This is a genomic window from Streptomyces amakusaensis (assembly GCF_039532665.1).
Classification (GTDB): domain Bacteria; phylum Actinomycetota; class Actinomycetes; order Streptomycetales; family Streptomycetaceae; genus Streptomyces; species Streptomyces amakusaensis.
This window is the reverse complement of sequence record NZ_BAAASB010000010.1, coordinates 173015-230112: the sequence shown is the minus strand read 5'-3', so window position 1 is coordinate 230112 and position 57098 is coordinate 173015. Positions and strand designations below refer to the sequence as shown.

The following is a 57098-nucleotide window of genomic DNA, read 5'->3' as shown; positions in this document are numbered from 1 at the left end:
TGGAACCGTTCGCCCGGGAAGGCCCTGGCCCTGGCGGAGCGGGGAGCCCGGGTGGCCGCCACCCCCGGGGAGGCGGTCGCCGCCGGTTCGCTCGTCGTCGTCTGCGTACTGGACCACGACGCCGTGCACGGCGTACTCGACCCCGTCGCCGGGTCCCTCGCAGGCAAGACCCTGGTCAATCTCACCTCCAACTCCCCGGAACAGGCCGAGGAGGCCGCCGCGTGGGCCCGGGCACACGGAGCCGAGTACCTCGACGGCGCGATCATGACCACCCCGCCCGGGGTCGGCGACCCGGGGCGGATGTTCCTGTACAGCGGCGCGCCGGAGGTCTTCGAGGCACACCGGGCCACCCTGGCTGCCCTCGGCGACCCCCTCCACCTCGGGACGGCCCCGGGCCTCGCCTCGCTCTACGACGCCGCCCTCCTCGGGCTGATGTGGTCCACCCTGACGGGCTGGCTGCACGGCACCGCCCTGGTCGGCACGGAAGGCACGAGCGCCACCGCCTTCACCCCGATCGCGATCCGCTGGCTGGCCACCGTGAACGACTTCCTCACCACCTACGCCTCCCAGGTGGACGCCGGCAGCTACCCGGGCGACGACGCCACCGTCGATGTACAGATCTCGACGGTCGACCACCTCATCCACGCGGCGGGGGAGCGCGGCCTCGACAACGGACTGCCCGAACTGCTCAGGGCCACCATGAAGCGCGCCAGCGCGGCGGGCCACGGATCCAGCAGCTACGCGAGCGTGATCGAGGTGCTGAAAAACCCCAAGAGCACGGCGGGCGGGGCGAATACGGCGGACACTCGGGACGCCGGGCACACCCCGGGCCGGTGAATCCGGGGCGCGCGGTACGGGGATACTGGGCCGACCGACCACGACCAGGAGGTTCACCGCGTGAGCGCCGACACACAGACCGAGGGGCAGGGGACGATCATGGACACCTCGCTGCCGCACTCGGCCCGGATCTGGAACTACTGGCTGGGCGGGAAGGACAATTACGCCATCGACCAGGAGGTCGGCGAGGCGTTCCGCGCGCAGTTCCCCGGGGTCGTCGACCTCGCCCGCGACTCCCGGGCGTTCCTCGGCCGGGCCGTGGAGCATCTGGCCGGCGAGGTGGGCATCCGTCAGTTCCTGGACATAGGCACGGGCCTGCCCACCGCGAACAACACCCATCAGATCGCCCAGCGGGTCGCGCCCTCCTCGCGCATCGTCTACGTGGACAACGACCCGCTGGTCCTGGCCCATGCCCGGGCCCTGCTGGTCGGCACCCCGGAGGGCGCCACCGACTACATCGACGCCGATCTCCACGACCCCGAGGCGATCATCCGGCAGGCGGCGCGGTCGCTCGACCTCACCCGGCCGGTGGCGCTCACGCTGATGCAGGTGGTGGGCCATGTCACCGAGTACCGGCGGGCCCGCTCGATCGTGGACCGGCTGATGGCGGCCCTGCCGTCCGGCAGTCATCTGGTGTTCAACGACAGCGTCGACACCAACCTGGCCAACGCCGAGGCCACCCGCCGCTACAACGAGAGCGGGGCCGCGCCCTACTTCCTCCGGAGCCACGAGGAGATCGCCGGGTTCTTCGAGGGCCTGGAGCTGCTGGAGCCCGGCGTCGTGCCGCTGGCCCACTGGCGGCCGGACCCTTCGGCCACCGGGCCCGAGGGCGACACCATCGCCCTGGGCGGGGTCGGCCGCAAGAGCTGAACCGAACGGACCGGCGGCCGGGTGATTTCCGTACCCGGCCGCCGGTCCGTCGCGTTGCGTTCCGGCCGCGCCGTCCGCCGGATTCGCTCGTACTCGAAAGGGTTTTCGACGAACCGTTTCTACTCTCGTCGTAAAAGGCGATGTAATTGCCGGATAAACCGCCCGTGCGGCCTAAAGATATCGCCCGGTTGCTGCACATCAGGGGTCTGATTCTGTCGTTATTCGGAATATGACGAGAACGAGGACTCCATCCCCGGCCGCCGCCGGACGTGCCGCCGGCCCCGCCGCGGTCACCATGGGCGCATGGGCATTTGTCTCAGGCTCGGGCGGAGAGGCGATGCTTCAGCAGGAGGACCGGCGTATCGAGCTGACCTACGCCTCTTCGGTGCTCAGGGATCTGCTGGCGGCGATCGGCCAGATCCAGGCCGACTTCCACCGGCTGTCCGGCACGCCGCACGAGTCCTCGGCCGGGCACGGCGACGAATGGACGGGGCGCGTCGTCCATGTATGACGAGTACGACACCTATGGCGGTGCCGCCCCCTACCCCGACCGGAGCGGATACGTTCCCTGGGAGGACACTTATATTCCGGTGCCCGGCGACCCGATGACCGTCTATCAGCCGGTCGTTCCGGTGGGAATGGAGCAGCTGGACGCCACATGGGACCCCACCGAGGAACTGGAACAGCTGCTCCAGACCTCCGACACCCATGAATTCGATCTCGCTCCCGCTCACGCTTCCGCCCATGTTCACGGCCATGTCCACGATCACGCGCACGAATCGCCGGACGGCCTTCCGCACCCGGGTCTGCCGGGGCCCGCCGCCGGGCCGCTCAGGCCCCCGCCCCACCGCCGTCGCCGCAGGCAGCCCGCCCGGAGCCCCCGGGCGGTGCTGATGCGGGTCGTCAGCTTCCTCATCGCGGCGGTCGCCGCCGTCATCGTCTCCATGGTGAGCGCCCTCGGGGTCATGATCGCGCTGGACCCGCTGCGGAGCATCGCCGACCCGCGCATCTCCCAGGGGCTGGTCAGCTGGTGGCCGTTGCTGGTCTACGGCCCCTGGACCGTCGCCTCCCTGTCCATCCTCCGGGCCTCGCTCCACCGGCGGCGGGCGGTGCACTCCTGGTCCGTGGTCCTCGCCTTCTCCCTCCTCGCCACGCTGCTCTGTGTCGCCCAGGCCCCCCGGACATTCACCGACGCGGCGGCTGCGGCCCTGCCGTCCCTCGCCGCCCTGGCCTGCTTCCAGCAGCTCGTCCGTCTCATCACCATGCTCCGGCCCCCTCGTCAGGCCGGCGCACGCCACCGCCATCGCACCCCGCCCCCGCCGCCGCCCCCGGCCGAGCACCGTCAGCCCGCCGACCAGCGCCCGCCCACCGAGCCTCCCGGCAAGGCCACGCTCGCCCCGCCGGTCGAGCAGGAAGCCGCCGTTCCGCGCGGCAGACCGCCCATGGACGGGGGCTTCCCCCGCCCGCAGCCGCTCCGGCGCGGCGGATTCCACTGAACCCGGCCATGACGCGGCTCGGCGCGGCCCGCCCCGGAAGTGGGGCGGACCGCGCCGAGTGCTGTGGCGGGTACGGAGGTCAGCCGCGGCTGTCGCCGGAGCCGGAGCCGGAGCCGGAAGCGGAGGCGTGGCTGGCGCTCACCGCTCCGTAGAACGGCATCGCGAGGTTGCCGAAGATGTCGGCGGTGCCGGGGCCGCCGGGGTTCTTCCAGTCGCGCAGCAGCTCGGAGATGACTCCGACGGTGCTGTTGAGCGTGGCCCCCGCGTTCTGCAGACGGAAGAGGGAGGTCTCCCGCGCCAGGGTGTTCGTGGTCCCGGAGGCGTCGAGCACCGAGTGGACCTTGTAGCCGCGGCCGAGGGCGGAGAGGGAGGCGAACATCAGGCAGACGTCGGTGATGACGCCCGCGATCACCAGGTTCGGCCGGTTCATCGCGCGGACCGCCTCGTCGAAGGCCGGGTCGTCGAAGGCGTCGACCTCACCGCTGCGGTGGATGATCGGAGTCCCCTGGGGAAGCTCCGCGACCAGCTCCGGCAGGAGCGGGCCGTTGGGTCCCTGGGGGGCCGAGGTGGTGGCCACGATCGGGAGACCGAAGACCTTGGCGGTACGGGCAAGCGCCTGGGCGTTGCGGCGGACCTGGTTCTGGTCGTGGTCCTGGACGCCCAGTATCAGACCGCTCTGGTGGTCGACGAGCAGGATGCCGGTGTTCTCGGGGGTCAGCCGGTCGGTGAGGTAGCTGTTGCCGCTCATGTCCGCTTCCTTGAGGTCGGGCCGCCGGGGCGGCCGTGGCGAGAGCCTGTGCGAGCAGTTTGTTGCTTGCGCATTCATCATAACCATGCCCGTGCGGGATCTGTTCCCGGTCACTCGGAAAAGCCCGGAACCCTTGTGCCGCAAGGGTTCCGGGCCCGCTGTCTCACTCGGAGACGTCGCACTCCCTCGGCTGCCCGCCGGCCTTCAGCCGCCCGAAGACCCCGTGCAGAGCCAGCAGCTCGTCCTGGGAGAGGGGATCGGAGAACGACCGTTCCACCACCTCGGCATTGGTCCGCACCGCCTCGCGCAGCAGCTTCCGGCCCGAGTCCGTCAGAGTGATCATCGCGCCCCGCTGATCCTCCTCGATCGGGGTACGGGTGACCAGACCGCGCTGCGCCAGCCGGTCGCAGAGCCTGCTGACCGCGCTCTGGGTGAGGACGATCCGCTCCTTGAGGTCCTTCAGCCGGGTGCCGGCCAGGGGGATGTTCACCAGCGCGTCGAACTCGCTCACCGACAGACGGTGACGCTCCGCGAGCTCGTGCTCGATCTCTCCCAGCACCGCGTTGTGGACTTCCATGAGCGACCGCCACACCCCGACCTTGAACGACCGGGACATGGTGACGGGATCTGTCCGTGGCATGGTCCGCCTCCTCCTTGCGTGCGTACGCAACATTCTCGCAGGCGGAGCACGCCCGCCCCGACCCCGCGCACACCCGCCCCCGTTTCCCGCTCGCCGTACGCCGTACGCCGTACGCCGTACGCAACGCCATTCGTGCCGCTCGGACGTACGCGGGGTTCCCTCGGTTCCGCCTGGTTCCGCCGGCCTCAGCGGCGCAGCGCCCACCGCTGGAAGGATTCGAGCGGTCCCGCCCGGAAGCGCCGCAGCCACAGCGTCGAACCGATCATCAGCACGGCGCACACCACGGCCCACAGAGCCAGCACCCACCACGGCCGCCAGGAGTCGCCGAGCCGGTGGGCCAGCCCCAGGCCGATCCCGTACGAGACGAGCACGCACAGCACGTTCTGCAGCACGTACCCCGAGAGAGCGGTCTTGCCGACGCTGGTCAGACCGCGCATCAGCGGCCCCGGCCGGCGCACCCGGTCGACCAGCGCGCCGATCAGCCCCACATAGCCGAGCGCGGTGAGCGGCCCGCCGATGTAGCGGTCCAGAAGGAACAGCTCCGGACCCGCCAGCGAGGAGAGCAGACTGATCGGGAGTCCGAGCCCCAGTCCCCAGACCAGCAGCCGGGAGCGGATGCGCCGCCCGGTGGCGTCGTCACCGAACGCGCCCGCCCGGAAGAGCCGTACGCCCAGCAGGAAGAGGAAGACGAGCAGGAAGATCGTCAGCACCGGCTCCATCCGGAGGGCCAGGGCGTTCTCCAGCCGGAACGCGATCTGCTCCCCGTAGCCGCCGTGCGCGTACAGATCCCGCGCCTTCTGGGGGACAGGAGCCTCCGAGAATCCCCCCTCCGCCACCAGGACCACCGTGAGCACCCCCATCAGCGCCAGATGCACCCCCGCCGTCGACCACATCACCCGGCGCTGGATCGTGACCGAGCGGGCCAGCAGCCAGGCCACGAGCAACGCGGTGACCGCGTACCCCATCAGTACGTCCCAGGCGAAGACCAGGACGAAGTGCACCGTCCCCTCGGCGAACAGGAACAGGGCGCGCCGGGGGTAGCGGCCCGGCCAGGACTCGCCCCGGCGCGCCGCCGATCCGTACTGGATCGCCAGACCGACGCCGAACAGGATCGTCAGCAGCGACAGGAACTTCCCGTTCGCCAGCAGCCGCAGCAGACTCTCGACCGCGTCCGGGAACGAGGCGAGCCACGACTCGGACATGCCGCTGGAGAGAGCGCCCCACTCCGCGCCGGGGCTGGTGAATATCCAGACGTTGGTCATCAGGGTGCCGAGGATCGCCGCCCCGCGCAGTACGTCGAGGAGTGGCAGCCGGGCGGACGGTGCGGCCGGCACCGGTGGTGAGGTCAGGGTCTCGGTCATGTGTTCATCGTCTCGGCGGGTTCTCCCGGAGACCTCATGACCGCAGATGAACAGCGACTACACCGAAAGATGTAGCTGTTCGGGGACGGTGTCGGCCTCAGGCCGGAGCCGCGGGATCCGGGGCCGCCGGCCCGGCTACGCGGCGCGCCGCAGGGCCCTCTCGCGCCGCGCGGCCAGGCCCGATCCGGACTCCCGCCGCGCCATCCGGCGCAGCACGACCGGCGCCGCGGCCAGCCCCAGCACGGCCCAGACGCCGAGGACCCCGGCGGTCTCCAAGTGCCGCCAGGATGCGCCGATCTCGACGGCCGCCGCCGCGTCGGGGAGCAGGGCGGACCGCATGCCCAGACCGAGCCAGTAGACCGGTGTCAGCTGTGCCACCACCTGGAGCCAGTCCGGCAGGGCGGTGACCGGGTAGAAGATGCCGGAGACGGCGATCATGCCCAGGACCGGCAGCTGGATCAGCCCCTGGGCGCGGGCTCCGGAGAACACCGATCCGAGGATCGCGCCGATCGGCAGGGTGGCGGCCATGCCCAGCGCCAGCACCCAGAGCAGCGTGGGCCAGGAGCCGGGGCCGACGGCCAGGCCGTCGACGATGAACAGGGCGGGCACCAGGAAGATCGCGAGGTCGGCGAGGAGACCGCCGCCCACGGTGACGACCTTGCCGATGAGGTAGCCCCGCACGCCGTTGGGGACGGCCTTGGCGCGCAGCAGGGTGCCGTCCTCGCGCTCGGCGGTCAGATGCTGGCTCATGCTGACCATGCCGAGCGCGGCGTTCATGCCCAGGACGCTGGGCAGGGCCAGCGTGCCCAGCAGCAGCCCGTCACCGCCGAACTCCCTGTTCCGCACGGCGTACAGGACCGCGAGCATGAGCACCGGCCACAGCAGATGGGACAGCAGGTCCCCGCCGTTGGTGAAGGACTGCCGCAGCTCGATCAGGCCCCGGGCCAGACCGGCGCGCACCGCCGTGGCCGCGGGGGCCGCGGGGGTCGCGGGGCTCATCGGTTCGCCCCCGTCGCCTCGTGGGTGTCCGCCTCGTGCCGGCGGGACCAGGCCAGATAGGTGTCCTCCAAGGTGGCCCGGCGGACCTCCAGTTCGCCGATCGCCTCGCCGTACCGCTGGAAGAGACCACGGACGAACGCGGTCGCGTCGGGTGTCGACATGGTGAAGCTGCGGCCGTCGCGGGTCCAGCGGACCTCGTCCTCGCCGGTGAGCCGCCGGGCCAGTTCGCCGGCGGACCCGTCCGCGACGATCCGTCCCTGGGCCAGGATCAGTATCCGGTCGGCGAGTTTGCCCGCCTCGGCCAGATCGTGGGTGGTGAGCAGGACCGTCGTCGAGTGATCGCGGGCGATCCGGCGGACGAGGTCGTGGAACGCGTACCGGGCCTCGGGGTCGAAGCCCGTGGTCGGCTCGTCCAGGAACAGCAGCTCGGGACGGCCCACGAGACCGATCGCCGCGTCCAGTCTGCGCCGTTGACCGCCGGAGAGCGTTCCCGCCCTGCTGCCCGCCTGCTCCGTCAGACCGACCGCCTCGATGAGTTCGTCGGCGTCCCACGGCCGCCGGATCGTGTCGGTGGAGTAGGGGGCGTAGTACGTGCCGAGATGTGTGAGCAGCTCGCGCACCCGCCACTTGCCGTGGTCGCGCCAGGACTGGAGCACCACTCCCAGCCGGGCCCGCCACCGCTCGTCGCCGTGCGCCGGATCCGTTCCGAGGACGCTCACCCGGCCCGCCGACCGGACCCGGAAGCCCTCCAGGATCTCGATCGTGGTGGTCTTGCCCGCCCCGTTGGGGCCCAGCAGGGCGATCACTTCCCCCGGGCCGGCCCGGAACGACACGTCGCGCAGCACCTCCTTCGCGCCGTACCCCATCCGCAGACCGTCGACGTCGAGCACGGTTACCTCGTCCGCTGTCATGTCACCTTCCTCGGAGTGCCTTCACAGTGATGCGAAAGCTACGTTGCATTCAATTTTTCGTCAAAGTCGATCGAGTGAATTGCCCCTAGAAAGAAGGGTATTAATGGCGAGCATTGCAATGAGATAGTAGGTGAATGCAACGACACCCGGCGGATCGTTGCAATGATCTGAGGGTGAACGCATATACTGGACGGAGTTGAGGGCCGAGGGAGGCGCGAGTGCCGGGCGGAAGGCTGACGCATGAGGACCGCCGGCGGATCCGGGCGGGGCTCGACGGGGGACTGGGGTACGCGGAGATCGCCAGGGACCTGGAGAGACCGACGTCCACCGTGACCCGCGAAGTCGCCCGCAACGGAGGGCCCGAGGGGTATCGGGCCGACGGCGCGCACGAGGCGTCGAAGCGGCGCGCCCGGCGGCACGGGACCCGTGCCGCGCCCGCCGCCGTCCCGTCGCCCCTGACCGGCTCCTACGGCCGTGACCCGGACGCGGTCCGGGACTTCGCGGAGGAGTTCGCCGCGCTGATGGTCGCCACCGGCCTTCCGCGCATGGCGGCCAGGGTCCTCGCCCGTCTGGTCACCACGGATTCGGGGGCGCTGACCGCCGCCGAGCTGGTGCGCGGCCTGAAGGTCAGCCCCGCCTCGGTGTCCAAGGCCGTCGGATATCTCGAAGGCCTCGAAGTGGTCCGGCGCGAGCGCGAGGACCGCCGGCGGCGCGAACGCTATGTCATCGACGACGGCGTCTGGCTCCGGGCCTGGCTGACCAGCGCCCGGACGAACGCGATGTGGGCCGATGCCGCCCGGCGCGGCGCGGACCTCCTCCACGCCGCCACCCCCGCCGGGGCCCGGCTGGCCGAGATGGGCGGGTTCTTCGCCCGGCTCAGCGACGACATGTCCGGCGGCCCGGCCGGCCCCGCCGCCGACGACGTCCGGACGGTACTCGCCGCGCTGGTGACGGCGGGCGTCCCCCTCTCCCCGGAGGAGCTGGCCGCGGCACTCGACTGGCCCGCTCCGCGGATCCGCCGGGCCCTGGAGGCGGCGGAGCGGGATCCGCACGCCACCGACCCCCTCACCCTGCGGCGGTCCGCATCCGGCGCGCACACCGCCACCGCGACCCCCGGCCGTCTCACCGCCGCCCAGGGCGAGGCCCTGGCCCGCTGCCGGTCCTCGCGCCAGTAGTCCCGGCAAACACGACAAAAGCGCGGCCTCGGCCGGGCGGGCGGAATTATCACGCGGTGCACGTACAACCTTCTGAGGCGCTGACCGGTCTCCTCATCGACCAGTTCCATGGTCGTACCAATGAGGAGACCGACATTTCCGCCATACGTAAAACCCTGACCGCCGCCGCTGTCGTCACCCTGGTCGTGACGGGCGCAGCCGCGTGCGGAACGGTGGAGAACCTCTCCGCCGGGCAGAAGCTGGACCGGGCGTTCGAGAAGCTCGGAAAGGAGAAGTCGATCTCGCTGGAGCTCGATCTGGACGCCGACGCCCAGACGCTCACCGCCCTGGAGGCGGAGAGCTCCGGGCCCGGCGAGAAGATGCCCAAGGAGATCGCCGAGGCGTTCGCCGGCGGAAAGATCTCCCTCTCCGTCGAGTCGAAGAAGCCGCTCGCCGACTCGGGCGAGAAGGACCTCACCGGTATGGCGATGAAGTTCAGCACCCCGGACGGCGATGCCGTCGAGTACCGGCTCGTCGGCGACCACGTCTACTTCCGCCTCGACGCGAAGGTGGTCGCCGGGCTGATGGGGGAGCCCGCGCCGGCCGAGGACGAACTGCCCGAGAGCGCCGGACCGCTCAAGGGCCTGCTGGCGGGCGACTGGGTGAAGTTCTCGGCCAAGGAGGCCCGGCAGGCCACCGAGGAGATGAGCAAGGGCCTGGACGAGGCCGGTGCCGAGCCCTCGGCGGAGCCCACCCTCGACGCCGCGACGCAGAAGAAGGTGGTCGACGCGCTGAGCAAGGCCATCTCCCGCGAGACGGAGTTCAGCACCACCGAGGGCAAGGACGGCGCCGAGCGGATCACGGCCACCGCCTCGCTCCGGTCTCTGGTCACCGAGCTGATCGACACCCTCCGTCCGCTGGCGAAGGACCTGCCGCGGGGCGAGGACCTCCTGCCGACGGCCAAGGACCTCAAGGAGCTGCCGAACAGCAAGGCCAAGGCCGATTTCACCCTCAAGAACGGCTCGCTGAACGAGGTCTCCGTCGACCTCGCCGCGCTGGCGGAGAAGAAGAGCGCCGGAAAGATCGCGCTGGTTCTGCGCCTGGGGGAGGGCGAGAAGCCCGAGGCCCCCGCCGGTGCCTCCGAGGTCAAGATGGACGAGCTGATCGAGGGCTTCTTCGGCGGCCCGCCGGAGGAGATGCTCTCGGACGAAGAGCTTCCCCCGGAGATGCGGGCGGAGATGGAGGCGGAGATGGAGGCGGAGCTCCAGGGCTGATCCCCGGAGCGCGGTTCCCGCGACGGTTCGTCCCCGCGCCCCCGGACCGGCCGACTCGGCCGAGCCGGGGGCGCGGGGCGTACGGGCCTCATGTCCCAACGCGGCTTCATTGTCAGGTTATTGCTGGAATATTGCGGTCTCGTGTCGGGCCGGAGCGGGGCGGAGCGGGGCGTACCGGACGTCACTACGTTGGCCTCGTCACCGACGACAGAAAGCGAGACCGGCATGTCCGTAACCGACCAGTACCTCGCCAACAACAAGAAGTACGCGACGACCTTCGAGGGGCCGCTGCCCCTCCCGCCGTCCTCCCGGGTCGCCGTGGTCGCCTGCATGGACGCCCGGCTCGACGTCTACGGCATCCTCGGTCTCCAGGACGGTGAGGCGCATGTCATCCGCAACGCCGGCGGTGTGATCACCGACGACGAGATCAGGTCGCTCGCGATCAGCCAGCGTCTGCTCGGCACCCGCGAGATCATTCTCATCCACCACACCGACTGCGGAATGCTGACGTTCACCGACGAGGCGTTCGCCCAGCGGATCGAGGAGGAGACCGGTGTCAGGCCGCCCTGGGCGGCCGAGGCGTTCCCCGAACTCCACGAGGATGTGCGCGAGTCGCTCCGGCGCATCAGGACGAGCGCCTTCGTACCGCACACCGACTCGGTGCGCGGCTTCGTCTTCGACGTGGCCACCGGCCTGCTCGGCGAAGTGACCTGACCCCTTCTCCGTCCGCCGCCCGCGACCCGCGCCGCCGGTGCGCGGGCCGGGCGTGCTCCGTCAGGGCCTGAGGACGGCCGAGGGAAGCTCTCCCTCATGGGCCTGCCGCGCCCGTTCCGCGAACATCTTCGCCAGTGCCGTCAGCTCCGCGTCGGTACGGCGCGGCCGGTCGGCGTCGGTGTCCGCCCTGATCGAGAGCAGGGTGGGGCCGACCCGGATCTGGATGTTCGAGCCGTAACCGGTCTCGTGCTCGCCGCGCAGCGCGTCGCGGCGGTCCCCCGGGGTCCCGACCGAGGCTTTCTCCGCCGGGGAGAGCCAGCCCTTGGAGGCCTCCTTCCAGAGGAAGGGGTACGCGTCCGAGGCGGCGTCGGTGTCCTGGTGGGCGAAGACCTTGAACTCGACCCGCCCCTCGCCGTCCTTCTCCAGAACGGCGGTACCGACGTTCCGCGCCGCCATGCACTCCTTGGCCGTACCGCCCGGACACGCCCGCTCGGCATGGCCCTCGCTCAGATCCAGGACCGCCGAGCTGACGGCCTTCCACCGGGGGAGGTCCCCGGCCCGGGGCAGTACGGCCTTGACCTCCGCCGGAGTGAGCGCGGCTGCCGGTTCCCGCTCGCCCTCGGCCCGTGTGCCGCGCTCCTTCGCCGCGCTGTCGCCGCCCTCGCCACAGCCCGTCAGCAGCGGCGACGCCGCCGCGAGCGACATCGCGACCGCCGTGTGCCGTACGCGGAATCGGATCGTCATCTTCCCCCCTGTGCTTGATCGTTCGCTCATACGGACGATCTGTCCGCCCTCGCGGTTGCACCGGCGGCACGGGCTCCGCCCGGGGGAGCGCCCGCCGCCGGGGGAGTGGGGAGTGCGCGCGGGACGGACTGTCAGTGGCGGCTGCGATCCTGCTGGACATGGACGAGCAGTTGATGCGGGGCCGGGTCTACGGCTCCGACCACGACGACCCCGACCCGGGCCCCCGGCCGGGCCGTGACTACGCCGAGCTGGTGGGAGGTCCGCTCGACGGCCTGCTGCTGGATGTGACCGGCTGGACGGCCCGCCGGCTGGCCGAGGAGGCCGCCCTCCCCACGGAGATAGGCCGCTACGGCCCCGGTGGCCGCTCGGTCTACGCGCCGAGGCCCTCCGCCCCCGGAAAGCGGGACTGGCGGCACGACACGCCCTGACGACCCCGCCACACCCGTCCGCACAGGGGCGAGGCCGGGGAAACCATGAGGGTGTACTAGCGGTACACCCTCATGGTCTGTACTGTTGGTTCATGCCCCTTCCCCGCTTTCACCGGCTGCCCCCCGAGCGCCAGGCGTACATCCTGGACGTCGCGCGGCGGCACTTCGCCGAACACGGACCGGAAGCCGCTTCCTACAACAAGATCATTGAGGCGGTGGGCTTCTCGAAGACCGCCGCCTACCAGTACTTCGACGGCCGGGACGATCTGCTGTCGGCCGTTCTCGACGCGGTGCGCGAGCGGCTCTCCAGCGCACTGGGCCCCTGGACGGAGGCCCGCCGCGCCGAGGAGTTCTGGAGCCGGCTCGAACAGGGATCGTGGGCGCTGATCTCGCATCTGCACACACACCCGGAGGATCTGGCGCTCGCCGTCGCCGCGCTCGGAAAGGGGGGCGACGAGGAGTACCTCACCTGGTTCACGGCCGTGGTGGCGAACGGGCAGCGGCTCGGCGTCATCCGCACCGACGTCGACCGTGACCTGCTCGTCGCGGTGACCGCCGCCGTCTTCCAGGCCGCGGACGCGCGGACGCTGGCCCGCCTCCGCGCGTCCGACGCCGCCGAGACGACGGACCTTCAGCTGTGGAGCCTGCTGCGCGGACTGTGGAGCCCGCCCGACGGCCGGGGATCGGACGGCGGGCACTACGGAGACCGGAAGGGCGGGGACCTTGCGCACTGATCTGAACGTCGACTGGGAGATACCCCCGACCCCGGCCGGCTGGCCGGGGCGGCTGGAGCGGTTCATGGGGCCGGGCAAGTCCCGCTCCGAGTCCGCCGTGGAGAACGCGGGCCTGATCGGCTGCGCCGCCGTACTGGCCGCCGGGGTCTGGTCGAGCGGGGCCCACCGCGACTGGTCCGCGCTGGAGCTGACCATCGTCGTCCTGGCCGGTCTCGATCTCATCGGCGGCGTCCTCACCAACGCCACCAACGCCGCCAAGCGCTGGTACCACCGTCAGGACCCCGGGACCAGGCGCGCCCGGCTCACCTTCGTCGGCGCGCATCTGCTGCATCTGGGGGCCATGGGGCTGATCGTCCTGCCGTGGGACTGGACCTGGACCCTCGTCAACTCCGCGCTCCTGCTCACCGGCGCGGTCGCCGTGGAGTTCACCGCCCTGCATCTCAAACGCCCGCTCGCGATGGCCGTCTTCATGACCGCCGTCCTGGTCAATCTGTTCTGGCTGGAGACACCCGTGGCGCTCGCCTGGTTCGCCCCCCTGTTCTTCCTGAAACTCCTCGTCTGTCACCTCGTCCCCGAAGCACCGCTGAAGCGCCGGAGTCACCATGCCTGACGCCGTCGGCCTGTGGGAGATCGACGACCGGCCCGATTCCGACGCCTGCGCGGGAGTGCTGACCGACGCCTTCGCCCGTGAACCGGCCGCCTCCTGGATCTGCGGTGAGTCCGGCGCCGTGCGGCGGCACTGGTTCGCCGCCACCCTGCGCACCCAGACGGCTCTTCCCGGGGCCCGCCGCTACACCCTCGCCGGGCCCGGCGAACAGCCCCTCGGAGCCGCCGTCCTCACCCCGCCCGCCACCTCGCCCTCGCCCCTCGCGCAGGCCCGGTGGGCCGTCGGCACCCTCGCCCACTGCGGACCGGGGGCCTGTGCGCGAACCCTGCGCTACCTCCGCGCGGCCGAGGCCCAGACGCCGGAGGGGGCCTGGACGCTGGAGTTCCTCGGAGTCGTCCCCGCCGCCCGGGGCCTCGGGGCCGGAAGGCGGCTCCTGGACCGTCTCCTCGCCGACATCCCCGCCGCGGACGGCGTCTTCCTCAGCACGGCCGACCCGGCGAATGTGCCGCTCTACCGGCGCTTCGGGTTCACCGTCCTGCGCCGCGTCCCCCTGGGCCCCCTGGGTGTCGTCGCCATGTACAGGCAGCCCGCCGCCGGCGGGTGACGGCAGCCTGGTCTCTCCCTGTGCGAGTGCGGGAGCCGGCATCCATGGCGGGATCTCCCCGCGAGATTCGGGCCATCGAGCAGAGATCTATTGGCATATCTGTTCTGACCATGCATGCTTGTGGTCGCCCGGAGGGGTCCTCCGGGTGGATGGACGCCGACCCCCTGGAAGCCTTTTCCGTACAAGGGAATCCTCTGGTGCCACTGTTTGTCGGAGCAGTGGTACGTGCTCGATGAGTGGGGAGAAAATGCCTACGGACAACGCGCACAAGGTCTTAGGAGAGCAGGCCTCAGCGCCCTTCCGGTCCGTGCTCGGGAACTTCTGTTCCGGTGTCACGGTTGTCACCGCCACAAGCCCCGACGGGCCGGTTGGATTTACTTGTCAGGCATTCTCGTCGCTCTCCCTGGACCCGCCACAGGTCATGCTGTGCGTCAGCCGCACCTCGACCACCTGGCCGGTGATCAGCAAGCTCCGGCACTTCGGCGTCAACATCCTCGCGGAGGATCAGCGACGGCTGAGCGAGGGGTTCGCGCGCTCCGGAGGGGACAAGTTCGCCGGCGTCCCCTGGGACTGTTCGCCGGGCGGATCCCCGCTGCTCGCCGGCGCGTCCGCGTGGATCGAGTGCGAGCTGAACGCCGAGTACCCCGGTGGTGACCATGTGATCGTGGTCGGGGACGTCCGCTGGCTCCGCGCGGGTCCGTCCGAACGGCCGCTGCTGTATCACCGGGGCCGCTACACAGGCCTTCGCGCCTCCGGCTGACCGCTCCTCCCTTCCCCTCCCCGCCGCCCCCGGTCCCGCCATCGGCCCGACCGGTCCCGGGCGATCCCGATCACCCATCGCCCGCCCCCGCGCGGGCCGTTTCCCCTTCCCCGGCGTCGGCCCGTCCGGCCGTCCGCCTCGTACCAGGCAACCGATCAGCCATCTCTCGTCGCCTCAGAGCATCCTCGCGGCGCTTTCCCCGAGGCGGAACGAGCCGTGCCGCACGCCGCCGTGGCGCATCGCGGAAGACCGAGGAGAGCTCATATGCCGACAACCGCCCTTGCGTCCGGACTGCTCACCGGTCTCGACGTCTTCGTCGGCCGCCCGATCGTGATGATCACCAAGCAGCCGTTCGTCGAGTCCGCGAGCCACCTCCTCAAGGGCCTGCACCGGGTCGGCTCCGTACGGACCATCGACTTCGACGAGTTCCTCGACAAGCCCGGCCTGCTGACCGAGGCCATCCTCGCCGCCACCGAGCGGCAGCGCGAAGCCGTCGACGCCGGCTTCGTCGCCTGACCTCCCCCGGAGAACTCCCGGCCATCGATCGCCCACCCCACCGGAGGACCGTGTGTCCGACCTGTCCATATTGGGCATGCCCATAGCCAATCCTGTGATCGTCGGTTCCGGGCTGCTGACCGATCAGGAGCGCAATATCCGCAAACTGATCGAGACGGGCGCGGGAGCCGTCGTCACCAAGACCATCCATCCGAGCCCGCCCGCCGGACTGGCCGAACGCATCCTCCGGCTCCCCGTCGGAATGCTCAACAGCACCACCTACTCCAAACGCTCGGTCGCCCACTGGCTGGGAGTGCTGCGCTCGTTCGCGGACGACGGGCTGCCGGTGATCGCCTCGATCCACGCCGACAGCCCGGCGGAACTCGCCGTCCTCGCCGCCGAGGTGCGGAGCACCGGCTGCCGCGCGCTCGAACTCGGGATCTCCTGCCTCAACGAGGAGTCCGGGCTCCCCGACGACAACGCGGACCGGGTGTACTCGTACACCTCCGAGGTCCGGGCCCGCACCTCGCTGCCCGTCTCGGTCAAACTGGCCATCGGGGAGGGCCTGGAGGACCGGGTACGGGCCGCCATCGCGGGTGGCGCGGACGCCGTCACCCTCAGCGACACCATCTCCGGGGCCGCGGTGGCCCCGGAGAGCGGGGAGCTGGAACTCGGCGGGGTGTACGGCTACTCGGGACCCGGGATCAAACCACTGGTGCTCGCGGCGATCTGGCGGCTGCGCCGCCACCGGTTCACCCTCCCGATCATGGGGGTCGGCGGTATCGCCTCCGGCCGCGACGTCGCCGACTACCTCCAGGTCGGCGCGGACGCGACCCAGGTGTACACCGCCCTGCACACCGACATGTACACCACCTTGGACCGGATCGTCACCGAGGCCGCGGCGATCACCGCGCTGCCGCAGGTGGCGCTGACATGACCGGCCCGCGCCGGGAACCCCGCTTCTACGCGGACCTGCTCGCGGCTGCTGGTGGCCAACGGCCACTTCGAGAAAGAGCCGTTCATCTTTGAAGCGCTGGACCAGGTGCGTCAGCAGGGCGGGTTCGAGGGCAAGGAGGCGCTCGCCTTCAGCCGGTGGAGCCTGCTCCAGGAGCCCTGGCTCCGGGGCTGAACTGCTGTCCTCCACCAGCGGCTCCGGCGCGGACCTCGGCGAAACCCCCTTCCGCCATGTGGTCGCCGAGGCCGTCGCCCTGGTCCGGGGCGGCGAGGGGCTGCTCACCCGCGACCGGGACCACGGGGGAGACGCCCCCGAAACCGTACCGCCCACCACCGCCCGGACCGAGGGGTCAGAGACATTATGAGCCGCCCGTTCCACCTCGCCTTCATCATCAACTTCACCCCGGACGACTGGCAGGGCCCCTTCGGTTCGGGGAGCACGCCGTGGGACGGGAAGTTCCACACCGAGGTCGCCCAGGCACTGGAACGCGCCTGCTTCGACTACGTCATCATCGAGGACAAGCTGATGGTGCCGCAGAGCTACGGCGGCTCGGCCGAGGCCGTGCTCCAGCAGGCCATGGTCGCGCCCAAGCACGACCCGGTGCGGATCGACTTCCTGCGGTTCGAGCTGGACGAGCCGCTGCCGCGCAAGCTCACCACCAAGGGCGAGCAGGGATCGCTGGACAAGTCCCAGCAGTGGGGGAGCGGCAAGACCCTGCGTCAGCTGGCCGTGGACGGAGCGGGCGGCCTGGTCTCCTCGGCCGAGCTGGTCGGCACCCCGGACCAAGTGGCCGAACGGATGGGCGAGATCATGGAGGAGGTCGGCGGCGACGGCTTCATGACCACGACGCCGCTGCTCCGGCCCAACCGCCGCTACATCACGGAGGTCGCGGACGGTCTCGTACCCGCCCTCCAGCGCCGTGGCCTGACCCGCTCGGTGTACACGCCCGGCGCGACCCTGCGGGAGAACCTCAGGGAGTTCTGACCGTCCGAGGGCGGGTCGCAGTCGCCGCCGCCGTCGCCGGCGCGGAGGAGTCGGCGAAGGCATCCCGCCCCGCACCCCACCCGTCCCCATGGAGGAACAGAGATGACCCACGACCCCGCCACCGGGCTCGCCCTGGACGCCGCCGCCCAGAACCTGCTCTTCAAAGAGGCGTACACGACCAAGTCCTTCGCCCCGACCCCCATCCCCGAAGAGACGATCCAGGCCGTCCACGACCTGGTCAAGTACGGTCCGACGGCGTTCAACCAGCAGCCGCTGCGCGTCGTTCTCGTACGCTCGGACGAGGCGCGGGAGCGGCTGCTCGGCCATCTCTCTCGGGGCAATCGCGCCCAGTCCGAGACCGCCCCGCTCATCGCGGTCCTCGGCGCCGACCACGACTTCCACACCGAACTGCCCGAGCAGTTCCCGGCCTTCCCCGAGGCCGCGACACGCTTCTACGGGGATCCCGCCGTACGGGAGCGCTCCGCCGTGTTCAACGGAGCGCTGCAAGCGGCGTACTTCCTCATCGGGGTGCGGGCGGCCGGACTCGCCGCAGGCCCGATGACCGGGTACGACGCCGAGGGCGTGACGAAGGAGTTCTTCCCCGGCGGCGGCCACACCGTGCTCGCGGTCGTCAACATCGGTCTCCCGGCCGAGGGCGGCGCGCCCTCGCGCGGGCCGAGGCTGGCTTACGAGGCGGTCTTTTCCACCAGGTGACCGGTCTTCTCAGCCTGGTCGGAAGTCTGCCCGGGAGGCGGTCGCAGCGCGCTCGGCGGCCTCCCGTGGACGTCCAGGTACCAGCGGCCCCAGGAGTCGAGCATGCCCGCGATGGAGTCGAGGCCCCGGCCGGTCTCGGTCAGCGCGTACTCCACCCGGGGCGGCACCTCGCGGTAGACCGTGCGCTCGACCAGCCCGTCGGCCTCCATCTCGCGCAGCTGACGGGTGAGCATCCGCGCGGTGATGCGCGGCATACCGCGCTTCAGCTCGCTGAACCGCTGTGTGCCGCACAGCAGCTGCTTGAGGATCGCCAGCTTCCAGCGGCCGCCGAGTACCTCCATCGCGATCTCGATCGCACAGTAGTCCGGCGTGTCGTCGACGGTGCTCCGCATCAACGCCTCCCTTCGGTATACAGATTGGTACTATGGCACATAAATGACCGTACTTGCCAAGGCGATAGCCACCGCACGATAGTGCTGCCATGACCAACAGCACCGCACCGTTACGCTCCTCCCCGCCGCCGGCCGAGAGGACCGCGAAACAGCGCTGGCTGGTGCTGGCCGTGGTCTCCACCAGCCTGCTGCTGTGCGGGATCGACCTGACCGTGCTCCACGCGGCGGTGCCGAGCATGAGCACGGAGCTGCACCCGAGCAGCAGCGAACTGCTGTGGATCGTCGACATCTACTCGCTCACCCTCGCCGCGCTCCTGGTGACCTTCGGGACACTGGGGGACCGGATCGGACGCAAGCGGATGGTGCTGAGCGGCTTCGCGCTCTTCGGAGTGGCCTCCGCCGCCGCCGGCCTCTCCTCCACCACCTCGCAGCTGATCGCCTCGCGCGTGCTCCTCGGCGTCGGCGCGGCGATGATCATGGCGTCCACCGTCGCGATCATCCGGGTCGTCTTCACCGACGACCGCGAGCGCGCCCTCGCCATCGGCGTCTGGACGGCCGCCCACAGCGTGGGCGCGACCCTCGGCCCGCTGGTGGGCGGACTCCTCACCGAACAGTGGGGATGGGGGGCCGCCTTCCTGGTCAATGTGCCGATCGCCCTGATCATCCTGGTCGTCGGCGCGTATGTCATCCCCGAGTCCCGCAACCCCCGGCCCCGGCAGTGGGACCTCGCCAGTGTGGCGCTCTCCGTCACGGGTCTGGCCGGTGTGGTGTACGCCCTCAAACAGGGCGGCGAGCACGCCGGCGTCGACACGGTGATCGTCCTCACGGCGGTCGGCGGCGCGGCCCTGCTCCATGTCTTCGTCCGCCGACAGCGCCGGCTCACCGAACCCCTCCTGGACTTCGGACTCTTCTCCGACCGCCGCTTCGCCGCCGCGACACTGTGCGTCATCGGATGCTTCGGCAGCTATGTCGCACTGCTGTTCTTCCTCACCCAGTGGCTCCAGAACGTCGGCGGATTCTCCCCGGTCGCCGCCGGCCTCGCGCTGATGCCGCTCGCCGCCGCCAACGCCGTCGGCGCGACCACCGCGCCCTGGCTCTCCGCCCGCTGGGGCAACCGCTGGGTGCTCACCGCGGCCCTCGGAGTCTTCGCCCTCGCCATGCTGTTCATGGCGCTGGTGGGCGACACCGGAGCGTACCCCCTGCTCATCGCGCCCCTGGTGGTCGCCGGGTACGGGGCGGGCATCGTGATGACGCTGGGCGCGGACTCCATCATGTCCGCCGCCGACCCGGACCGCTCGGGCGAGGCCGCCGCCATCCAGGAGACCTCCTTCGAGCTGGGAGCCGGTCTCGGCGTCGCCGTCCTCGGCACCACGCTGACCGCCGGTTACCGGCTCGCGATGCCGGACACCCCGGGCCTGAGCGAGTCGGACCGCGAGGTGGTCGAGGAATCCTTCTCCTCGGCCCAGGAGTTCGCCGAGAAGCTCGAACCGGGGGCCGTCGGCCAGGTCGTCGACGCGGCCAGGGCCGCGTACGACCAGGGCTTCACCACGGTCGCCGTGCTCGCCGCGATCGGACTGACCGGCACCGCGGTCCTCGCGGCCGTACTGCTGCGCCCGCGCCCCGCCGACGGCTGACCGCGCCTCCCGGTCCGTCCCGCACACCCCGCGGGACGGACCGCCCGCGTCGGGGAGACTGCCGTGATGACCGAAGAACAGGGGAGTGCCGGCGCGGCCTCCCGGACCGGCATGTCCGGCAGCGAGTGGCAGAAGCACCGGTCCGCCGTCTTCGGCGTGGCGTACCGGCTGCTGGGCAGCGTCGCGGACGCCGAGGACGTGGTCCAGGACGTCTGGCTGCGCACCACGCGCGCCCGGCTGGAGGACATCGCGGACCGCCGGGCCTGGCTGGTGACCGTCGCGGCGCGCCGCGCGTACGACATCCTCCGGTCGGCCCGGGTCCGCCGCGAGGAGTACGTGGGGCCCTGGCTGCCCGAGCCGCTGCTCACCGGCCCCGACGCGTCGGAGCCGGTGCTCGTCGACGAGTCCGTCGGCACGGCCATGATGCTGGTGATGGAGGAGCTGAGCCCGCCGGAGCGGGTCGCCTTCGTCCTGCGGGACGTGTTCCGGCTGGAGACGGCGGTGATCGCCACCGTGCTGGACCGCTCTCCCGCCGCCACCCGCCAGCTCGCCTCCCGGGCCCGCCGCGCGATCGCCGGAGCAGGCGCGGCCGGCGGCGCGGGCCCCGGGGCCTCGCGCGCCGAGCGCGAGCGGGTCCTGCTGGCTTTCCGCGCGGCGTACGAGGCCGGTGACCTGGAGGCGCTGGTGCGCCTCCTCCACCCGGACGCGGTCCTGCTCACCGACGGCGGCGGCGAGGTCTTCGCGGCCCGCAAACCGATCACGGGCGGCCGGCGCGTCGCCGAGGTCCTCCTCCGCGTGGCCCGCAAACGGGGAGGGGAGACGGCCCTCGTCCCGGTGGAGGTCGGCGGCGAACCCGCGCTGCTGCGCCGCCGGGTCGGCGGCGGCACGCACTCCGTGGACACCATGCTGGTCCGGGACGGCCGGATCGTCGCGTACTGGCGGCAGCTCACCCCCTCGAAACTCACTCACGTCCGACAGCGCGCGGCCGTCACACCGGGGTGGGCTGTCTCGTCCACCTGGTGAGAACCGGGGAGCCGCACAGGGACCGAGGACACGCGGCTCCGCACCAACTGATCGAACGAGGAGTACTGATGGCACGCATGGATCTCAACGCCGCCGCCCCCGACCCGTACAAGGCGCTCATCCAGACCGACGGCGCGATCCGCGGGGGACCGCTGGACGCGACGGTGCGCGAGCTGGTGAAGATCCGGGCCTCGCAGCTCAACGGATGCGTGTACTGCGTGGACAAGCACTCGCGCGAGGCGCGCGAGCTGGGCGAGAGCCAGGCCAGGCTGGACCAGCTGCCGGTGTGGGAGGAGTCGGAGCTGTTCGACGGCAGGGAGCGCGCCGCCCTCGCCTACACCCACACCGTCACCCGTCTCACCCGGGTCGACGACCGGCTGTGGGACGAAGTGTGCGAGCACTTCCCCGACGAGGCCGAGCGCGGGCACCTGGTGCTCCAGGTCGCGCTGATCAACGCCCTCAACCGGCTCGGCGTGCCCCTGGAGATGAGGCCCGCCGCCCGCCGGGGCTGAGCACCCGCCTGGCCGGCCCGACCCGGCCCGACCCGGCCCCGCGCGGGGCCGGGCCGCCGTGACCGGACCACCCGCACCATGGACCCCATGAGAGAAGAGCGAGACGTGCGCGCCCCCGGCCCCAGACTGATCCTGTTGTGCGGTCTGCCCGGGGCGGGCAAGACCACCCTGGCCCGGCAGCTCGCCGAGACCCTGCCCGCCGTACGCCTCTGCCCCGACGAATGGCTCACCGGCCTGGGCTTCGACCTCTTCGACGCCGGGGCCCGGGACCGGGTCGAGCGACGCCTCTGGGACCATGCCCAGGACCTCCTCGCCGCAGGCGCGGTGGTGATTCTGGAGAACGGCTTCTGGGACCGCGCCGAACGGGACGAGAAGCGCCTTCGCGCCCGTGAACTCGGCGTGGCCGTGGAACTGCGCCATCTCGCCGTCCCCGCCGAGGAACTGCGCCGCCGCACGGCCCTGCGGAACAGCCGCCCGGGGGAGGCGGTCGTCACCCCCGAGCTGCTGTCCGCGTACGAGGCCGAGTTCGAGGCCCCCACCGCGTCCGAACACGAACTGTTCGATCCGCCCGTGGGCCGGGGCCCTTCAGGAAGCCGCTGAGGGATCGGGAGTGAGCGTCGGCGGGATCCAGCGGTCCAGCCGGGGTCTGGCCGAGGTGATGCCGTACTCCTTCTTGAGCCGCTCGGGGACGGCGTACTGCATCACCCGCCCACGGGTCAGCGAACTGAGTTCGAGGACGCTGGTGAAGTGCCCGACGCGATCGAGCGCCCAGGCGGCCAGGGGGGAGCGGTCCTCGATGCTCTCCAGTACGCCGAGGAGCGCGGGGGCGGCGCGGATCGCGGAGTCCCAGAGCGACGAGCGGGGAACGTCCAGCCAGTCGGCGGCGGTGTCGCCGACGAGATGGCGGATCATGGCGGAGACGACCGGGTCCAGAACCGTTCCGGGGACGACCTCCTCGTACAGATCGATCAGCTGCCGGGTCAGCCGCACCCCCTCCTCCGACGGCCCCATGTGGCGGCTCATATAGAGGTCGGAGAAGAGGCGGGCCTCGTCCAGGTCCTTCGGCATGGCCGCCAGATCGATGCCGAGCATCGCCCCGACCACCCGCCAGGCGTAGAAGTAGGCGTCCGCCCCTTCATTGGAGATGTGGACGCCGAGCCGGTGCAGGGCGTCCAGAACCTGGATGGAGAACATCATCTGGCCGCCGATCATGTCCTCCTGACAGATCGGCGTGCCCAGGCTCGCGACGTCCCAGCGCCCCTCCTGCCGCAGGTGGTACCGGATCGACGCGTGCAGCAGACGGACCTTCTGCGCGGCCGGAATGAAACGGCTGCCCGCCTCGAAGGCGTCGGGCCGCATGAGATACAGGGTGAACTGTCCGGTCTCCGCCATCCGCCGGGAGGGGTACTCCAGCGAATGGGTCGCACTGAGCAGCTTCGCCACATGCGGCACCACATAGCAGGCCGGCATCGAGGCGAAGGACAGGGCGGTCGAGATATGCACATTGTTGTCGATGAAGAAGAGCCGCGCCTTCTCCATCTCCCCCCAGTCCACCCAGGAGGGCGGCATCGCCGTCGCCTCCAGATACGCGCGGGCCACATCGGGCAGCCCCTCCGGCAGCTCCTGGCCGGCGGTGGAGAACCAGCGCATCAGAGTGTTGAACCTGCCCATCTCGCCCCGCGCGAACAACTCCGCGACCGTGGCGTCCGCCAACTCGTCCCCGGCCTCGCGCAAGGCGTCGAGAGACGACTCGGTGTACGCCGGTGAACGAGCGCCGGATCCGGCCGGCGTCTCATCGGCTCCGCTGGTGTGCATACGGTGGTCCTCTCGGAACGGCATCGAGTACGGCGGTGGATCAGAGGGCGCGGGCCAGCGCGGTGCGCGCGAGCACGTGGAGCGCGTCGGCGGCGTGCGCCGGCAGCAGACCGCCGAGCAGCCCCGCGTCGACGGCCGCGGCGGCAGCGTCCCCGCGCACGGCGATCAGCTCCTCCACCCGGCGGCGCGCCCCCGTGCGCTCGGCGATCTCCCGGAACCGGTCGAGCTGCTCCCGCCCCGGCTCCGGGCACTCCAACAGGGCCCGCAGCTCGGACCGCTCCGCCGCGCCGGCCCGCTGCCGGGCCAGCGCGAGCAGAACCGTCGGCCTGGCCCCGGCGATGTCGTCGAGATTCGACTTGCCGGTGACATCCGGCGCGCCGAACACCCCGAGCAGGTCGTCCCGCAGCTGGAACGCCTCCCCGAGCGGCACGCCGTACGCGCTGAAGACCTCCAGCAGGGCGGGCGGCGCACCGCCCAGCAGCGCCCCGATGTGCAGAGGATGCTCGACGGTGTACTTGGCCGTCTTATAGCGGATGATCTTCAGCGAGCTGTCCGCGCCCACCGGATCGTCCCCGCTCGTGCCGGTGCGCAGCACCTCCAGACACTCCCCGGCGACCAGTTCGCGGGCGAGCCTCGCCCACAGCGGGCGGGCACGGTTGAGATACGCCCCCGGCAGCCCGCAGCCGCTGAACAACTGCCCCGCCCAGGAGATCAGCAGATCACCCAGGAGGATGGCCAGCGCCCGCCCGGTCGACTCCGCCTCCTCCCCGCCCCGGCCGCCGCGCGGGATCAGCGCCCGGTGCGCGGTGGGTCTGCCGTGCCGCAGCCCGCTCCGGTCTATGACGTCGTCATGCACGACGGCGGCCGCGTGGACGAGCTCCATCGCGGCGGACGCCCGCACCATGTCCTCGCTGTCCTCCCGCCCGGCCGCCAGCCAGCCCCAGTAACAGAAGGCCGCCCGCAACCGCTTCCCCACCGCGATCGCCGCCCGCAGCTGCTCCGCCACGGGCTTCAGCTCCGGATCCACCGCCTCCAGCAGCGCCGTCTCGGTCCGCGCGAACACCACCAGCTCGTGATCGACCCGCTCCTTGAGCACGGCGAGTGAGGCGTACGCGTCACTGACTTCCCGGTACGGGGGACCCTGCCCCACGGTGGCCGCGGCCGTCATCCCGCCTCGCGACCCGGCTCGGCGTCGCCCGCCCGCGCGTCCTCGCCGCGGACGCGGGCCTTCGCCCGCCGCGCCAACAGCTCCAGATGCGCCTCCTGCGGCGCGAACGCCGAGGTGTCCAGGCCGCTGTTGCGCCCCCGCGCGAGCAAGTCCCGCCGCGCGTCCGCCGCCAGCTCCGACAGATCGGAGCGCCCCAGCAGGCCCCGCACCCTCCGCAGCGCACTCTCCGCCTGCTCCAGCACCAGATCCGCCACCCCCGCGGCGAGCAGCACCGCCTCGTCGGCCCGCCGCCCCCCGACCTGTCCCACGGTGTGTTCCTCAGCCATGTCCCGCCCCTCGGTCGACCGGATGACAACGGAACTTCCCGGGCACGGTCACCGCCATACCTGGATTCATCAGGTCGGGTACTATTGGCAGTGAAGAGCGGCAGGGACTTCGCCCGCCTGGTACGGGCGGCCGGATGGCCCCCAAGAGCGCCCCCCTATTGAGTTGATCATGGCTTCGGGTGTATGATGTTTACATCGATTGAGAGATGAACGGGTGCCGCGGGTGCCCGTTTTTTGTGCGATTAAGCCCGGAGCGAGCCAAGGGTCTCGAACCGGGCTCTTGTTTACCCAAAATGACCGATGGATGGGAGACCTGTGAGAGGCAGTGTGAGAAGGGTGCGAAACAGTGGGAACATGCAGGTCAGAGGTGCTTCGAGGCGGCCTGGTGGCGGGCGGCGCGGCGGTGTGGCGCGGGATGTGGCCTCCGCCGCCAACGGGGTGCGCGGAATTTTGAAGGAATTCAGGTGGATTTTCATTGCGCTGATTCTGGCTGCTGCCGTTGTCGGTGGCGTGAAGGTGAATAATGATGCGCCTTTGTTTGTTGACGGCGACTATTCCAGCATTCGCATTGAATCGCCGGAGCGTGCGAGTCGGGAGGTGAATAAGTAGTCCGCATTTGCTGATTCATTTTCTCCGTTGAAGGCAATCTGCTTCAGCGGATTTTTTAATGCCTTCGCGAGGGTGGGGCGTCCGGTGATTCGAAAGGAGGAGCGGCGGGCCTGGACGCCCCGCAGCGCGGGCGCCCGCAGCCCGGGTGCCTGGGGACCGGGCTGCGGGGACCGCGCGGAAGCCGCGGCCGGGGGACCCGTACTCCCCGTCCTGAGCGACTCCCTCGCGAGGTGGCGTCACCTCGGGAAAATCAGTCGCGGCCGGCCGAAGGCCCTTGATAGGCATGGCGCATGACGACTGAGCCGCGAGTCCTGCGTGCCTCTGAATGGGACGGCTGGTACGACGGCCTGCTGCTGGCTTCCGGCGGCATCGCCCAGTCACCGGAGAAACGCGCCCTGATCCGGGACCTCACCGACCTCGACCGCTCACTCGCCGTCCGGGACGGCGATCTCCCCGTCGGCACCGCCTCGTCATTCCGCATGGAGGTGGCCGTACCCGGCGGAAGGCTCGCCGTCATGGCGGGCGTCTCCATGGTCAGCGTCGCCTCCACCCACCGCCGGCGCGGTCTGCTCACCTCGATGATGCGCCACCAGCTGGACGACTTCCGCGCCCGGGGCGAACCGCTCGCCCTGCTCAGCGCCTCCGAGCCCATGATCTACGGGCGATACGGCTACGGCGAGGCGACCCGTCTGCTCCGGGCCGACATCGACACGGCCCGGGTACGGCTCTACGCCCCCGAAGGCACGGACGCCGTCAGCGTCCGGCGGACATCGCCACGAGACGCGCTGGCCGCCTGCGAGACGGTCTACGCCGAACTCGTCCCCGTACGCCCCGGAATGATCACCCGGCGGCCCGGCTGGGACCTCCTCGGCGTCCTCGACGCCCCCGAGAACCGGCAGGGCACCTCCCCCCCTCCAATGCGCCCTCGCCGAGCGCGACGGCGGGACAACCGGCTACGCCCTCTTCCGCATTCGGCCCGACCAGGACGAGGCCGGCCCCAAGGGCGTCATCGAGGTGCAGGATCTGTACGCGCTCGACCCGGCCTCCTACGCGGCACTGCTGCGCCACCTCTTCGGAATCGACCTGACCTCGACCGTCAGCTTCGGCAACCGGCCCGTCGACGACCCCTGGCAGCACCTCGTCACGGACATCCGCCGCTGCCGCACACGGATCCGGGACGAGGGCTACGTACGGCTCGTCGAGGTCGGCACGGCACTGGAGGCGCGGACCTACCGAACACCGGTGGACGTCGTCCTCGACGTCCAGGACGCCTTCTGCCCCTGGAACGAGGGCCGCTGGCGGCTCGCCGGGGACGCCGACGGCGCTTCCTGCGTCCGGACCGCCGGCGCCGCCGATCTCACCCTGGACGTCCGGGACCTCGGCGCCGCCTACCTGGGCGACACCCGCCTCACCGAGCTGGCGGCGGCCGGACGGGTGCGCGAACTCCGCCCCGGGGCACTGGCGCGGGCCGCCACCGCCTTCGGGAGCGACCTCGCCGCATGGATCCCCCACGACATCTGAGCCGCCGCTCAGCCCATGCTCTTGGCACCGTCGAGCGCCTCGCGAATGATGTCCGCGTGACCCGCGTGGTGGGCGGTCTCGCCCATGATGTGGAGAACCACCTGCCGCGCCGACCAGCGCGCGCCGTCCTGGAACCACGGAGCCTTCGGCAACTCCTGGGAGACACCGAGATCCGGCAGCGAGGCCACGAGCTCGTCGGTACGACGAGCCGCCTCCGCGTAGTCCGCCAACACCCCGGCGAGCGTCTCACCCGGCAGCATCCGGAACTCGTCCGACCTCCGAGCCCACTCCGCCTCGCCCATGTCGGTGAAATCCCCCATCGAGGCCGGCCCGTCCTCGATGAACGCCGCCCATCCCCGTTCCACCCCGGAGACATGCTTGATCAGCCCGCCCAGACACAGTTCACTGACCGTCGTCCGCCTCCCGGCCTCCTCGTCGGTCAGGTCACGCGTGGTGAAACGCAGGAAGTGCCGCTGCTGCTCCAGCATCTCCAGAAGCTCGGTGTGCTCCTTGGCGACCGCCGGGGAACCGGCCGGGGCGAGGGTGGTCTCTTCAAGGGTGGTCATGATCTCCGCCTTGTTCTGTCGCTGTTCCGTCGGGCGGGAACGACGTTAGGCGTCATATAGGTCAGTCTTTGGCCTCAATGCCCCTCCGATTCCGCTGCCGGCCGGCTCCTGGTCCGTCGCACGGTCAGCCGATGGGCAGCCGCGGACCGACCGTTCCCACCAAATCGGCCAGTTGGACCACACCCAGGACACCGAGCACCACCGCACCAACGACCAGCGGCGAGACCAGCACCAGGAACAGCACCCCGCCGAAGACGAGATCTCCGGTGGTGGAGCTCCCCACCCGGGACAGGCCGGCCCGCTCGGGATCGTAGGTGATCTCCACCCGGCCGGGGCCGCCGTCCCGGCTTCGGCAGGTACGTTTTCTGCCCCGGGTGTCGGTGAAGGCGTAGACGAACCAGGTGCCCTCGCGCTGATAAGTCCGGACGAGTTCCCCTGTCACGGTAATCCCGCGTGTGCGCAGCCGCCACGGCTCCTCGATCAGCTCCCACACCACCGGCGTCACCAGCCGGCCGAGGGCCGCCAGCCCCGGCGAGAGGATCCAGCAGACCAGAGCGGACACCGCCGTGAAACTCCCCCGATGCGCGGGTTCCCCGACCAGGACGGCCACCAGCCACGCCAGAACCAGCAGATACAGGGCGACCGCGACGGTCCGGAGCCGGGGCCGCGCGCGCCGCTTCGGCCGTTCCAGCCGTTCCACGGAAACCGTGCCGGCTCCCTGCCCCCGCTCTGCCGCGTCCCGTACGGACAACTCCGCCCGCAGCGCGGCCGCGAAGGCATCCACCGCCGGAGCGCTGCGGCATTTCACCAGCCGGGTGGCCGCAGGCGCCACGCCGTCCCCGGAAGCCAACACCACGGCGAGGACCCGCCCCCGCCGCCCCCGCACCTCCACCTCCTCGATGGCGGCGACCGGTATCCGGTGCCGCTCCTTGCGGGTCTGCACCAGCAGGACCCCGGGCTCCCACCGGGCGACTGCTCCGCGACGGCCGTGAAGTACCAGGTGGAAAGCGGGTTCCGAGTGCATCGGAGCACGATAGGCCATACTTCCCAATGCGATGCGCACGGTCGCCGGGAGAACAGGGGCGGGCCGATGGTTCGGGAGAGCGTGATGCGCGTCGCCGTGGTCGGCTCGGGCGTGCTGGGAGCGGCGGTGGCGGACGAGCTTGTCCGCCGAGGACTGTCCGTCGTGGTCTGCACGGCGGAGAAGTCCCGGCCGCCGGTGACGGATGTGGCGTTCGGCTGGCTCAACTCACACGGGTCGGCGGCGGAACCGCCGTCGGGTGCACGCGACCGGGACGAGTTCGCCAGGTCGCTCGGCGCGCTGCGCGACGTCACGGCGACGCCGCCGCTGCGCGGCGTCATCACTTGGAACGGTGCGGTCAGCTGGGCGTCGACCCCGGCCGCGACGGCTCGATTCGCCGAGCGATCGGGCCCCGGCGTCACGACCGTCGAGGCGGAAGCCCTGCGGCGGCTCCTTCCCGGCCTGCGGGTCCCGCCGCCGGTCGTCGCGCACGCGAGCGAGGAGGGCATGGTCGAGCCGGACGATCTGCGCCACGCGTTCCTCGCCCGCGCCCGGGCCGGCGGGGCCGTCGTCGTCCCCGCTCGGGTCGACAGCGTCCGGGTGCGACGGGCCGGCGGCCACGAACTCCGGGGCGCGGGACTGGCGCTCGTCGCCGACCGGATCGTACTCGCCTGCGGTACGGGCATCCCCGCCCTCGCGGAGCAGCTCGGCGAGCGCGTCGAAGTGCCCGGTGTCCCGGCGGCGCGTTTCACCTTCTCCGCGCCGGAACTGCGCCTGGACCGGGTGGTTTCCACACCGGCTTTTGAGATCCGGCCGTCCGCCCGGCACGGTTTCGTCGGTGCCGAGGACGTGGTCCCGGGCGAGGCGGAGGCGGCGACACGGGCGCGCGTACGCACATCCCTCAGCGCGGTGCGGGAGGCATTCGGGCTCTCGCGGGAACCGGCGCTGGGCGACGTGACCACAGGAGTCCGCCCGATCCCGCCCGGCGACGGCGTGCTCTGCGCACCACTGACGAGCGCCCCCGGGGTTGTCGCACTGGCCGCACACCCCGGGGTGACGCTCGCGGCCTCGCTGGCGCTGCGCACGGCGGAACACATCGAGAGATCCTGACGCTCCGCGCCGGTGATCTGCCGACAGGAACGGGCGAGAGAGTCAAAGATCCCCTCGGCGGAGGCCGTCACCCCTCATCCATGAGGAGGGCCTGCCGTGTGAGGGATGTTCGCGATCGGGAAGTCCGGTGGGTGTCGCGGGGCTGTCTTCGGTGGCTGGGGTGATGCCGGATTGCGTTCAGTCTTTGTGCCCGGTGGTTATTTTGTTTGTGGTGGTGATGGACGGCATCGTGTGCTGAGCGATACTCTTGATCTCTGACTTCGGCGTGTTCTCGGTTGAGTGGCGGTTCGTCCGGCCCATCCCGGGTTCATCATCGGATACGGGGGTTGATCGGCGTGAAGGGTATCGTTCTGGCCGGGGGTAGTGGGACGCGGCTTTATCCGCTGACTCATGCCGTGTCCAAGCACTTACTGCCCGTCTACAACAAGCCGATGATCTACTATCCGCTCTCGGTCCTCATGCTCGGTGGCATCAAGGAAATTCTGGTGATATCGACTCCGTCGCATGTCGGCCTCTTCCGGGGGCTGTTGGGCGACGGGAGCCAGCTTGGCCTCTCCATTGAATATGCCGAGCAGTCGCGGGCCAATGGCATCGCGGAGGCTTTCGTCATCGGTGAGAAATTCATCGGGGATGATTCAGTGGCGCTCATCCTGGGTGACAATATTTTTCACGGCCCCGGTCTTTCGGGCCTGTTGAGCGACCAGTGTGAGAATGTCGATGGATGTGTGCTGTTCGGTTATGCGGTGAAGGACCCGGAGCGCTATGGGGTCGGGGAGACCGATGGCCGGGGCGAGCTGGTGTCGCTGGAGGAGAAGCCGGTGAGGCCCAGATCGAATCTGGCGATCACCGGGCTCTATCTCTACGACAACGGTGTGGTGGACATCGCGCGGGAGGTTCGGCCGTCCGCACGTGGCGAGCTGGAGATCACCGATGTGAACCGGGTGTACCTCCGGCAGGGGAGGGCCAAAATGGTCGATCTGGGTCGCGGATTCGCCTGGCTCGACACCGGGACGCACGATTCGCTGCTCCAGGCGGGGCAGTACATACAGGTTCTGGAAGAGCGTCAGGGTGTGCGGATCGCATGTCTTGAAGAGATCGCCTTCCGTATGGGATTCATCGACTCCGCCGCCTGCTACGAACTGGGCGGGCGGCTGGGGAAAACGGACTACGGTGCGTATCTCATGGCCATCGCGAGTGCGGACCACTGAAGGGAGCGGTATGCGCGTCGTGGTGACCGGCGGTGCCGGGTTCATCGGTTCGCACTTCGTCCGGCAGGCTGTGACCGGCGCCTACACCGCCGGCAGCCCGCCGGAGGTGGTGGTCCTGGACAAGCTGACCTATGCCGGCAACAGGGCCAGCCTGGCTCAGGTCCAGGACGATCCGCGCCTGACTTTCGTGCACGGAGACATCTGTGACCGTGCACGGGTGGCCGAGGTGATCCAGAGCGGTGACCTGGTCGTGCATTTCGCCGCGGAGTCACATGTGGACCGCTCGATCAGCGGGTCCGAGGATTTCATCCGGACCAATGTGCTCGGCACCCAGGTACTGCTGGACGCCTCGATGCGTGCCGGGGTGCGAAAGTTCGTCCATGTCTCGACGGACGAAGTCTACGGTTCGATCGACGAGGGGTCGTGGAGTGAGGAGCGGCCCCTGGAGCCGAACTCTCCTTATTCGGCGTCCAAGGCATCTTCCGACCTTCTGGTTCGAGCTTTCCACCGCACGCACGGGCTGCCGGTGTGCATTACCCGGTGTTCCAACAACTATGGGCCGTACCAGAACCCCGAGAAGATGATTCCGCTGTTCGTGACGGAGTTGCTGGACGGGCGGAGGGTGCCGCTGTACGGGGACGGCGGTAATGTGCGGGACTGGTTGCATGTGGACGACCACTGCCGGGCCGTCGCGCTGGTTGCGGAAAAGGGGCGGGCGGGCGAGGTATACAACATCGGCGGCGGTACCGAGTTGACGAACCGCGAACTCACCGGGCGGCTGCTGCGTATGGTCGGCGCGGATTGGTCCATGGTGGAGAATGTGGCGGACCGGAAGGGCCACGATCGTCGGTACTCGGTCGACATCGCGAAGATTTCCACAGAACTCGGCTATCGCCCGCTGGTCTCTTTTGACGAGGGGTTGGCGGAGACCGTCGAATGGTATAAAAGGCGGCGCGACTGGTGGGAGCCGCTGAAGAGGTACGGGAATCCAGCACGATAGGTGCAGGGACGGGCTACCGCTGCTTCAGGCGATTCTTCCGGTCGGCCGGGAATTCATGAACGGCTGGAAGAGAAGTGGTGAATCGGAAGTCGGCGCGGCCGTGTACGGCTGCGCCGACTTCCGTGTCCGCCCGCGTTCGCACAAGGGAATCTCCCGCAGGAGTGTCCGCGCGCTAGCGTCCGGCGGCTGCGGGTACCAGCCGTGCGGCGATCTCCTCGGTGACCGCCGGAGCATGGGCGTTGAGGTAGAAGTGGCCGCCCGGGTAGACGGTCATCTCGAACCGTCCCGTGGTGTGGTCGGCCCAGGTGCGGACCTCGGCGACGGTGGCCTTGGGGTCGGCGTCCCCCGTCAGGGCGTAGACGGGCGTCGACAGCGGCGGGCCGGGTTCGTAGCGGTAGGTCTCGGCGGCCTTGTAGTCGGCGCGGATCGCAGGCAGGACCATGCGTCTGATCTCATCGTCGTCGAGCAGCCGGGACTGGGTGCCGTCGAGTCGCCTGATCTCTTCCAGCAGGCCCTCGTCGTCGCGCAGATGAACCCGCTCGTCCCGGGGCGCGCTCGGCGCCCGCCGCCCGGACGCGATGAGCGCGACGGGCCGGATGCCCCGTGCTTCCATGCGCAGTGCCACCTCGAAGGCGACGGTGGCACCCAGACTGTGTCCGAACAGCGCCAGCGGCTTGTCCTGCCACGGGCCGAGGACCTCGACGATCCGGTCGGCCAGGGCCCGCACCGTCTCCAGGCACGGTTCGTTCCTGCGGTCCTGCCTGCCCGGGTACTGCACGGCCAGGGTTTCGACGCGCGGAGCGAGACGTTGCGAGACCGGGTGGAAGTAGCTCGCGGAGCCACCCGCGTGCGGCAGGCAGAGCAGCCGGACCGGTGCCTGGGGTGCGGGGTGGAAGCGGCGCACCCACAGGTCGCCCGCGTCGCTGCTCGTCGCCATCGCGTTCGTCGTCCCTTTCAGACCAAAGCCGGTGTTGCCCGCCCCCGGTTGGGAGACGCCTCCGATGTCCGCCGCCGCGCAGCCCGTGTCCCCGGCGGCGCGCGGCCGTACATCGGCCCAGGCCCAGACGATCGCAGCGCCGCCGGCCACCGACAACCCCTAACGATCGCGGGCGGCCGGGTCGGTGCGGTGGGAGCTGGTACGTCCGTTTCATAGGGGGACGTCCCAGGACCGGATAGGGGTACGGACGAGACGGTTGACGCACGTCCGGCCGGGACCGCGCGGGTGCGCGGTCCCGGCCGGACGCCGGGGCGGCCCAGGTCTATGCCATCGGTCCGGTGAGGGCCATGAGCCGGTCGGGCAGGTCGGTGCGGCTCTTGACGTCCAGCTTCCGGTACACCCGGGTGAGGTGCTGCTCCACGGTGCTCACCGTGATGTAGAGCTCGTTGGAGATCTGCCGGTTGGTGCGCCCCCGGGCCGCCAGGATCGCGACCCGGCGTTCGGCCTCGCTCAGCAGACTGTCCTGGTCACGGGTCTCGAAGTCGTCGTCCGGGGGTGAATCCGCGGGGGTGGTGGCCGTCGTTGTCGTGTCGTCGGGTGCGGGCCGCCGCTCCGCCCGCTGTGGCAGTGCCGGAGTTCTGCCCGGTCTCTGTGTCAGCCGGTTGGCGCGGTGGACGAACAGCCGGGCCTGGGTGGGGTCACCTGCCGGGGGGAGTGTCTGGACGGTGTCGGACAGGGCCCGGGCCAGCTCCTGCTGGTCGCTGCACGACTGGAGCACGGACACCGCCTTGGACAGCAGCTTGCGCCGGTGATCGGGAGCGGCCGTGGAGGCCAGCAGCCGCAGTGCCCGGCCCCGGGTGCGGTCGTCCAGCCCGCGGGAGACCTGCAGCTGGTCCTGCAACAGCTGCGCGGCGTTCGTCCTGTTGCCGAGGCTGAGCTGCACTCGGGCCAGTTCCAGGCGCCACGGAACCAGTCCGGCCACATCGATGCCCCAGGAGCGGACCAGCTCGCCGCACCGGTGCAGATCGGCGGCGGCCGCCTGGTGCTGGCCCATGGCCAGATGGTGGCGGCCCCGGGCGATCAGATAGTGCGCGCCCACCGGAGTGCGGAAGACTCCGGCCGGTACCGGCTGCGAGAGCCAGTGTTCGGCCTCGAACCGCCGGCCGCTCTCGGTCGTGCAGGTGATCAGGGTGCCCAGCGGACCGCCGACGGCCACGCCCCAGGCCGGTGCGGGCAGGTCCTCCAGTGCCAGCCGCGCGCCCCGCTCGGCGGCGTCCAGATCTCCGAGGCGCAGCGTCGCTTCCGCGTGGATGGCCCGTACGATGCCCCGCCAGGCCGGTGTGTGCCGGACGCCCGGCCGGGCGAGGAGCTGTTCGCCCCAGTCCGCGACCCGGTCGGAGCGGCCGGCGCAGAGCAGCGCCAGGAGGGGAGCGGTCAGCAGACCCAGGGAGCCGCTGTTCAGATGGTGCCGCTCCAGCAGCTGTTCCGCAGCGGCCACGATGTCCAGGTCGCCCGTCGGCATCAGCGCGTTGCCGAGGACCGAAACGGCCTGCAGCTGGGGGCTGGCAGTGTGCGGCGCGGTCACCGCCCGCGCCCAGGAGCTGGGGTCCTCCCGTACCGTCTCCAGACAGTCCGGATGGGACAGGGCGATCAGCAGCCGGGTCAGGCGCAGTTCGCTCGACGCGGGGCCGTGACGATCGGCGCCTTGGCCGCTGATCGCCTCGGCAGCCTCCTCCGCCCGCCCTTGCCACAGCAGGTACGGCACCGCGGACAGGGCCGTCGAATGAGAGGATTCGTCGGACCGCGCCGCTTCCACCAGCTGACTCACCTGGCCGGTCACGGCCAGGGGATTGACCTGCCAGCGGGCGGTGATCAGCATCGCCATCAGGGAGTTGCGCCGGCCCTTGTCGGTTTCGGCCCGGCCGCCCAGGCGCAGGCAGGCGGCGGCGTAGTCGGGACGGCCGGAGGACAGCGCGTGCGCCGCGGCGTCCCTGAGGACGGGTACCACCCAGGCGCTGTCGGTCCACGCGGAGGCCACCAGGTGCTCGGCGACCACGCTGGCCTCCGCACCGTTGTCGTGCAGCACCTCGGCGGCCCGCTGGTGCAGCCGCCGCCGTTCCTCGGCGGGCATGTCGCAACGCACCGCGTGCAGGATCCGCGGATGGCGCAGCTGGCCGGCGTGGAGGAGGCCGGCGCTCTGGAGGACGCGGACGGCGGGCACGGTGGAGTCGGGGAGGACGTCGAGGAGTTGGCCGAGCAGTTCCTGCGATGCCGGGCGGTTGAGCACCGCGAGAGCCTGGGCCACCCTGCGTACGCCCGGCTCGTGACGGTAGAGGCAGTCGCGCACGGCCCGGTCGAAGGCGTCGTCGGCCCTGGTTCCCGTCGCGGGGGCGCTGTCCGTCTCGCGGTTGGCCCGTTCGTCGACCAGCGCCTGGGTCAGCAGCGGATTGCCGCCGGTCACCCGCAGGATCCGCCTGGCCTCCTCACGCAGGTTCTGTGCCCGGGCCGCGCTGTTGCCGGCCTCGCGGGCCTCCGCCTCCTCGCCGATCAGCCGGGAGACGGAGTCGGTGGTCAGCAGCGGCAGGGTGACCCGGGTGAAGCGGGGCAGGCTGCGCAGCTCCGCGTGGAACAGCGGATGCGCCGGGCGCAGTGTCGTCGCTTCCGAGAGCAGCACCATGATGCGTGCGTTTCGCAGTCTGCGGGTGACGTACAACAGGCAGTGCAGCGAGGCGGCGTCCGTGTGCTGGAGGTCGTCGACCGCCAGTACCAGGGGTCCTCGGCCGGCCAGTGTCAGAAAGGTGTCGAAGGCGGTGCGCAGCAGCGGCGCCCAGAGTCCGTCGGCGGTCAGGGCCTCAGTTAAGACCTCGGCCCCCGCGTCGCTTCCGGTTTCCGTCTTGGGTACCGACAGCGCGACCTCGCGTATGAGCCCCTCGACCTGCCGGAGTCCTTCCGGTTTGAGCCGCGCGCTGTGCAGAAGCTGTCCGAGCACTCCGAAGCGCAGTCCCTGCTCGGCCCGCGCCCCTGCGGCGCTCAGCACTTGCCCGCCGGCGGTGGCGGCCCACTCCCCGAAGGTTTCCAGTACCTGGGTCTTACCGCTTCCCACAGCGCCGGTGACCAGCGCTACCTGTCCGTGTCCATGCTTTTCGCAGGCACGAAATGCCCAGTGTAGGTGGGCCAGTTGTTCGTCTCGATGGACCAGCATTACTGGCGTATGCCTCCCCGTTATCAGTTTCGAACGGGATCGTCAAGCACTGGTCGGCACAGCTTCGTACCGCCCCCGTTCACACGTCTGCGAACGTGTGCAGGAGTGACCCCCCGGCCACGTGAGTGGTGGCCCTTCCGAACTGTTTCGCACCAGACTTGCCCCTGACGAGGGCAAGTCTTTGAGAATCTTTCACAAAAACCAGCCATGCCACAACGGGATTGCGCCTCGCAACATGACTGAGCCTCAGGAGGGCCGGCGGCGGGATAGCGGACTGAGCCGGTAAACCTCCGGCGGGTGTGTTGTTGCCGACAGTCTGGATATCCGTGCTCGGCCAGGCCGGAATTCACCTTTGCGTGCCTGCCGCGACCCGGTCACCTCAAGGGCGCCGAGCCTCCGCACTCGGCAGACACGGCCTAGGGGCGTGGGCGGCCGATTAGGGGTGATGCCGATGGCCCGACTCCAGGAGGATCGGGCGCAGGGTCGTCGCATTTGGAAGGTAGGGCTGGTATGTCGCTCCAGGAGCCTGTCTCGCCGGTCGGGGAGTTGCCCATGTCGACGGCGGACCGCATCGCCGACCTCGCCGCCCGGCACGAGGAGGCCGTGGTCCTCGCCGAGAAGAAGGCCGCGGACCGGCAGCACGTCAAGGGCAAGCTCACCGCCCGCGAGCGCATCGACCTGCTGCTCGACCCCGGTTCCTTCGTCGAACTCGACGAGTTCGTGCGCCACCGCACCGTCGAGGCAGGCATTCCGCGCCCCTACGGCGATGGGGTGGTGACCGGTCACGGCACCGTCGACGGACGCCAGGTGTGCGTCTTCTCCCACGACTTCACCACCCTCGGCGGCAGCATGGGCGAGGCCTTCGGCAGCAAGGTGGTGAAGATCTACGACTTCGCCATGAGCATCGGCTGCCCCGTCATCGGCATCAACGACTCCGGCGGCGCACGCATCCAGGAAGGCGTGATGTCCATCGCCTACTACACCGAACTGGGCGTCCGCAACGTTCATTCCTCCGGTGTGATCCCGCAGATCTCGCTCATCATGGGCCCCTGCGCGGGCGGTTCGGTCTACTCGCCGGCCATCACCGATTTCACGGTCATGGTCCAGGACACCTCCTACATGTTCGTCACCGGTCCCGAGGTCGTCTCCGCCGTCATGGGCGAACGGGTGACCGCCGAGCAGCTCGGCGGCCCCGCCGTCCACGCGGAGGTCACCGGCAACGCGCACTACGTCGGCGAGGACGAGCGGGACGCCATCTCCTGGGTGCAGACCCTCCTCGGCTATCTGCCGTCCAACAACCTGGACACCCCTCCGGTCTACCACCACACCGGCGATCCCGGCGTCACCGAGGAGGACCTGGCCCTCGACGCCGTCATACCCGACGGCGAGCAGCAGGTCTACGACATGGCCGACGTCATCACCGCGGTCCTCGACGACGGCGACTATCTCGAGATCCACCCGGATTTCGCCCGCAACATCATCTGCGCGCTCGGCCGCGTCGAGGGGCACTCGGTGGCCGTCGTCGCCAACCAGCCCAACCACCTCGCCGGCGTGCTGGACATCGACGCCTCCGAGAAAGCGGCCCGCTTCATCCGCTTCTGCGATGCCTTCAGTATTCCCGTCCTCACCTTCATGGACGTTCCCGGCTATCTGCCCGGCGTCCAGCAGGAGCACCAGGGCATCATCCGCCGCGGCATCAAGCTCTTCTACGCCTACGCCGAGTCCACCGTCCCCAAGATCACTGTCATCACCCGCAAGGCCTACGGCGGCGGGTACGCGGTGATGGGTTCCCGGCAGATCGGCGCGGACCGGGTGATGGCCTGGCCCACCGCCGAGATCGCGGTGATGGGCGCCAGGAGCGCCGTGCCCTTCCTGCACCGCCGGGAACTGGCCGCCGCCCCGCCCGAGGACCGCGCGGAACTCAAGGACCGGCTCACCGAGGACTACCGCCGCAGATTCGGCAACCCCTACGAGGCCGCCGCGCACGGCTACGTCGACATGGTCATCCAGCCCTCCCGCACCCGCGTCGAGGTCGCCAAGGCGCTGGCGAGCCTGCGGAACAAGCGGCACACCCGCCCGGAGCGCAAACACGGAAACATTCCGCTGTGACGCGGTTCGCGGTGCCGGCGGCTCCCGTTCCCCTCGGGCCGCCGGCTCGTCCCGTATGCCGTCAGCCGTGACGGAGGGTGCCGCGCCGGGGAATCCCCGGAGGAAGGGGGATCCCCGGGGGTGAACAGACCTTCGGCACCCCCAAGAGCCAGGGGTGCTCGCCGCCCGTCTTCCGCCGTCCGGCCGGCACACCGGTGCCCACCGCCCGGCAGGCGGTGGGCGGTGGGCGTTCGATGCCCGGGACGGGGAGCGCCGGGCCGCTGATCACCGGCCCGGCGGCGGGGTGGCGAGGTCGGTCAGCTCGCCCTCCTCGTACAGCGTGCGGCAGGCGCGGCGCTGCACTTTGCCGCTGGAGGTCCTCGGTATCGTGCCCCTGCGGACGAGGAGGACGGTGTCGACCGTCAGACGGTGGTGGTCGTGGACCGCGCGGACGATCCGTTCGCGCAGGGTCTCCGTGCCGTGGGCGCGCACCGCCCGGCCGTCGGCCTCGACGACGACCACGAGGCGTTCCTTCTCGTCGCGTTCGACGGCGAACGCGACGGCGCAGTTGGGGTGCAGACCGTCCGCGGACTTCTCCGCGGACAGTTCGATGTCCTGGGGGTAGTAGTTGCGGCCCTGGTGGATGATCAGGTCCTTGAAGCGGCCGGCGACGTGCAGTTCACCGGCGTGCAGGAAGCCCAGATCCCCGGTGCGCAGATAGGTCCGCCCGTCCTCGGGGCGTCCGTCGGCGTCCCTGATCCGTGCGCGGAAGGTCTCCTCGCTCGCCTCCGGACGCCCCTTGTACCCCGCCGCCACGCACGGTCCGTTGACCCAGATCTCGCCGATGACGTCCGGCGGGCAGCCGCGCGACGTGCCGGGGTCGACGATCCGCACCTCGGTGCCCGGGACGGTGCGACCGCTGCTGGTGACCGGGACGGCACCGGGTGTCCCCGCGTCGACGATCTCCGCGCGCCCCTCCCTCAGCGCCGTCGCGGACAGCCACACGGCCGTCGGTTCGCGGTCCTGGTCGCCGCCGGTGACCTTGAGGGTGTTCTCGGCGAGACCGTAACCCGGGCACATGGCCGCGGGCCGGAAACCGTGCGGGGCGAACGCCTCGGTGAAGTCCCTGATCGCGGCCCAGCGCACGGGTTCGGCGCCGTTGCCCGCCACACGCCACGAGGAGAGGTCGCCGACCCCGTCGGCCTTCCCCTCCGCCGCGGCCCGCGCGCACATCTCGTAGGCGAAGCTGGGAGCCGCGGAGTGGGTGCCGCGGAACCGGGCGATCGCCTCCAGCCAGCGGGCGGGCCGGCGGATGAAGGCGGTGGGTGCCATCAGGTACGCGGGGATACCGGCCCACAGCGGCATGACGACGCCGAACAGCATGCCCATGTCGTGGAAGAGAGGCAGCCAGCTGACCACGGTGCCGTCGGGCGCGCACGGCCAGAGGGCGTCCGTCTCGGCCACGTTGGCGAGGAAGTTGGCGTGGGTGACGACGACGCCTTTGGGGTCGCCGGTGGAGCCCGACGTGTACTGGAGCAGGGCCACGTCGTCCAGACCGGGGGCGGGACCCGGCACGCCGCCGGCCGCCGCGGGTTCGGCCGTGTCGAGGACCGTGAGGCCCAGCAGGTCCTCCAGGTCCCCGAACAGTTCCTCCAGCTCGCGCCTGACCGAGGTCTCGGTGAGCACGGCCGTGGCGCCGGCGTCGCGCGCGATGCGGCGGACGCGCTCCACGTCGTTGAGGCGGCGCGGCACCTGGACGGGTGCGGCGGCCACCTTGGACGCCATGCACCCCAGGAGCGTACGGACGAACTCCAGCCCCGGCGGATACATGAGCACGGCGCTCCGCCCGCTCATGCCCCGGGCGGCGAACCACCGGGCCCTGACGTCCACCGCGGCGGCGAGCTCCCCGTAGGTGAGGGACTCCCGGGGGTCCTCGCCGTCGTGCAGGAAGACGTAGGCGGTGTCGTCGGGCTGCCGCTCACCGCGCAGGCGCAGCAGTTCGGGCAGCGTCGGTGTCTCGCGGCCCGAGCGGACGTCGTCGAGAACAGTGGCCATGGGTCAGGTCTCCTTGGTGTCCTTGTGCCGGAAGCCGCCGGACGTGCCGGAGCCGTTCGAGGTTTCCCGCAGCCCGGATCGCGGCCCGGCCGCGCAGCGGCCCGGGCCCGGGCCGGTGTCTTCGGGGGCACACGGCGGGAGCCCGGGAGCCATTCCTGTTCGGGTACGGAGCTGCTCGGCCCGGTTCTCGGCGACGCCGGGGAGCCCGGGACCGGAGTCCGCCGGACCCCGGCGCGCGCCTGTGCGTCCGGGGCCGCCGCGCCGGTGCCGGTGAAATGACAGGCCGTACCTCATCGTGCGACGACAAAATCCCCCCTCGCCGGCGATTGCGCATCGCTTCCGCCCAGGATTCTCCGGTCAGTCGGTGCACTTCAATGCGAGCGCGAATGATGGAAGGCATGACGGCGGCGTGGAGTTCCGTTGTCCGGGCCCACGCCGAGAACGGCCGGGACCCGGCACGGCGGCTTCCTGCGGAAAAAGAATGCAAGAAGCATACGTCCGCCGACTCTCCGTCCCTTTCGTGACCAACCCCTATGTTGAATTGCGCGGCCCCTATACAAGGAGCCGAAAAGGCTGATTCACCCGCTCGCCGGTGAACGAGGCCGTCTTCGGGGGGACTTAGCGGGCGGGGCCGGGGAGCGGATCGGTCGTCGGAGGCTCCGGCCGGGCGTAGGGGAGGTAGGGGGTTGTTCCCTGTTCACGGCAGTCCATAGGTTCTCAGCGTTGACCGAGCATAAAGAACGAATCCGAACTGTTTCCGTCGGCGGGCCCGCCTGGAGGACGACCATGCGAATACTCTTCGTCACGCACGCGGAGAAGACGCACTTTTTCAGTATGGTGCCACTGGCCTGGGCCCTGCGCACAGCAGGCCACGAGGTCCGGATCGCCACCCAGCCGGACATGGCGCGGGCCGTCACCGAGGCGGGGCTCACGGCGGTTCCGCTGGGGTCCGACCACCGGTGGAAGCAGGTCATGGAGGCCAATCAGGACGAAGGCTGGCCGGCCCGGGTCGCCGAGGCCGTGACGCACTCCGCCGACCTGGGGCACGACGAACTCCTGCGGTTCTTCGACGAGACGACCACGCGGTACTTCCGCACCGTCAACAACGACGAGTTCCTCGACGCGCTGGTCGACTACTCCCGGCAGTGGAAGCCCGATCTGATCGTGTGGGAGCAGTTCACCTGGGCCGGCGCCGTCGCCGCCCATGTCACCGGCGCCGCACACGCCCGCATGCTGTGGGGAGCGGATGTCGTCACCCGCTCCCGCAACGACTTCCTGGCCCACCTCGCCGAGCGCCCCCAGGACCAGCGGGTGGATCCGCTGAGGGACTGGCTCACCGAGGCCCTCGCCCGGCACGGCGCCGCGTACGACGAGACCGTGGCCAACGGGCAGTGGACGATCGACCCCACCCCGCCCAGCCACCGCATCGACAACGGTCTGCCCGTGGTCGGCGTGCGCTACGTGCCCTACAACGGGCAGGCCGAACTCGACGACTGGCTGGCCGCCGAGCCCGCCAGAACCCGTGTCGCCGTGACCGCAGGCATCTCGGTGCGCGGCTACTTCGGATTCGACATGTTCGGCATCGGCGCTCTGCAGGCCTTCGCCGGGCTGGACATCGAGCTGATCGCCACGCTGCGGCCGGGCCCCGGGGAGTCGGTGGACATGGCTCCGCGGAACGCCACCGTCGTGGACTTCGTGCCCATGCACGCCCTGCTGCCCACCTGCTCGGCCGTCATCCACATCGGCGGCGCGGGCGTGCAGTCCACCGCCGCCTACTACGGCGTCCCCCAGCTGATCCTGCCAGGCCTCTGGGACACCCTGGTCCGCGGCGAGCTCCTGGAGCGGTCCGGCGCCGGCATCTCGCTGCCGGTCGACCAGCTCACCCCCGAGCGGGTCCGTGACAGCCTGGTCCGGCTGCTGGAGGACCCGGCGTTCCGCGAGGGAGCCGCCGCACTCCGCGAGGACGTGCTCTCCGCGCCCTCGCCCAACGAGGTCGTCCCGGTCCTGGAGGAGCTCACCGCCCGCCACAGGACCACCGGCTGAGGAGGCCGCGGCCCGGTGCGGCCGGGAGCCCGCCGGGACCGGACGGGCACCGCCGCACCACGGCCACCCATCGGCATCCAGATCCGCCGTCTCCTCACCCGTCCGCACGGCACCGGCCCGGCGACACCCGGCCGAGGACGGCGATCCTCACCGGCCCCGAGGCGGACGGCCGGACCGACCCGGAAGGAAGAGAACGGTCATGACCACGCGCGTATGGGACTACCTCGCCGAGTACGAGGCGGAGCGTGAGGACATCCTCGACGCCGTCGACCAGGTGTTCCGCTCCGGACAGCTGATACTCGGCCCCTCCGTCAGCGGCTTCGAGGAGGAGTTCGCCGCCTACCACGGGCTGGCGCACGGCGTCGGCGTCGACAACGGCACCAACGCCCTCGCCCTCTCGCTGCGCGCCCTGGGCGTGGGCCCGGGCGACGAGGTGATCACCGTCTCCAACACCGCGGCGCCCACCGTCATCGCCATCGACCAGGTCGGAGCCACCCCCGTCTTCGTCGATGTGCGCGAGAGCGACTACCTGATGGACACCGCCCGGGCCGAGGCCGCGATCACCCCGCGCACCCGCTGCCTGCTGCCCGTCCACCTCTACGGCCAGTGCGCCGACCTCCCCGCGCTGGAGGAACTCGCCTCCCGGCACGACCTGGTGATCCTCGAGGACTGCGCCCAGTCGCACGGCGCCCGGCAGAACGGCCGCCTGGCCGGCACCACCGGCCGGGCCGCCGCGTTCTCCTTCTACCCGACGAAAGTCCTCGGAGCCTACGGCGACGCGGGAGCGGTGATCACCGACGACGCCGCCACCGACGCCGCGCTGCGACGGCTCCGCTACTACGGCATGGATCAGCAGCGCAGCGTCGTGCGGACTCCCGGCCACAACTCCCGCCTCGACGAGGTCCACGCGGAGATCCTGCGCCGCAAGCTGCGGCGGCTCGACGGATACATCGAGGCCCGCCGCCGGATCGCGGCCCGCTACAACCGGGCGCTGGCCGGCACCGACCTGGTCCTGCCCGCGGTGACACCCGGCAACGACCACGTCTACTACCTCTACGTGGCACGCCACCCCCGCCGTGACGCGATCATCGAGGCCCTCCGGCCCCACGGCGTCCACCTCGGCGTCAGTTACCGCCGGCCGGTGCACACCATGGACGGTTTCGCCCACCTGGAGCGGACGGGGGGCCCGCTGCCGGTCACCGAGGCGCTGGCGGACGAGATCTTCTCCCTGCCGATGTACCCCTCGCTCTCCGAGGAACAGCAGGACAAGGTGATCGCGGCCCTGCACGAGGTGCTGCGCACCGTCTGACCCGGGTCCCCGCCGGTGCGGACCGGACGGCTCCGCGACGCCCGCGTCCCGCCGGGCGGCGGGGCGGGCGGGGCGGGGACGGGTGCTCAGCGGGACAGCCGCAGAGGGAGCTCCAGCAGCCCGTGCAGGTTGAAGTGACTGTTGACCGGGAGATCCTCGCGGAGCAGCTCGATCTTCGAATACCGCTCCAGCAGCTTCGAGAACACGGTGGCCGCCTCCAGACGCCCCAGCACCGCGCCCAGGCAGAAGTGCGGGCCGGCGCTGAACGCCAGCGTCTTCGGCTCGGTGCGGGCCAGGTCCAGGCGGTCGGGGTCGGGATAGCGTTCGGGGTCGCGGCCGGCGGCGTCCAGGAACCCGATCACATGGGAACCCGGCGGGATGACCTTGCCGCCGAACTCCATCTCCGCGGTGGCGATCCGGCTGGACAGCGTCACCGGCGGGTCGAACCGGGACAGTTCGTCCACGGCCGTCGCCATCAGCCCCGGGTCCGCCCGCAGCGCTTCCAGCGCCTCGGGCTGCCGCAGCAGGGCCAGCATGCCGTTGCCGATCAGATTGACCGTCGTCTCGTGTCCCGCGTTGAAGATGAGCAGGATGTTGGCGACGACCTCCTCCTCGGTGAGCTGCTCGTTGTCCTCCGCCGTCATCAGCACCGACAGCAGGTCGGTGTCCGGATCGGCGTCGCGCCGGGAGGCCATCAGCTCCAGCAGATACGCGCGGAACTCCGGCTCCGCCTTGTTCATGGCGATGCGTCTGCGGGGCGTCACATCGGGGTCCAGGATGTACCCCACCTTGTCGGTCCAGTCACGGCACCGCGCGCGGTCCTCGACGGGTATCCCCAGCAGCTCCCCGACCACCGCGACGGGCATCGGCAGCGCCAGGTCCCGGATCAGGTCGACCTCGCCCTCGCCCATGCTGTCGAGCAGACCGTCGACGATCTCCCCGATACGCGGTCGCAGGCGGTCGATGTAGCGCGGCGTGAACACCCGCGCGATCAGCTTCCGCAGCCGGCGGTGCTCGGCCCCGTCCTGAAGCAGCAGCCACTTGCTGACGCTGCGCATGGCCGGGCAGGTCGGCCCGCCCCGGCTCATCGCCCAGCCCGGATCCTTGGGGAAGGCGCTGGAGGAGTGCGGAGAGCGCAGCAGCGCCTCGACGTCGTCGTACCGGGTCAGCAGCCAGTAACCCGGTGCGATCTCGTGCACCGGATCGGCGTCGCGCAACCGCTTGTAGTAGGCGAACCTGTCGGCGGCGAGGGCGGGATCGTTCGGGTCGTAGAGAACGCTCATGCCGTCCATCCCTGTACGTCGGTGGTTGCCGTCTCTGCGGAGCGGGAGGCCCGCGTGCCCGGTCTCCTCGGAGCCCGTGGCCGACGCGGACAAAGGGCACCGGCTCCAGGGCGGTCGTGCCGCCACCCTTATTCCGTACAGCCGATGCCTGCCCCCACAGGCTATGGGGGCCGAGAAGAGACAGAGAACCCCTAAAGTTCTCCGTCCGGGTCCCGGCGGCCAGTCCCGCGGGACGGCTCGAAGGGGCGCAACGGCAATGCCGGGCAAGGGAGTTGACGTCCGCACGGCCGCCGGAACCGCCGGGCGGGAACCGGACGCGTCGAGAACAGCCGGCCCGCCGCCCGCCTCGCCCGCTCAGCGGCCCGCCCTGCCCCGGTTAGGGGTTGAGGCTAGGGGGGCGTCCTCTCGTACGGTGACGGCCGGTCCAGACGGGCTGCTCGAATGCGCGGGGGTGAGGGCATGTCGGAGCTCGATGCGGAGCGCAGGGCGCACTACCAGGCGACCGTGGTCCAGGGAGCTCTGCGCGCGGCGGCCGCGGGCGGCGACCCGTACGCCTCGATCCTGCTGGCTCCGGACGATCCCTATCCGCTCTACGAGCGGGTACGCGGGCTCGGGACGCTCCACCGCAGCGCGGTCGGCGTCTGGACGACCACCAGCCACCGCGTCGCGAACCAGATCCTGAGGGACCGGCGCTTCGGCGTCCGCACCCCGGAGGGGGACAAACCCCCCGAGTTCATGCCGTTCGACAACTCGATGCTCGGACTGGACCCGCCCGACCACACCCGGCTGCGCAAGCTCGCCACCCCCTCGCTGAACCCGCGCCGGCTCGCCCACTGGCAGCCGTACGCCGAGCGGTTCACCCACGAGCTGATCGACGAGATGCTGGCGGGCCGCGGTCAGGTCAACTTCATGCGGGCCTTCGCCCAGCAGCTCCCGCTGCGGGTGATCGGCGACCTGGTCGGCATCCCGCCCCACCACCGGCAGTTGTTCTTCCGGCTCAGCCGCCGCATGGCCTACCTCCTCGACGGCGTGGCCACCGTCCCGGCCGCGCGCGGCGTGGTGGCGGCCATCGCCGAGATGACGGTGATGTTCCAGGAGATCATCGCCGAGCGGCGGACCGACCCGCGCGAGGACTTGATCAGCGATCTGCTCCCGGCGGTCGAGGACGGCCGGATGACCATGGACGAGTTGGTCCCGCTGTGCATGTTCCTGCCGCTGGCCGGTACGGAGACCACCGTCAACCTGATCGGCAACGGGCTGCTGGCCCTCCTCGAACACCCCGAGCAGTGGGACATGCTGATCGCCGACCCCTCGCTGGCGGCCTCGGCCGTACGCGAGACCCTGCGCTACGACCCCTCCGTGCAGCAGTACCGCCGCATCGCGCACACCGACCTCCGGCTGGAGGGCCGGTCGATCGCCGCGGGCGAGGAAGTGGCGATCTGCGCGGGCGGGGCCAACCGCGACCCGGAGGTCTATCCCGACCCCGCGAGGTTCGACATCACACGGGACCCGGGACCGGAGAACCTGGCCTTCTCGGCGGGCATCCACTTCTGCCTCGGCGCCGCGCTGGCCCGTATGGAGGCGGAGACCGCGCTGGCCGCCCTCGCCGCCCGGCTCCCCGGGATCCGCCGGGCCGGGCCGGTGCGCAGACGCGGCTCCTTCATCGTCCGCGGAATGCTTCAGTTCCCCGTCGACCTGCGCTGATTAACGACAGTTGACCAGGCGCGGCCGGGCCGCGGCCCGGCCGCCGCGTGGTCGCGCGAGATAAGGGGCGGCCTCGACCCATAGGGGTTGTCCGCCTTCACGAGGCGTCCATAGCGTGCGGACGCGGATGTGCGGATGTGCTGGACACGGCACCCGCTGCATGGCGGCTTCGGGTGGACCGTGGCCGAGCGGGAGCCTGGGAGGCACTGACACATGGCAGAGGACGAGACACTCCGGGACTACCTCAAGCTGGTCACGATCGATCTGCGCAGGACGAAGCAGAGGCTGCGCGACCGGGAGGCCGCCGACCAGGAGCCGATCGCGATCATCGGTATGAGCTGCCGCTACCCGGGCGGTGTCCACACGCCCGAGGACCTGTGGCGTCTGGTGGCCGGGGAACAGGACGCGATCTCCGGATTCCCCCAGGACCGGGGCTGGGACCTGGCCCGGCTCTTCGACGGCGACCCGGACGGCGAGGGACACAGCTCCGCCCGCCAGGGCGGATTCGTCCACGACGCCACCGGGTTCGACGCCGGCTTCTTCGGCGTCTCCCCCCGTGAGGCGCTGGCGATGGACCCCCAGCAGCGACTGCTGCTCCGGGCGGCCTGGGAGGCGTTCGAGCACGCGGGCATCGACCCCCAGTCGGTCCGCGGCACCCGCACCGGGGTGTTCGCGGGCGGCAACGACCAGGGCTATCTGCGGCTGCTGGCGAACGAACCGAGTTCCGTGGGCCACCAGCTGACCGGCGGCGCGACCGCCGTGATCTCCGGCCGGGTCGCCTACACCCTCGGGCTGGAGGGCCCGGCGGTGACCCTGGACACGGCGTGCTCGTCGTCCCTGGTCGCCCTGCACCTGGCCTGCCGGTCGCTGCGCAGCGGCGAGAGCACTCTCGCGCTCGCCGGCGGCGTCACGGTCATGGCCACACCCGGCGTCTTCACCGAGTTCACCCGACAGCGCGGGCTGGCCGCCGACGGCCGCTGCAAGTCCTTCTCGGCGGACGCCGACGGCACCGGCTGGTCCGAGGGCGTCGGCGTCCTGCTGGTCGAGCGGCTGTCCGACGCCGTACGCAACGGCCACGAGGTGCTCGCGGTGATACGCGGCAGCGCGGTCAACCAGGACGGCGCGTCCAACGGGCTCACCGCCCCCAACGGCCCCTCCCAGCAGCGCGTCATCCTCCAGGCGCTCGCCGACGCCCGCCTCTCCGCGTCCGACGTGGACATGGTCGAGGCACACGGCACCGGTACGAGGCTGGGCGACCCGATCGAGGCGCAGGCGCTGCTCGCCGCCTACGGCCAGGACCGGCCCGCGGACCGCCCGCTGCTGCTCGGCTCGGTCAAGTCCAACATCGGGCACGCACAGGCCGCGGCCGGTGTCGCCGGCGTCATCAAGACGGTCATGGCGCTGCGGCACGAGCAGCTGCCCCGGACACTGCACGTAAACGAGCCGTCCGCACAGGTGGACTGGTCCGCGGGCGCGGTGGAACTCCTGACCGAGAAACGGCCCTGGTCCCGGGGCGAGCGCCCGCGCCGGGCGGGTGTGTCGTCGTTCGGGGTGAGCGGCACCAACGGCCACATCATCATCGAGGAGGCCCCCGACACGAGCGCCGACCGGACGGCGACCAGCACGGGTACCGAGGACGGACGGTCGGCGTGGCCGCTCTCCGGCCGCTCCGCCGACGCGCTGCGCCGCCAGGCGGAGCGACTGCTGCCGGTGGCCGCCCAGGCGCACCCGGCCGATGTCGGCCACTCGCTGGCGACGGGGCGCGCGGCGCTGGAGCACCGGGCCGTGGTGCTCGGTGAGAGCCGGGAGGAACTGCTGGCCGGGCTGCGGGCACTGGCCGAGGGCGAGGACGTGCCGTCGGTGGTGCGCGACAAGACCGCGCCGGGTGGCTTGGCGCTGTTGTTCTCGGGGCAGGGGTCGCAGCGGTTGGGGATGGGCCGGGAGTTGTACGGGGTGTTCCCGGTGTTCGCGGACGCGTTCGACGCGGTGTGTGCTCGGGTGGATCTCGGGCGTTCGTTGCGTGAGGTGGTGTTCGGCGAGGACGCGGGTTTGCTGGGGCGGACGGTGTTCGCGCAGGCGGGGTTGTTCGCGTTGGAGGTGGCGCTGTTCCGGCTGGTGGAGTCGTGGGGCGTGGTCCCGGATGTTCTGGTGGGGCACTCCATTGGTGAGCTGGCGGCGGCGCATTGTGCGGGGGTGTTGTCGCTGGAGGACGCCTGCGTTCTGGTGTCGGCACGCGGTCGGTTGATGGACGCGCTGCCCGAGGGTGGCGCGATGCTGGCGGTGGAGGTGGCGGAGAAGGATCTGACACTGCCCGAGGGCGTGGACCTTGCCGCGGTGAATGGGCCCGCTTCGGTGACGGTGTCCGGTGGGGCGGAGGCGATCGCCGTACTGGAGGAGCGGTTGCGCGGCGAGGGTGTGCGGGTGAAGCGGCTGGCCGTTTCGCACGCGTTCCACTCCCGTCTGATGGAGCCGATGCTGCCCGAGTTCGCGGCGGTCGCGGAGTCGTTGACGTACCACGCCCCGCGAATCCCCGTCCGCACCACCGCGCCCGGTGACATCGCCACCCCCGCCTACTGGGTGGGGCAGATCCGTGAACCCGTCCGCTTCGCCGACGCGGTGCGTCAGGCCCATGACGCCGGTGCCGGCGTGTTCCTCGAACTCGGCCCGGACGCTGTGCTCTCCGCCCTCGTCCCGCACCTCGCCGAGGACGTGACCGCCGTTCCCGCCCTGCGCTCCGGCCACGACGAGCACCCCACACTGCTGCGCGCCCTCGCGTGTGTCCACGCGCGCGGTGCGGATCTCGACCGGTCCGCCGTGTTCGCGCCCGGTGGCGGCCGGCGCATCCCGCTGCCCCTGTACGCCTTCGCCGCCGACCACTACTGGCCCTCCGGCGTCTCCTGGGCGGGCGATGTCGCGTCCGCCGGCCTCGGCGTCACCGATCACCCGCTGCTGGGCGCGGGTGTCGCGCTCGCGAAGGACGACGGATACCTCTTCACCGCCCGGATCTCCACAGCCGCCCAGCCGTGGCTGGCACAGCACCGGGTGCACGGCCGGATCGTGGTGCCCGGCACCGCGTTCGTCGATCTCGCGGTGCGAGCCGGTGAGCAGGCGCGGACCGAGCGGCTGGACGAGCTGGTCCTGGAAACGCCGCTGATCGTGCCCGAGGACGGCGCCGTACAGGTGCAGCTGGCCGTGGGCGCGGCCGACGACGAGGGCAGACGAACCCTCACCGTGCACTCCCGGCGCGAGGACGGGGGCTCGTTCGACGGCTGGCCGGACCGTCCCTGGACCCGGAACGCCACCGGAGTCCTCGCCCCCCGGCCCCGGACCGTCACCGAGGACCCCGAACTCATCGGCGTATGGCCGCCCCAGGACGCCGAACCCACCGACCCGGCCGCGCTCTACGAGCGGCTCACGACCGCCGGACTGGAGTACGGCGAGCTGTTCCGCGGCGTATCCGCCGTGTGGACGCGTGGCGCGGACGTCTTCGCCGAACTCACCCTGCCGGAGAACGCCGCCACCGGCTTTGGACTGCACCCGGCCCTGCTCGACGCCGCGCTCCAGTCGGCCGCCGTACAGGGCGACGGCACCACGACGGGCCTGCCCTTCTCCTGGTCCGGGGTGACGCTCTGGGCATCCGGGGCGACCCTCCTGCGTGCCCGGGTCTCGCCCGCGGACGACGGCGACGGCCTCCGGGTACGGGCGGTCGACCCGGCAGGCAGCCCGGTCGTCACCGTGGAGCGTGTCGTCACCCGGCCCGCACCGGACCTCACCGACGAGGCGCGACACCCCGACGACCTCTACCGGCTGGAGTGGACCCCGGTCCCGGCGGCCGGCCCCGGGCCCGGAGAGTGCGCGCAGTTCGGGGGCGGCGAGCCGCTCGTCGACCGGACGGGCACGCTCAACGGCCTCGCCGACAGCGGCCGGATCCCCACCCATCTGGTGCTGTCCGCCTGCCCGGACGCGCACCACACCCCCACCGACGCACAGGCCGTACTCGCCCGCACCACCGAGGTGCTCGGACAGCTGCGCTCCTGGCTCGGCGACGAGCGGTACGCGGGCAGCAGCCTGATCGTCGCCACCCGCGGCGCGGTGCAGGCGGACCCCGCCGACACCGTGCCCGATGTGGCGGGGGCCGCCGTATGGGGTCTGGTGCGCTCGGCGCAGTCCGAGCACCCCGGCCGGATCCTCCTGGTCGATCTGGACACCCCGGCCGGCGACACCGCCCGGGCGCTCGCCCTGTGCGTCATGTCCGGTGACCCGCAGACCGCCGTACGCGGGGAAACCGTGCTCGCGGCACGCCTGACGGCGGCGGACCGCGGACTCGTACCGCCCCCCGGCGGGGCGTGGCGGGTGGGAGTGCCGGAGCGCGGCGCGGTGGAGAACATGGCGCTGCTCGCGGCACCCGACGCGGCGCGGGAGCTGGAGCCGGGTCAGGTCCGGGTCGCGGTGCGCGCGGCGGGGGTGAACTTCCGCGACGTGCTGAATGTGCTGGGAATGTACCCGGGCGAGGTGCTGGTGGGAGGCGAAGCCGCCGGCGTGGTGGTGGAGACCGGCCCCGGAGTGTCCCGCTGCGCGGTGGGGGACCGGGTGATGGGGTTCTTCGACGGCGCGATGGGCCCGCTGGCGGTGACCGACGAGCGGCTCGTGGCCCAGGTGCCGCACGGCTGGAACTTCGCGCAGGCCGCGGCGGTGCCGATCGCCTTCGTGACGGCGTACTACGGATTGGTGGATCTGGCGGGGTTGTCGGCGGGTGAGTCGGTGCTGGTGCACGCGGCGGCCGGTGGCGTGGGGATGGCGGCGGTGCAGTTGGCCCGTCATCTGGGTGCGGAGGTGTACGGGACGGCGTCGCGGGTGAAGTGGGCGGCGACCGGGCTGGACGAGGGCCGTCTCGCGTCCTCGCGGGACCTGGGTTTCGAGGCGGTCTTCGCGGAGCGTACCGGTGGGCGTGGTGTGGACGTCGTCCTCAACGCGCTGGCGGGCGAGTTCGTCGACGCCTCGGCACGGCTGCTGGCCCCCGGCGGACGCTTCGTCGAGATGGGCAAGGCGGACCTGCGCGAGCCGGACGCGTTCGCCGGGCGTCGTTACCGCGCGTTCGACCTCCAGGAGGCGGGACCCGAGCGGATCGGGGAGATCCTGGCCGAGATCCTGGGACTGTTCGCGGCCGGGACGCTGGTACTGCCGCCGGTGCGGGCCTTCGACGTGCGGCGGGCACCTGAGGCGTTCCGCTTCGTGAGCCTGGCCCGGCACGTGGGCAAGGTCGTGCTGACGGTCCCGGGTGCGTGGAACGCGGAGGGAACGGTGCTGGTGACCGGCGGTACGGGGGCGCTCGGCGCCCTCACCGCCCGGCACCTGGTCACCGAACACGGCGTACGCCACCTGCTGCTGGTCGGACGACGGGGAGCCCAGGCCGACGGCGTCGGCGAACTGAGCGCCGAACTGACCGCCCTGGGAGCCGAGGTCACCGTCGCGGCCTGCGACATCACCGACCCCACGGCACTGAAAGCCCTGCTCGACCGAGTCCCGCGGCGGCACCCGCTCACCGCCGTGGTGCACGCGGCCGGCATCCTCGACGACGGCCTGGTCGAGTCGCTCACCGAGGACCGGCTCAAGGCCGTCCTCGCGCCCAAGACCGCGGCGGCGGCCCTGCACGAGGCGACGGCCGACGCCGACCTGGCCGCGTTCGTCATGTACTCCTCGATGTCCGGGACCCTCGGCAGCCCCGGGCAGGGCAACTACGCGGCGGCCAACGCCTACCTGGACGCCCTCGCCCGGCACCGGCACGCCCGCGGACTGCCCGCGCTGTCCCTCGCCTGGGGCCCCTGGACCGGCGTCGGCGGCATGGCCGACGCGCTCACCGAGGCCGAGGCGGCCCGTATCAGCCGCTCCGGATTCCCCCCGCTGAGCCCCGAGCACGGCCTCGGCCTGCTGGCGACCGCCCTGGCACTGCCCGGCCCGGCCCTGCTGCCCACCGTGCTGGACACCGCCCGCCTCGCCGCCTCCCCGGCCACGCCGCCCCCGCTGCTGCACGGACTGGTCCGACCCGCACGGCGGATCGCCGACCGCTCCGTCGCCCCGGGCGGCCTCGCCGAGCGGCTGCGCCTGCTGCCCGCGCAGGACAGGATCCACACCGCCCTCGAACTGGTCCGCGGCCAGGTCGCGTCGGTACTCGGCTTCGCCTCGCCGAACGCGGTGGACCCGACACGGCCGTTCAAGGACCTCGGCTTCGACTCCCTGACCTCGGTGGAGCTGCGCAACCGTATCGGCCAGACGACCGGCCGCAGACTGCCCGCGACACTCGTCTTCGACCACCCCACCCCCGAGGCACTCGCCACCCATCTCGTCACGGAGGTCCTCGGCGACCTCGCCGCGCCCGCCCCCGCCACCACCGCCGCCACCAGCGGCACCACCGCCGGCGACCCCATCGCGATCGTCGCCATGGCCTGCCGCTTCCCCGGCGGTGCCGACACCCCCGAGGCGCTGTGGCGGCTCGTCGCCGACGGGACCGACGCCGTCGGCGACTTCCCCACCGACCGGGCCTGGGACCTCGCCCGCATCTACGGCGAGACCGGGGAGTCCGAGGACAGGCGTACCTTCGAGGGCGGCTTCCTCCACGACGCCGCCGGCTTCGACCCCGCGTTCTTCGGCATCTCGCCCCGTGAGGCGCTGGCGATGGACCCGCAGCAGCGGCTGCTGCTGGAGACCTCCTGGGAGGCCTTCGAACGGGCCGGCGTCGATCCGGCGGAGCTGCGCGCCAGTTCCACCGGCGTGTACGTCGGCACCGCCACCTCCGGATACGGCCTCGGCCGGTTCGACGTGCCCGACGGCTCCCGCCCGCACGTCCTCACCGGCACCGCGACGAGCGTCGTCTCCGGCCGGCTGGCCTACACGTTCGGGCTGGAGGGCCCGGCGGTGACCGTGGACACCGCGTGCTCGTCGTCGCTGGTGGCGCTGCACCTGGCCATCGGAGCACTGCGGCGCGGAGAGTGCGCGATGGCGCTCGCCGGCGGTGCCACCGTCATGTCGGTACCGGGCATGTTCACCGACGCCGCGCAGGGCGGCGCGCTCGCGCCCGGCGGTCGCTGCCGTGCCTTCTCCTCCGACGCCGAAGGCACCGGCTGGGGCGAAGGCGTCGGGATGCTCCTGGTCGAGCGGCTCTCCGACGCGCGCCGCAACGGGCACCCGGTCCTGGCCGTGGTGCGCGGCAGCGCGGTCAACCAGGACGGCGCGTCCAACGGCCTCACCGCCCCCCACGGCCCCGCCCAGCAGCGGGTCATCCGGGCGGCGCTCGCCGACGCGGGCCTGGAGACCGCCGACGTGGACGCGGTCGAGGCGCACGGCACCGGCACCGAACTCGGCGACCCCATCGAGGTCCAGGCCCTGATGGCCACGTACGGGCACGGCCGCGACGAGGAACAGCCGCTGTGGCTGGGGTCGCTGAAGTCCAACATCGGCCACACCCAGTCGGCCGCCGGCGTCGCCGGGATCATCAAGATGGTGATGGCCCTGCGCCACGGCGTCCTGCCGCGCTCCCTCCACATCACCGAGCCCACCCGGCACGTGGACTGGGACGGCGGCGGGGTCCGGCTGCTGACCCGGCAGACGGAGTGGTCGGACACGGGCCGCCCGCGCCGCGCCGCCGTCTCGTCGTTCGGCATGAGCGGGACCAACGCCCACACCATCCTCGAACAGGCCGTCCCCGAGCCGGCCCGCGACACGTCCGCGGCCGAGGCGAGTCCGGCGGCCGAACTGCCCTGGCTGCTCTCCGCCCGTACCCCCGCGGCCCTGCGCGCCCAGGCACGGCGGCTCGCCGACCGCCTCGACGCCGGCCCCGCGCTCGCCGGCCACGACGTGGCCCACTCCCTGGCCGCCACCCGCTCCCGCTTCGAACACCGCGCCGCCCTCCTCGGCCCCGACCACCACGCCCAGCTGACCGCGTTCGCCGAGGGCGTCCCCACGCCGGGACTGGTGACGGGGACAGCGGGCCGGACCGGCCGGGTGGCGTTCGTGCTTCCCGGCCAGGGCTCGCAGTGGCCCGGCATGGCCGACCGGCTGCTGGAGGAGTCCGCGACCTTCCGGAACACGCTGCGGACCTGTGCGCAGGCACTGGAGGAGCACCTCGACTGGTCGGTCGAGGACACCCTGCGCGGCCTGCCCGGTGCCGGGAACATGGAACGGGTCGACGTCATCCAGCCCGTGCTGTTCGCGACGATGGTGGCCCTCGCCGGGCTCTGGCGCGAGCACGGCGTCGAGCCCGAGGCGGTGATCGGCCACTCGCAGGGCGAGATCGCCGCCGCCCACCTCGCCGGCGCACTGTCCCTGGAGGACGCCGCACGGGTCGTCACCCACCGCAGCCGCCTGCTGTCCCGGGTGGTCGGCCAGGGCGCGGTGGCCTCGGTCTCGCTGCCCGCGCGGGAGGCGCTGGCACGGCTCGAACGCTGGGGCGACGCCCTCAACATCGCCGCCGTCAACGGAGTGTCGTCCGTCTCCGTCGCGGGCGACGAGGCACCGCTGGACGAACTCCTCGCCGAACTGGAGGCCGAAGGCATACGGTGCCGCAAGCTCCGGATCAAGGGCGCGGCGCACTCGTCCGTCGTCGATCCGCTGCGCGAGGAGGCGCTCGCCGCACTGGCCCCCGTACGGCCCCGCGCCTCCCGTATCCCCTTCTACTCCACGGTCACCGGCGGACTGCTCGACACCACCGGGCTGGACGCGGAGTACTGGTACCGCAACATGCGCCAGACCGTGCAGTTCGCCCCGGCCACCCGCGCACTGCTCGCCGACGGATTCGGCGTCTTCATCGAGTGCAGCCCCCACCCGGCACTCGCCGGAGCCGTACAGGAGACCGCGGAGGACGCCGGCGCGCCCGACCCCGTGCTGCTGGCCTCGCTGCGCCGCCAGGAAGGCGGACTCAAACGGTTCTCCGTCTCGCTCGCCGAAGCGTTCGTCCGGGGCACCGACCCCTCCTGGGCCTCCCGCGGCAGCACCGTCGACCTGCCCACCTACCCCTTCCAGCGGGACCGCTACTGGTGGGAGCCCCTCCCCGAGGAGACAGCCGACCCCACCCAGGGCGCTACGGCCGAGGAAAGCCGCTTCTGGGCGGCGGTGGAGGGCGGCGACGCCCAGACGCTCGCCGAATCCCTGGGCACCGACGCCCTCGCCCCCGCACTGCCCGCGCTCGCCGCCTGGCGGCGGCGCTCCCACGACCGGTCCACCGTGGACGGCTGGCGCTACCGGGTCGAGTGGAAACACACCCCCCTCACCGGACCCGGCCGGCCCGCGCTGACCGGCACCTGGGCGATCCTCGCCCGCGAGGAGCAGGAAGAACTGGCCGGCCGGCTCGCCGCGCTGGTGAACCAGGCGGGCGGCCGGGCCCGTGTGAGCGCCGAACCGCCCGAGGAACCGTCCGGACAACAGCCGCTGTCCGGAGTGATCTCGCTGCTCGCCCTCGACTCCCGCCCCCATCCCCTCCACCCGGGCGTCAGCGTCGGAGCCGCGGGGAACCTCGCCCTGCTGCGCACCGTGACCGCCCGCCCGGACCCGCTCCCGCTCCACCTCGTCACCAGCGGCGCGGTCTCCGTCGGCCGCACGGACCCGGTACGGGACATCGCGCAGGCCGCCACCTGGGGACTCGGCCTGGTGGCCGCTCTGGAGCGGCCCGACTGCTGGGGCGGCCTCATCGACCTGCCGGAGCAGCCGGACGACCGGGTCCTGAACAAGCTGCTGCGGCTGCTCGCGCGGCGGCCCGAGGACTTCGGGGACTCCGGCACGGAGGACCAACTGGCGCTCCGCCCCGCCGGAGTCTTCGCCCGCCGCATGGTCCGCGCCCCGCGGACCACACCGGTCCGGTCCTGGCAGCCCGGTTCGACCGTGCTGATCACCGGCGGCACCGGAGGCGTCGGACGCCACCTCGCCCACCACATGGCCGCCCGGGGCGCACGCAAGCTCGTCCTCACCGGCCGCCGCGGCCCGGACACCCCCGCCGCCCGGGAGCTGGCCGCCGAACTCACCGCGCGAGGCGTCGAGACGATCGTCGCCGCATGCGACGTCACCGACCGGAACCAGCTCGCCGCGCTGCTCGCCGAGCACCCCGCCGACACGGTGATCCACGCCGCCGGTGTCGCGCAGGCGACCGCGCTCGCCGACTGCGAGGAGAGCGAACTCGCCGCGGTGACCGCGGCCAAGACCGAGGGCGCACGGCACCTGGACGAACTCGCCGGTGACGTCGGCACCTTCGTGCTCTTCTCCTCCGGCGCGGGCGTCTGGGGCGGCGCGGGCCAGGCCGCCTACGCGGCAGGCAACGCCGTACTCGACGCCTTGGCCCAGGACCGCCGGTCCCGGGGACTGGCGGCCACCGCCGTCGCCTGGGGCGGCTGGGCCGGGGGCGGCATGGCCGACGACGAGCGGGCCGCCGCGGAACTCGGCCGGCGCGGGCTGCACGCGATGGATCCGCGCCTCGCCCTCGAAGCGCTCGACCGGGCGCTGGACGCCGACGAGACCTGCCTGACCGTCGCCGACATCGACTGGGCACGCTTCGCACCCG

46 protein-coding genes and 1 pseudogene (2 of these 47 running past the window's edge) are annotated in these 57098 nt (G+C 71.5%); 31 read left to right on the top strand and 16 right to left on the bottom strand.

What is annotated here, in order from left to right; translation table 11 throughout:
• The 4 genes from ABD371_RS19415 to ABD371_RS19400 form a co-directional block, all read left to right on the top strand.
• A protein-coding gene (locus ABD371_RS19415) for an NAD(P)-dependent oxidoreductase (RefSeq protein WP_344478648.1) crosses the window boundary here: on the top strand, positions 1-837 show its 3' portion. It extends 99 nt beyond the left edge of the window; only the last 837 of its 936 coding nucleotides appear in the window; the start codon falls outside the window, past its left edge; the stop codon is at positions 835-837.
• A gap of 99 nt (positions 838-936) precedes the next feature.
• A complete protein-coding gene (locus tag ABD371_RS19410; protein ID WP_344478798.1) occupies positions 937-1707 on the top strand; it encodes an SAM-dependent methyltransferase in 771 nt (256 codons plus the stop codon).
• Between the two features lie 337 nt (positions 1708-2044).
• Positions 2045-2218, top strand: a complete 174-nt coding sequence (locus ABD371_RS19405; protein WP_344478647.1) for a hypothetical protein — start codon at positions 2045-2047, stop codon at positions 2216-2218.
• Positions 2211-3203, top strand: coding sequence for a DUF1109 domain-containing protein (locus ABD371_RS19400; RefSeq protein WP_344478645.1), 993 nt, complete (start codon positions 2211-2213; stop codon positions 3201-3203). Before ABD371_RS19405 ends, ABD371_RS19400 begins: the two co-directional genes overlap by 8 nt.
• A 79-nt stretch (positions 3204-3282) precedes the next feature.
• Here the strand turns inward: ABD371_RS19400 and ABD371_RS19395 are convergent, their stop codons facing one another.
• The 5 genes from ABD371_RS19395 to ABD371_RS19375 form a co-directional block, all read right to left on the bottom strand.
• Positions 3283-3951, bottom strand: a complete 669-nt coding sequence (locus ABD371_RS19395) for an isochorismatase family protein (RefSeq protein ID WP_344478644.1) — start codon at positions 3949-3951, stop codon at positions 3283-3285.
• Between the two features lie 163 nt (positions 3952-4114).
• Entirely contained in the window at positions 4115-4591 is a 477-nt protein-coding gene (locus ABD371_RS19390) for a MarR family winged helix-turn-helix transcriptional regulator (RefSeq protein ID WP_344478642.1), read from the bottom strand.
• A gap of 185 nt (positions 4592-4776) precedes the next feature.
• Positions 4777-5952 carry a DUF418 domain-containing protein gene (locus tag ABD371_RS19385; RefSeq protein ID WP_344478640.1) on the bottom strand — a complete coding sequence of 392 codons (1176 nt, stop codon included), beginning with the start codon at positions 5950-5952 and terminating at the stop codon, positions 4777-4779.
• 135 nt (positions 5953-6087) lie between these two features.
• On the bottom strand, positions 6088-6951 hold the full coding sequence (locus tag ABD371_RS19380) for an ABC transporter permease (protein WP_344478639.1): 864 nt from the start codon (positions 6949-6951) through the stop codon (positions 6088-6090).
• On the bottom strand, positions 6948-7862 hold the full coding sequence (locus ABD371_RS19375) for an ABC transporter ATP-binding protein (protein ID WP_344478637.1): 915 nt from the start codon (positions 7860-7862) through the stop codon (positions 6948-6950). The genes ABD371_RS19380 and ABD371_RS19375 overlap by 4 nt, the downstream gene beginning before the upstream one ends.
• 218 nt (positions 7863-8080) lie before the next feature.
• Here ABD371_RS19375 and ABD371_RS19370 point away from each other — a divergent pair, with 218 nt between their 5' ends.
• The 3 genes from ABD371_RS19370 to ABD371_RS19360 all read left to right on the top strand — a co-directional run bounded on the left by ABD371_RS19370 (position 8081) and on the right by ABD371_RS19360 (position 11004).
• Complete coding sequence (locus tag ABD371_RS19370) at positions 8081-9037, top strand: helix-turn-helix domain-containing protein (RefSeq protein WP_344478635.1); 957 nt, start codon at positions 8081-8083, stop codon at positions 9035-9037.
• Positions 9038-9093: 56 nt separating this feature from the next.
• Positions 9094-10290, top strand: coding sequence for a hypothetical protein (locus ABD371_RS19365; protein WP_344478634.1), 1197 nt, complete (start codon positions 9094-9096; stop codon positions 10288-10290).
• A 225-nt stretch (positions 10291-10515) separates the two neighbouring features.
• Positions 10516-11004, top strand: coding sequence for a beta-class carbonic anhydrase (locus ABD371_RS19360; protein ID WP_344478632.1), 489 nt, complete (start codon positions 10516-10518; stop codon positions 11002-11004).
• Between the two features lie 60 nt (positions 11005-11064).
• On the opposite strand, the gene ABD371_RS19355 is transcribed toward ABD371_RS19360, so the two are convergent.
• The gene (locus ABD371_RS19355) at positions 11065-11748 is read right to left on the bottom strand and encodes a hypothetical protein (RefSeq protein WP_344478631.1); all 684 of its coding nucleotides are present in this window, start codon (positions 11746-11748) and stop codon (positions 11065-11067) included.
• Positions 11749-11906: 158 nt separating this feature from the next.
• Between ABD371_RS19355 and ABD371_RS19350 the strand changes: the two genes are divergently transcribed.
• The 10 genes from ABD371_RS19350 to ABD371_RS19305 all read left to right on the top strand — a co-directional run bounded on the left by ABD371_RS19350 (position 11907) and on the right by ABD371_RS19305 (position 18029).
• Positions 11907-12176, top strand: a complete 270-nt coding sequence (locus ABD371_RS19350; RefSeq protein ID WP_344478797.1) for a hypothetical protein — start codon at positions 11907-11909, stop codon at positions 12174-12176.
• A gap of 92 nt (positions 12177-12268) precedes the next feature.
• On the top strand, positions 12269-12910 hold the full coding sequence (locus ABD371_RS19345) for a TetR/AcrR family transcriptional regulator (RefSeq protein WP_344478629.1): 642 nt from the start codon (positions 12269-12271) through the stop codon (positions 12908-12910).
• The gene (locus ABD371_RS19340; protein WP_344478628.1) at positions 12900-13520 is read left to right on the top strand and encodes a hypothetical protein; all 621 of its coding nucleotides are present in this window, start codon (positions 12900-12902) and stop codon (positions 13518-13520) included. Before ABD371_RS19345 ends, ABD371_RS19340 begins: the two co-directional genes overlap by 11 nt.
• Positions 13513-14121, top strand: coding sequence for a GNAT family N-acetyltransferase (locus ABD371_RS19335; RefSeq protein ID WP_344478626.1), 609 nt, complete (start codon positions 13513-13515; stop codon positions 14119-14121). The genes ABD371_RS19340 and ABD371_RS19335 overlap by 8 nt, the downstream gene beginning before the upstream one ends.
• Entirely contained in the window at positions 14018-14881 is an 864-nt protein-coding gene (locus tag ABD371_RS19330) for a flavin reductase family protein (RefSeq protein WP_344478624.1), read from the top strand. Before ABD371_RS19335 ends, ABD371_RS19330 begins: the two co-directional genes overlap by 104 nt.
• A gap of 264 nt (positions 14882-15145) precedes the next feature.
• Complete coding sequence (locus ABD371_RS19325) at positions 15146-15397, top strand: hypothetical protein (protein ID WP_344478623.1); 252 nt, start codon at positions 15146-15148, stop codon at positions 15395-15397.
• Between the two features lie 76 nt (positions 15398-15473).
• Entirely contained in the window at positions 15474-16313 is an 840-nt protein-coding gene (locus ABD371_RS19320; protein ID WP_344478621.1) for a beta/alpha barrel domain-containing protein, read from the top strand.
• A 51-nt stretch (positions 16314-16364) separates the two neighbouring features.
• Positions 16365-16505, top strand: a complete 141-nt coding sequence (locus tag ABD371_RS19315) for a hypothetical protein (protein WP_344478619.1) — start codon at positions 16365-16367, stop codon at positions 16503-16505.
• A 186-nt stretch (positions 16506-16691) separates the two neighbouring features.
• A complete protein-coding gene (locus tag ABD371_RS19310; protein ID WP_344478618.1) occupies positions 16692-17315 on the top strand; it encodes an LLM class oxidoreductase in 624 nt (207 codons plus the stop codon).
• A 102-nt stretch (positions 17316-17417) separates the two neighbouring features.
• Positions 17418-18029, top strand: a complete 612-nt coding sequence (locus tag ABD371_RS19305) for a malonic semialdehyde reductase (RefSeq protein WP_344478616.1) — start codon at positions 17418-17420, stop codon at positions 18027-18029.
• Here ABD371_RS19305 and ABD371_RS19300 read toward each other — a convergent pair.
• Positions 18002-18421 carry a winged helix-turn-helix transcriptional regulator gene (locus ABD371_RS19300; protein ID WP_344478613.1) on the bottom strand — a complete coding sequence of 140 codons (420 nt, stop codon included), beginning with the start codon at positions 18419-18421 and terminating at the stop codon, positions 18002-18004. The two genes, ABD371_RS19305 and ABD371_RS19300, sit on opposite strands and share 28 nt — an antisense overlap.
• An 89-nt stretch (positions 18422-18510) precedes the next feature.
• On the opposite strand from ABD371_RS19300, the gene ABD371_RS19295 reads away from it, so the two are divergent.
• The 4 genes from ABD371_RS19295 (at position 18511) to ABD371_RS19280 (ending at position 22190) form a co-directional block, all read left to right on the top strand.
• Positions 18511-20055, top strand: coding sequence for an MFS transporter (locus ABD371_RS19295; RefSeq protein ID WP_344478612.1), 1545 nt, complete (start codon positions 18511-18513; stop codon positions 20053-20055).
• Positions 20056-20121: 66 nt separating this feature from the next.
• On the top strand, positions 20122-21078 hold the full coding sequence (gene sigJ / locus ABD371_RS19290) for an RNA polymerase sigma factor SigJ (protein WP_344478610.1): 957 nt from the start codon (positions 20122-20124) through the stop codon (positions 21076-21078).
• 68 nt (positions 21079-21146) lie between these two features.
• Positions 21147-21590 (top strand): carboxymuconolactone decarboxylase family protein, encoded by a 444-nt coding sequence (locus ABD371_RS19285; RefSeq protein ID WP_344478607.1) that lies wholly within the window; start codon positions 21147-21149, stop codon positions 21588-21590.
• A gap of 87 nt (positions 21591-21677) precedes the next feature.
• Complete coding sequence (locus ABD371_RS19280) at positions 21678-22190, top strand: P-loop nucleotide/nucleoside kinase family protein (RefSeq protein WP_344478606.1); 513 nt, start codon at positions 21678-21680, stop codon at positions 22188-22190.
• Here ABD371_RS19280 and ABD371_RS19275 read toward each other — a convergent pair.
• The 3 genes from ABD371_RS19275 to ABD371_RS19265 are packed head-to-tail and all read right to left on the bottom strand — an operon-like array spanning position 22176 to position 24899.
• Positions 22176-23405: an oxygenase MpaB family protein gene (locus ABD371_RS19275; protein ID WP_344478604.1), complete on the bottom strand. Its 1230-nt coding sequence runs from the start codon at positions 23403-23405 to the stop codon at positions 22176-22178. The genes ABD371_RS19280 and ABD371_RS19275 overlap by 15 nt on opposite strands.
• 40 nt (positions 23406-23445) lie before the next feature.
• Positions 23446-24573, bottom strand: coding sequence for a polyprenyl synthetase family protein (locus ABD371_RS19270; RefSeq protein WP_344478602.1), 1128 nt, complete (start codon positions 24571-24573; stop codon positions 23446-23448).
• Positions 24570-24899 carry a hypothetical protein gene (locus ABD371_RS19265; RefSeq protein ID WP_344478601.1) on the bottom strand — a complete coding sequence of 110 codons (330 nt, stop codon included), beginning with the start codon at positions 24897-24899 and terminating at the stop codon, positions 24570-24572. The genes ABD371_RS19270 and ABD371_RS19265 overlap by 4 nt, the downstream gene beginning before the upstream one ends.
• Positions 24900-25253: 354 nt before the next feature.
• Between ABD371_RS19265 and ABD371_RS19260 the strand changes: the two genes are divergently transcribed.
• Together ABD371_RS19260 and ABD371_RS19255 are read left to right on the top strand one after the other, a co-directional pair.
• Positions 25254-25508, top strand: coding sequence for a hypothetical protein (locus ABD371_RS19260; protein ID WP_344478599.1), 255 nt, complete (start codon positions 25254-25256; stop codon positions 25506-25508).
• Between the two features lie 290 nt (positions 25509-25798).
• Positions 25799-27029 (top strand): annotated as a pseudogene (locus ABD371_RS19255) (GNAT family N-acetyltransferase).
• 8 nt (positions 27030-27037) lie between these two features.
• On the opposite strand, the gene ABD371_RS19250 reads toward ABD371_RS19255, so the two are convergent.
• Positions 27038-27595, bottom strand: a complete 558-nt coding sequence (locus ABD371_RS19250) for a DinB family protein (protein ID WP_344478597.1) — start codon at positions 27593-27595, stop codon at positions 27038-27040.
• A 124-nt stretch (positions 27596-27719) separates the two neighbouring features.
• Positions 27720-28619, bottom strand: a complete 900-nt coding sequence (locus ABD371_RS19245) for a hypothetical protein (protein WP_344478596.1) — start codon at positions 28617-28619, stop codon at positions 27720-27722.
• 84 nt (positions 28620-28703) lie between these two features.
• On the opposite strand from ABD371_RS19245, the gene ABD371_RS19240 reads away from it, so the two are divergent.
• The 3 genes from ABD371_RS19240 (at position 28704) to rfbB (ending at position 31934) form a co-directional block, all read left to right on the top strand.
• Complete coding sequence (locus tag ABD371_RS19240) at positions 28704-29726, top strand: NAD(P)/FAD-dependent oxidoreductase (RefSeq protein WP_344478594.1); 1023 nt, start codon at positions 28704-28706, stop codon at positions 29724-29726.
• Between the two features lie 335 nt (positions 29727-30061).
• Positions 30062-30934, top strand: coding sequence for a glucose-1-phosphate thymidylyltransferase RfbA (rfbA, locus tag ABD371_RS19235; protein WP_344478795.1), 873 nt, complete (start codon positions 30062-30064; stop codon positions 30932-30934).
• Positions 30935-30944: 10 nt separating this feature from the next.
• On the top strand, positions 30945-31934 hold the full coding sequence (rfbB, locus tag ABD371_RS19230; RefSeq protein WP_344478593.1) for a dTDP-glucose 4,6-dehydratase: 990 nt from the start codon (positions 30945-30947) through the stop codon (positions 31932-31934).
• A gap of 172 nt (positions 31935-32106) precedes the next feature.
• On the opposite strand, the gene ABD371_RS19225 is transcribed toward rfbB, so the two are convergent.
• Positions 32107-32871, bottom strand: coding sequence for a thioesterase II family protein (locus tag ABD371_RS19225; RefSeq protein WP_344478793.1), 765 nt, complete (start codon positions 32869-32871; stop codon positions 32107-32109).
• Positions 32872-33193: 322 nt separating this feature from the next.
• Positions 33194-36073 (bottom strand): helix-turn-helix transcriptional regulator, encoded by a 2880-nt coding sequence (locus ABD371_RS19220; RefSeq protein ID WP_344478591.1) that lies wholly within the window; start codon positions 36071-36073, stop codon positions 33194-33196.
• Between the two features lie 552 nt (positions 36074-36625).
• Between ABD371_RS19220 and ABD371_RS19215 the strand changes: the two genes are divergently transcribed.
• The gene (locus ABD371_RS19215) at positions 36626-38182 is read left to right on the top strand and encodes an acyl-CoA carboxylase subunit beta (protein WP_344478590.1); all 1557 of its coding nucleotides are present in this window, start codon (positions 36626-36628) and stop codon (positions 38180-38182) included.
• A gap of 264 nt (positions 38183-38446) precedes the next feature.
• On the opposite strand, the gene ABD371_RS19210 is transcribed toward ABD371_RS19215, so the two are convergent.
• Complete coding sequence (locus ABD371_RS19210) at positions 38447-40216, bottom strand: fatty acyl-AMP ligase (protein WP_344478588.1); 1770 nt, start codon at positions 40214-40216, stop codon at positions 38447-38449.
• 786 nt (positions 40217-41002) lie between these two features.
• On the opposite strand from ABD371_RS19210, the gene ABD371_RS19205 reads away from it, so the two are divergent.
• Together ABD371_RS19205 and ABD371_RS19200 are read left to right on the top strand one after the other, a co-directional pair.
• Positions 41003-42259: an activator-dependent family glycosyltransferase gene (locus ABD371_RS19205; RefSeq protein ID WP_344478587.1), complete on the top strand. Its 1257-nt coding sequence runs from the start codon at positions 41003-41005 to the stop codon at positions 42257-42259.
• A gap of 199 nt (positions 42260-42458) precedes the next feature.
• Positions 42459-43568, top strand: coding sequence for a DegT/DnrJ/EryC1/StrS family aminotransferase (locus ABD371_RS19200; RefSeq protein ID WP_344478585.1), 1110 nt, complete (start codon positions 42459-42461; stop codon positions 43566-43568).
• A gap of 86 nt (positions 43569-43654) precedes the next feature.
• On the opposite strand, the gene ABD371_RS19195 is transcribed toward ABD371_RS19200, so the two are convergent.
• Positions 43655-44851 carry a cytochrome P450 gene (locus ABD371_RS19195; protein WP_344478583.1) on the bottom strand — a complete coding sequence of 399 codons (1197 nt, stop codon included), beginning with the start codon at positions 44849-44851 and terminating at the stop codon, positions 43655-43657.
• 459 nt (positions 44852-45310) lie between these two features.
• Here ABD371_RS19195 and ABD371_RS19190 point away from each other — a divergent pair, with 459 nt between their 5' ends.
• Both ABD371_RS19190 and ABD371_RS19185 read left to right on the top strand, forming a co-directional pair.
• Positions 45311-46555 (top strand): cytochrome P450, encoded by a 1245-nt coding sequence (locus tag ABD371_RS19190; protein ID WP_344478582.1) that lies wholly within the window; start codon positions 45311-45313, stop codon positions 46553-46555.
• Positions 46556-46768: 213 nt separating this feature from the next.
• On the top strand, positions 46769-57098 hold the 5' portion of the coding sequence (locus ABD371_RS19185) for a type I polyketide synthase (RefSeq protein WP_344478580.1). 5933 nt of this gene lie beyond the right edge of the window; 10330 of the gene's 16263 nt are visible here — the first part of the coding sequence; it begins with the start codon at positions 46769-46771; its stop codon lies beyond the right edge, outside the window.

Bases quoted from the DNA above. Each gene is read 5' to 3' on its own strand.
- ABD371_RS19410 (WP_344478798.1), top strand. From the start codon at position 937: ATGGACACCTCGCTGCCGCACTCGGCCCGGATCTGGAACTACTGGCTG.
- ABD371_RS19405 (WP_344478647.1), top strand. From the start codon at position 2,045: ATGCTTCAGCAGGAGGACCGGCGTATCGAGCTGACCTACGCCTCTTCG.
- ABD371_RS19400 (WP_344478645.1), top strand. From the start codon at position 2,211: ATGTATGACGAGTACGACACCTATGGCGGTGCCGCCCCCTACCCCGAC.
- ABD371_RS19395 (WP_344478644.1), bottom strand. From the start codon at position 3,951: ATGAGCGGCAACAGCTACCTCACCGACCGGCTGACCCCCGAGAACACC.
- ABD371_RS19390 (WP_344478642.1), bottom strand. From the start codon at position 4,591: ATGCCACGGACAGATCCCGTCACCATGTCCCGGTCGTTCAAGGTCGGG.
- ABD371_RS19385 (WP_344478640.1), bottom strand. From the start codon at position 5,952: ATGACCGAGACCCTGACCTCACCACCGGTGCCGGCCGCACCGTCCGCC.
- ABD371_RS19380 (WP_344478639.1), bottom strand. From the start codon at position 6,951: ATGAGCCCCGCGACCCCCGCGGCCCCCGCGGCCACGGCGGTGCGCGCC.
- ABD371_RS19375 (WP_344478637.1), bottom strand. From the start codon at position 7,862: ATGACAGCGGACGAGGTAACCGTGCTCGACGTCGACGGTCTGCGGATG.
- ABD371_RS19360 (WP_344478632.1), top strand. From the start codon at position 10,516: ATGTCCGTAACCGACCAGTACCTCGCCAACAACAAGAAGTACGCGACG.
- ABD371_RS19355 (WP_344478631.1), bottom strand. From the start codon at position 11,748: ATGACGATCCGATTCCGCGTACGGCACACGGCGGTCGCGATGTCGCTC.
- ABD371_RS19350 (WP_344478797.1), top strand. From the start codon at position 11,907: ATGGACGAGCAGTTGATGCGGGGCCGGGTCTACGGCTCCGACCACGAC.
- ABD371_RS19345 (WP_344478629.1), top strand. From the start codon at position 12,269: ATGCCCCTTCCCCGCTTTCACCGGCTGCCCCCCGAGCGCCAGGCGTAC.
- ABD371_RS19335 (WP_344478626.1), top strand. From the start codon at position 13,513: ATGCCTGACGCCGTCGGCCTGTGGGAGATCGACGACCGGCCCGATTCC.
- ABD371_RS19330 (WP_344478624.1), top strand. From the start codon at position 14,018: ATGTGCCGCTCTACCGGCGCTTCGGGTTCACCGTCCTGCGCCGCGTCC.
- ABD371_RS19325 (WP_344478623.1), top strand. From the start codon at position 15,146: ATGCCGACAACCGCCCTTGCGTCCGGACTGCTCACCGGTCTCGACGTC.
- ABD371_RS19320 (WP_344478621.1), top strand. From the start codon at position 15,474: ATGCCCATAGCCAATCCTGTGATCGTCGGTTCCGGGCTGCTGACCGAT.
- ABD371_RS19310 (WP_344478618.1), top strand. From the start codon at position 16,692: ATGAGCCGCCCGTTCCACCTCGCCTTCATCATCAACTTCACCCCGGAC.
- ABD371_RS19305 (WP_344478616.1), top strand. From the start codon at position 17,418: ATGACCCACGACCCCGCCACCGGGCTCGCCCTGGACGCCGCCGCCCAG.
- ABD371_RS19300 (WP_344478613.1), bottom strand. From the start codon at position 18,421: ATGCGGAGCACCGTCGACGACACGCCGGACTACTGTGCGATCGAGATC.
- ABD371_RS19295 (WP_344478612.1), top strand. From the start codon at position 18,511: ATGACCAACAGCACCGCACCGTTACGCTCCTCCCCGCCGCCGGCCGAG.
- sigJ (WP_344478610.1), top strand. From the start codon at position 20,122: ATGACCGAAGAACAGGGGAGTGCCGGCGCGGCCTCCCGGACCGGCATG.
- ABD371_RS19285 (WP_344478607.1), top strand. From the start codon at position 21,147: ATGGCACGCATGGATCTCAACGCCGCCGCCCCCGACCCGTACAAGGCG.
- ABD371_RS19280 (WP_344478606.1), top strand. From the start codon at position 21,678: ATGAGAGAAGAGCGAGACGTGCGCGCCCCCGGCCCCAGACTGATCCTG.
- ABD371_RS19275 (WP_344478604.1), bottom strand. From the start codon at position 23,405: ATGCACACCAGCGGAGCCGATGAGACGCCGGCCGGATCCGGCGCTCGT.
- ABD371_RS19270 (WP_344478602.1), bottom strand. From the start codon at position 24,573: ATGACGGCCGCGGCCACCGTGGGGCAGGGTCCCCCGTACCGGGAAGTC.
- ABD371_RS19265 (WP_344478601.1), bottom strand. From the start codon at position 24,899: ATGGCTGAGGAACACACCGTGGGACAGGTCGGGGGGCGGCGGGCCGAC.
- ABD371_RS19260 (WP_344478599.1), top strand. From the start codon at position 25,254: ATGCAGGTCAGAGGTGCTTCGAGGCGGCCTGGTGGCGGGCGGCGCGGC.
- ABD371_RS19250 (WP_344478597.1), bottom strand. From the start codon at position 27,595: ATGACCACCCTTGAAGAGACCACCCTCGCCCCGGCCGGTTCCCCGGCG.
- ABD371_RS19245 (WP_344478596.1), bottom strand. From the start codon at position 28,619: ATGCACTCGGAACCCGCTTTCCACCTGGTACTTCACGGCCGTCGCGGA.
- ABD371_RS19240 (WP_344478594.1), top strand. From the start codon at position 28,704: ATGCGCGTCGCCGTGGTCGGCTCGGGCGTGCTGGGAGCGGCGGTGGCG.
- rfbB (WP_344478593.1), top strand. From the start codon at position 30,945: ATGCGCGTCGTGGTGACCGGCGGTGCCGGGTTCATCGGTTCGCACTTC.
- ABD371_RS19225 (WP_344478793.1), bottom strand. From the start codon at position 32,871: ATGGCGACGAGCAGCGACGCGGGCGACCTGTGGGTGCGCCGCTTCCAC.
- ABD371_RS19220 (WP_344478591.1), bottom strand. From the start codon at position 36,073: ATGCTGGTCCATCGAGACGAACAACTGGCCCACCTACACTGGGCATTT.
- ABD371_RS19215 (WP_344478590.1), top strand. From the start codon at position 36,626: ATGTCGACGGCGGACCGCATCGCCGACCTCGCCGCCCGGCACGAGGAG.
- ABD371_RS19210 (WP_344478588.1), bottom strand. From the start codon at position 40,216: ATGGCCACTGTTCTCGACGACGTCCGCTCGGGCCGCGAGACACCGACG.
- ABD371_RS19205 (WP_344478587.1), top strand. From the start codon at position 41,003: ATGCGAATACTCTTCGTCACGCACGCGGAGAAGACGCACTTTTTCAGT.
- ABD371_RS19200 (WP_344478585.1), top strand. From the start codon at position 42,459: ATGACCACGCGCGTATGGGACTACCTCGCCGAGTACGAGGCGGAGCGT.
- ABD371_RS19195 (WP_344478583.1), bottom strand. From the start codon at position 44,851: ATGAGCGTTCTCTACGACCCGAACGATCCCGCCCTCGCCGCCGACAGG.
- ABD371_RS19190 (WP_344478582.1), top strand. From the start codon at position 45,311: ATGTCGGAGCTCGATGCGGAGCGCAGGGCGCACTACCAGGCGACCGTG.